General features: G+C 70.7%; 36 protein-coding genes. 9 read left to right on the top strand and 27 right to left on the bottom strand.

Annotation, left to right across the window (positions count from 1 at the left end):
* Positions 1-53: 53 nt before the first annotated feature.
* The 5 genes from ispG to ACFVH5_RS23395 form a co-directional block, all read right to left on the bottom strand.
* Positions 54-1,211 (bottom strand): flavodoxin-dependent (E)-4-hydroxy-3-methylbut-2-enyl-diphosphate synthase, encoded by a 1,158-nt coding sequence (gene ispG, locus ACFVH5_RS23415; protein WP_210889375.1) that lies wholly within the window; start codon positions 1,209-1,211, stop codon positions 54-56.
* A gap of 167 nt (positions 1,212-1,378) precedes the next feature.
* Complete coding sequence (locus ACFVH5_RS23410; protein WP_385835601.1) at positions 1,379-2,683, bottom strand: M50 family metallopeptidase; 1,305 nt, start codon at positions 2,681-2,683, stop codon at positions 1,379-1,381.
* Complete coding sequence (dxr, locus tag ACFVH5_RS23405; RefSeq protein WP_384810892.1) at positions 2,680-3,957, bottom strand: 1-deoxy-D-xylulose-5-phosphate reductoisomerase; 1,278 nt, start codon at positions 3,955-3,957, stop codon at positions 2,680-2,682. The genes ACFVH5_RS23410 and dxr overlap by 4 nt, the downstream gene beginning before the upstream one ends.
* A 140-nt stretch (positions 3,958-4,097) precedes the next feature.
* A complete protein-coding gene (secA, locus tag ACFVH5_RS23400; RefSeq protein ID WP_385835600.1) occupies positions 4,098-6,878 on the bottom strand; it encodes a preprotein translocase subunit SecA in 2,781 nt (926 codons plus the stop codon).
* 249 nt (positions 6,879-7,127) lie between these two features.
* A complete protein-coding gene (locus tag ACFVH5_RS23395; RefSeq protein WP_385835599.1) occupies positions 7,128-9,074 on the bottom strand; it encodes an acyl-CoA dehydrogenase family protein in 1,947 nt (648 codons plus the stop codon).
* A 355-nt stretch (positions 9,075-9,429) separates the two neighbouring features.
* On the opposite strand from ACFVH5_RS23395, the gene ACFVH5_RS23390 reads away from it, so the two are divergent.
* Together ACFVH5_RS23390 and ACFVH5_RS23385 are read left to right on the top strand one after the other, a co-directional pair.
* Positions 9,430-10,443: a LacI family DNA-binding transcriptional regulator gene (locus ACFVH5_RS23390; protein WP_385835598.1), complete on the top strand. Its 1,014-nt coding sequence runs from the start codon at positions 9,430-9,432 to the stop codon at positions 10,441-10,443.
* Positions 10,444-10,555: 112 nt separating this feature from the next.
* A complete protein-coding gene (locus ACFVH5_RS23385) occupies positions 10,556-12,616 on the top strand; it encodes a TIM-barrel domain-containing protein (RefSeq protein ID WP_385835597.1) in 2,061 nt (686 codons plus the stop codon).
* Positions 12,617-12,636: 20 nt separating this feature from the next.
* On the opposite strand, the gene ACFVH5_RS23380 is transcribed toward ACFVH5_RS23385, so the two are convergent.
* The 6 genes from ACFVH5_RS23380 to ACFVH5_RS23355 form a co-directional block, all read right to left on the bottom strand.
* Positions 12,637-13,374 (bottom strand): hypothetical protein, encoded by a 738-nt coding sequence (locus ACFVH5_RS23380; RefSeq protein WP_385835596.1) that lies wholly within the window; start codon positions 13,372-13,374, stop codon positions 12,637-12,639.
* Positions 13,350-15,656, bottom strand: coding sequence for a glycoside hydrolase N-terminal domain-containing protein (locus ACFVH5_RS23375; RefSeq protein ID WP_385835595.1), 2,307 nt, complete (start codon positions 15,654-15,656; stop codon positions 13,350-13,352). The genes ACFVH5_RS23380 and ACFVH5_RS23375 overlap by 25 nt, the downstream gene beginning before the upstream one ends.
* Entirely contained in the window at positions 15,653-17,656 is a 2,004-nt protein-coding gene (locus ACFVH5_RS23370; RefSeq protein ID WP_385835593.1) for a beta-galactosidase, read from the bottom strand. Before ACFVH5_RS23370 ends, ACFVH5_RS23375 begins: the two co-directional genes overlap by 4 nt.
* A 153-nt stretch (positions 17,657-17,809) precedes the next feature.
* Positions 17,810-18,775, bottom strand: coding sequence for a carbohydrate ABC transporter permease (locus ACFVH5_RS23365; RefSeq protein WP_385835591.1), 966 nt, complete (start codon positions 18,773-18,775; stop codon positions 17,810-17,812).
* Positions 18,772-19,881 carry an ABC transporter permease gene (locus ACFVH5_RS23360; RefSeq protein WP_385835590.1) on the bottom strand — a complete coding sequence of 370 codons (1,110 nt, stop codon included), beginning with the start codon at positions 19,879-19,881 and terminating at the stop codon, positions 18,772-18,774. Before ACFVH5_RS23360 ends, ACFVH5_RS23365 begins: the two co-directional genes overlap by 4 nt.
* Positions 19,882-19,885: 4 nt before the next feature.
* Positions 19,886-21,568 (bottom strand): extracellular solute-binding protein, encoded by a 1,683-nt coding sequence (locus ACFVH5_RS23355; protein ID WP_385835588.1) that lies wholly within the window; start codon positions 21,566-21,568, stop codon positions 19,886-19,888.
* 458 nt (positions 21,569-22,026) lie between these two features.
* Here ACFVH5_RS23355 and ACFVH5_RS23350 point away from each other — a divergent pair, with 458 nt between their 5' ends.
* On the top strand, positions 22,027-24,924 hold the full coding sequence (locus ACFVH5_RS23350; RefSeq protein WP_385835587.1) for a glycoside hydrolase family 3 C-terminal domain-containing protein: 2,898 nt from the start codon (positions 22,027-22,029) through the stop codon (positions 24,922-24,924).
* Between the two features lie 107 nt (positions 24,925-25,031).
* On the opposite strand, the gene rpmF is transcribed toward ACFVH5_RS23350, so the two are convergent.
* The 4 genes from rpmF to ACFVH5_RS23330 all read right to left on the bottom strand — a co-directional run bounded on the left by rpmF (position 25,032) and on the right by ACFVH5_RS23330 (position 31,274).
* Positions 25,032-25,202, bottom strand: a complete 171-nt coding sequence (gene rpmF / locus ACFVH5_RS23345; RefSeq protein WP_384810921.1) for a 50S ribosomal protein L32 — start codon at positions 25,200-25,202, stop codon at positions 25,032-25,034.
* Between the two features lie 57 nt (positions 25,203-25,259).
* Complete coding sequence (locus ACFVH5_RS23340) at positions 25,260-26,705, bottom strand: aldehyde dehydrogenase family protein (protein ID WP_385835584.1); 1,446 nt, start codon at positions 26,703-26,705, stop codon at positions 25,260-25,262.
* A gap of 490 nt (positions 26,706-27,195) precedes the next feature.
* Positions 27,196-28,929: a PucR family transcriptional regulator gene (locus ACFVH5_RS23335; RefSeq protein ID WP_385835582.1), complete on the bottom strand. Its 1,734-nt coding sequence runs from the start codon at positions 28,927-28,929 to the stop codon at positions 27,196-27,198.
* A gap of 221 nt (positions 28,930-29,150) precedes the next feature.
* Complete coding sequence (locus tag ACFVH5_RS23330) at positions 29,151-31,274, bottom strand: ATP-binding protein (RefSeq protein ID WP_385835581.1); 2,124 nt, start codon at positions 31,272-31,274, stop codon at positions 29,151-29,153.
* A gap of 304 nt (positions 31,275-31,578) precedes the next feature.
* Between ACFVH5_RS23330 and gabT the strand changes: the two genes are divergently transcribed.
* Both gabT and ACFVH5_RS23320 read left to right on the top strand, forming a co-directional pair.
* A complete protein-coding gene (gabT, locus tag ACFVH5_RS23325; protein ID WP_385835579.1) occupies positions 31,579-32,913 on the top strand; it encodes a 4-aminobutyrate--2-oxoglutarate transaminase in 1,335 nt (444 codons plus the stop codon).
* A 607-nt stretch (positions 32,914-33,520) separates the two neighbouring features.
* Entirely contained in the window at positions 33,521-34,204 is a 684-nt protein-coding gene (locus ACFVH5_RS23320) for a phosphatase PAP2 family protein (RefSeq protein ID WP_385835578.1), read from the top strand.
* Here ACFVH5_RS23320 and ACFVH5_RS23315 read toward each other — a convergent pair.
* The 8 genes from ACFVH5_RS23315 to ACFVH5_RS23280 form a co-directional block, all read right to left on the bottom strand.
* Positions 34,192-36,027, bottom strand: coding sequence for a chitinase (locus ACFVH5_RS23315; protein ID WP_385835576.1), 1,836 nt, complete (start codon positions 36,025-36,027; stop codon positions 34,192-34,194). The two genes, ACFVH5_RS23320 and ACFVH5_RS23315, sit on opposite strands and share 13 nt — an antisense overlap.
* A gap of 150 nt (positions 36,028-36,177) precedes the next feature.
* The gene (locus tag ACFVH5_RS23310; RefSeq protein ID WP_384810929.1) at positions 36,178-36,663 is read right to left on the bottom strand and encodes a hypothetical protein; all 486 of its coding nucleotides are present in this window, start codon (positions 36,661-36,663) and stop codon (positions 36,178-36,180) included.
* A 130-nt stretch (positions 36,664-36,793) separates the two neighbouring features.
* Positions 36,794-38,236, bottom strand: coding sequence for an NAD(P)/FAD-dependent oxidoreductase (locus tag ACFVH5_RS23305; protein WP_385835575.1), 1,443 nt, complete (start codon positions 38,234-38,236; stop codon positions 36,794-36,796).
* Between the two features lie 29 nt (positions 38,237-38,265).
* Positions 38,266-39,066 (bottom strand): ABC transporter permease, encoded by an 801-nt coding sequence (locus ACFVH5_RS23300; RefSeq protein ID WP_384810932.1) that lies wholly within the window; start codon positions 39,064-39,066, stop codon positions 38,266-38,268.
* Positions 39,067-39,996: an ABC transporter permease gene (locus tag ACFVH5_RS23295; protein ID WP_385835574.1), complete on the bottom strand. Its 930-nt coding sequence runs from the start codon at positions 39,994-39,996 to the stop codon at positions 39,067-39,069.
* Positions 39,996-41,195 carry an ABC transporter ATP-binding protein gene (locus tag ACFVH5_RS23290; RefSeq protein ID WP_385835604.1) on the bottom strand — a complete coding sequence of 400 codons (1,200 nt, stop codon included), beginning with the start codon at positions 41,193-41,195 and terminating at the stop codon, positions 39,996-39,998. Before ACFVH5_RS23290 ends, ACFVH5_RS23295 begins: the two co-directional genes overlap by 1 nt.
* Before the next feature lie 5 nt (positions 41,196-41,200).
* A complete protein-coding gene (locus tag ACFVH5_RS23285) occupies positions 41,201-42,445 on the bottom strand; it encodes a spermidine/putrescine ABC transporter substrate-binding protein (RefSeq protein ID WP_384810939.1) in 1,245 nt (414 codons plus the stop codon).
* 50 nt (positions 42,446-42,495) lie between these two features.
* Positions 42,496-44,016, bottom strand: coding sequence for a gamma-aminobutyraldehyde dehydrogenase (locus ACFVH5_RS23280; protein WP_385835573.1), 1,521 nt, complete (start codon positions 44,014-44,016; stop codon positions 42,496-42,498).
* 207 nt (positions 44,017-44,223) lie between these two features.
* Here ACFVH5_RS23280 and ACFVH5_RS23275 point away from each other — a divergent pair, with 207 nt between their 5' ends.
* Positions 44,224-44,793 carry an NADAR family protein gene (locus ACFVH5_RS23275; RefSeq protein WP_385835572.1) on the top strand — a complete coding sequence of 190 codons (570 nt, stop codon included), beginning with the start codon at positions 44,224-44,226 and terminating at the stop codon, positions 44,791-44,793.
* Positions 44,794-45,198: 405 nt separating this feature from the next.
* On the opposite strand, the gene ACFVH5_RS23270 is transcribed toward ACFVH5_RS23275, so the two are convergent.
* Positions 45,199-45,528 (bottom strand): DUF4190 domain-containing protein, encoded by a 330-nt coding sequence (locus tag ACFVH5_RS23270; RefSeq protein WP_385835571.1) that lies wholly within the window; start codon positions 45,526-45,528, stop codon positions 45,199-45,201.
* A 474-nt stretch (positions 45,529-46,002) separates the two neighbouring features.
* Between ACFVH5_RS23270 and ACFVH5_RS23265 the strand changes: the two genes are divergently transcribed.
* The 3 genes from ACFVH5_RS23265 to ACFVH5_RS23255 all read left to right on the top strand — a co-directional run bounded on the left by ACFVH5_RS23265 (position 46,003) and on the right by ACFVH5_RS23255 (position 49,089).
* On the top strand, positions 46,003-47,034 hold the full coding sequence (locus ACFVH5_RS23265) for an adenosine deaminase (protein ID WP_385835570.1): 1,032 nt from the start codon (positions 46,003-46,005) through the stop codon (positions 47,032-47,034).
* Between the two features lie 25 nt (positions 47,035-47,059).
* Positions 47,060-47,761, top strand: coding sequence for a glycerophosphodiester phosphodiesterase (locus ACFVH5_RS23260; RefSeq protein ID WP_385835568.1), 702 nt, complete (start codon positions 47,060-47,062; stop codon positions 47,759-47,761).
* A 125-nt stretch (positions 47,762-47,886) separates the two neighbouring features.
* Entirely contained in the window at positions 47,887-49,089 is a 1,203-nt protein-coding gene (locus ACFVH5_RS23255; RefSeq protein WP_385835567.1) for a serine hydrolase domain-containing protein, read from the top strand.
* Positions 49,090-49,096: 7 nt separating this feature from the next.
* Here the strand turns inward: ACFVH5_RS23255 and ACFVH5_RS23250 are convergent, their stop codons facing one another.
* From ACFVH5_RS23250 to ACFVH5_RS23240, 3 genes are all read right to left on the bottom strand, one after another.
* On the bottom strand, positions 49,097-49,735 hold the full coding sequence (locus ACFVH5_RS23250; RefSeq protein ID WP_385835566.1) for a PadR family transcriptional regulator: 639 nt from the start codon (positions 49,733-49,735) through the stop codon (positions 49,097-49,099).
* A gap of 35 nt (positions 49,736-49,770) precedes the next feature.
* The gene (locus ACFVH5_RS23245; RefSeq protein WP_385835565.1) at positions 49,771-50,577 is read right to left on the bottom strand and encodes an SGNH/GDSL hydrolase family protein; all 807 of its coding nucleotides are present in this window, start codon (positions 50,575-50,577) and stop codon (positions 49,771-49,773) included.
* A gap of 102 nt (positions 50,578-50,679) precedes the next feature.
* Positions 50,680-51,843, bottom strand: coding sequence for a spermidine/putrescine ABC transporter substrate-binding protein (locus ACFVH5_RS23240; RefSeq protein ID WP_385835564.1), 1,164 nt, complete (start codon positions 51,841-51,843; stop codon positions 50,680-50,682).
* Between the last annotated feature and the right edge of the window lie 227 nt (positions 51,844-52,070).

Raw genomic sequence — 52,070 nt, 5'->3', positions numbered from 1 at the left:
CGTCCGGCGTTTGAGGACCGGGGGTTCGGGGGCTGGCCCCCGAGTCGGTGGCCTCAGCCCGCGATCGCCACCGACGGCTCCCCGGAGGGGACCCCGTCCGCCTCCATCTGCTCGGCGATCTTCATCGCCTCTTCGATCAGCGTCTCCACGATCTTCGACTCCGGGACCGTCTTGATGACCTCGCCCTTGACGAAGATCTGCCCCTTGCCGTTGCCGGAGGCGACTCCGAGGTCGGCCTCGCGGGCCTCGCCGGGCCCGTTGACGACGCAGCCCATGACCGCGACGCGGAGGGGCACCTCCATGCCCTCCAGACCGGCGGTGACCTCCTCCGCCAGCTTGTAGACGTCGACCTGCGCACGCCCGCAGGACGGGCAGGAGACGATCTCCAGGCGGCGCTGCTTGAGGTTCAGCGACTCCAGGATCTGCATCCCGACCTTGATCTCCTCGACCGGCGGGGCCGAGAGGGAGACGCGGATGGTGTCGCCGATGCCCTCGCTGAGCAGCGCCCCGAAGGCGACCGCCGACTTGATCGTGCCCTGGAAGGCGGGGCCGGCCTCGGTCACACCGAGGTGGAGGGGGTAGTCACAGGCCGCGGCGAGCTGGCGGTAGGCGTTGACCATGACCACCGGGTCGTTGTGCTTGACCGAGATCTTGATGTCCCGGAAGTCGTGCTCCTCGAAGAGGGACGCCTCCCACAGCGCGGACTCGACGAGCGCCTCGGGCGTCGCCTTGCCGTACTTCTGGAGCAGCCGCCGGTCGAGGGAGCCGGCGTTGACGCCGATCCGGATCGGGGTGCCGTGGTCCTTCGCGGCCCGCGCGATCTCCTTGACCTGGTCGTCGAACTGCTTGATGTTCCCGGGGTTCACGCGCACCGCCGCGCAGCCGGCGTCGATCGCCGCGAAGACGTACTTCGGCTGGAAGTGGATGTCGGCGATGACCGGGATCTGCGACTTCTTGGCGATGGTGGCCAGCGCGTCGGCGTCGTCCTGTGTGGGGCACGCCACCCGCACGATCTGGCAGCCGGACGCGGTCAGCTCGGCGATCTGCTGAAGCGTGGCGCCGATGTCCGACGTACGCGTGGTCGTCATCGACTGGACCGAGACGGGTGCGTCGCCACCCACCGCCACGGTTCCGACCTGGATCTTCCGGCTCTTGCGGCGCTCGGCGAGCCTGGTCGGAACGTCCGGCATGCCGAGTGAAATCGCGGTCATCTGCTGTGCAACCCCAAGGTAAGGATTCGGTCGGTCCCGAAAGCTGACGGGCTCCAGTCATCGAGATTACGGCACCCCCGAAGCCAGAAGCACATTCCCCGAACAGGACCACCCGATGGAGGACGGCCGGACACCCATGGTGTCCGGCCGCCGCAAACACCATGTGGCTACGAGATTCTGACCGGGTTAACCACGTCCGCGATCAGGACCAGGATCGTGAAGCAGATGAAGATTCCGGCCACCACGTACGCGACCGGCATCAGCTTCGCCACGTCGAAGGGGCCGGGGTCCGGGCGGCGCAGCACCTTCGCGCCGTTGCGCCGCAGCGACTCCCACAGGGCGCCCGCGATGTGCCCGCCGTCGAGCGGCAGCAGCGGGAGCATGTTGAACAGGAACAGGGAGAGGTTGAAGCCCGCGACGAGGAACAGCATCATCGCGATCTGGTTCTCCGGCGGGATGTCCAGCGTGAAGACCTCGCCGCCGACGCGCGCCGCGCCGACCACGCCCATCGGGGAGTCCGCCTCGCGCGGGCCGTCGCCGAAGGCCGCGTCCCACAGGGCGGGCACCTTGGACGGCAGGTTGAGCAGCGACTCGACGCCGTTCTGCATCATGTCGCCCATGCGGTCCACGGACTGTCCGAAGGACTGCTGGACGATGCCGGAGGCGGGCGTGAAGCCGAGGAACCCGGCGTACACGTACTTGCCCTCGACGTAGCCGCCCTGGCCGTCGGTCTTGCTGACCTGGTTGCGGATGAGGTGGGCGGAGAGGTCGAGCTGCCTGCCGTCGCGCTCGACGGTCAGGGTGACGTCCTTGCCGGGGTTGGCGCGGATGTCGGCCTGGAGGGCGGACCAGTCGGTGACCTTCTCGCCGTTGAACGCGAGGATCTTGTCACCGCCCTTGAGTCCGGCGGCCTTGGCGGGCGCCGCCGTGTCGCTCTTCTGGCACTCGGAGCGGGACTCGCTCTGCTCGATGACGCAGTCGGAGACCTTGCCGACCGTGGTGGTCTGGGTCTGGACGCCGAAGGTCATCATCACGCCGAGGAAGATCGCGACGGCCAGGATCAGGTTCATGAAGGGGCCGGCGAACATCACGATCACGCGCTTCCACGGCTTGCGCGTGTAGAAGAGCCGGTTCTCGTCACCCGGCTGCAGTTCCTCGAAGGACTGCGCCCTGGCGTCCTCGATCATGCCGCGCCACGGGGAGGTCGAGCGGGCCTCGATACGGCCGTCGGGGCCGGGCGGGAACATCCCGATCATGCGGATGTAGCCGCCGAGCGGAATCGCCTTGACCCCGTACTCCGTGTCGCCCTTCTTGCGCGAGAAGATCGTCGGGCCGAAGCCGACCATGTACTGCGGCACGCGGATGCCGAACAGCTTGGCCGTGGAGAGATGCCCCAGCTCGTGCCAGGCGATCGAGAAGAGCAGGCCGACCGCGAAGACGACTATGCCGAGGATCATCATCAGGGTCGTCATGCACGAGCCTCCGCCGTTGTCTTGGCTGTCGTCCGAGCCGCTGTCTGTGCTGTCAGTTCGCGGGCCCGGGCGCGGGCCCAGGTCTCCGCTTCGAGGACGTCCGCCACGGTGAGCGGGGTTCCCGTACGGGGCGTGCCGTGCTCGGCGACGACCTCGGTGACGGTCTCCATGATCCCGTTGAACGGCAGCGTGCCGTTCAGGAACGCGTCCACGCATTCTTCGTTGGCCGCATTGAACACCGCGGGGGCCGTGCCCGCGAGCTCCCCGACGTGCCGGGCGAGCCCCACCGACGGAAACGCGTCGTTGTCGAGCGGGAAGAACTCCCAGCTCGACGCCTTCGTCCAGTCGAAGGCGGGCGCGGCGTCGGGGACGCGCTGCGGCCAGCCCAGACCGATGGCGATCGGCCCGCGCATGTCGGGGGGCGTCGCCTGGGCCATCGTCGAACCGTCCGTGAACTCAACCATCGAGTGGACATACGACTGCGGGTGCACGACCACCTCAATGCGGTCGAAGGGAATGTCGTAGAGGAGGTGCGCCTCGATGACTTCGAGACCCTTGTTGACGAGGGTCGCGGAGTTGACGGTGATGACAGGACCCATGGCCCAGGTGGGGTGCGCGAGGGCGTCCTCGGGGGCGACATCGGCCAGCTCGGCCTTCGTACGTCCTCTGAAGGGGCCGCCGGAGGCGGTGACGACGAGCTTGCGTACGTCGGCCCTGGTGCCCGAGGCGAGCGCCTGGAACAGGGCGGCGTGCTCGGAGTCCACGGGGATGATCTGGCCCGGCGCGGCCAGCGCCTTCACCAGGGGGCCGCCGACGATGAGCGACTCCTTGTTGGCGAGCGCGAGGGTGCGGCCAGCCTCCAGGGCGGCGAGGGTGGGGGCGAGGCCGATCGAGCCCGTGATGCCGTTCAGGACGGTGTGCGCCGGGGAGGCGGCGAGCTGGGTGGCCGCGTCCGCTCCGGCGAGCAGCTCGGGAAGGGGCTCCCCGGGCCCGTACCGTGCGGAAAGGGCCTCACGCAGGGCCGGTACGGCGTCCTCGCGGGCCACGGCGACGGTCTTGACGCGGAGCCGGTGCGCCTGCTCCGCCAGCAGCTCCACCCTCCCGCCCGCCGCGGAGAGCCCGGTCACCCGGAACCGGTCGGGATTGCGCAGCACGAGGTCGATGGCCTGGGTGCCGATCGAGCCGGTGGAGCCGAGGATCACGACGTCCCGGCTCCCGTCCACAGGATCGAAGACGAGATGCGGATCGGCGAGGGGGGCTGGACTGTCGCTCATCCCCCCATTGTTGCCGCAACACCGGGCGACCGGGGACAGCGGAGCCCTGTAAGGGGCGCGGGGAACCGCGCGACAAGCCCCCACCCCACCGGGCCGCACCCGCCGACGATCCCGTGGATCCCCTACCTCTCGCGCTTCCGCTACCTCTTGCGCTTCCGCCGGTTCCGCGACTTCCCCGCACGCTGCGGACGAGGCTTCGCACCGGCCGCCGTGTCCTCCACCGGAGGCTCCGGTGAGAAGTCCCCTTCGACGACCCCCTCCGCCGTGTCCAGCGTGGGCGCGCTGAAATGCAGCCCGTCCGTGCGACGGCCGGCCTCCAGCGCGTCCTGGCCCGCCACCTTCCCGGACGCGTCCAGGTTGAAGACGTACCCGACGGACTCCTCCTTGATCGCGTCGTTCATCGCGACGAACATGTCGTAGCCCTCACGCTCGTACTCGATGATCGGCTCCCGCCCGAGCGTCCACCGCAGTCCGATCCCGTCCCGCAGGTAGTCCATCTCGTAGAGGTGCTCGCGCCATTTGCGGTCCAGGACCGACAGCACCACGAGGCGTTCCAGGTCGCGCAGGACGTCCGCGCCCAGCTCGGCCTCACGCTCCTCGTAGCGGGTGTGGACGTCCTCGATGACGGCGTCGGCGATCGCGTCCGCGGTGAGGTCGGCGCGGTCGCCCGCGGCCTCCTCCAGGTCGTCGACGGTGACCCCGACCGGGTACAGCTGTTCGAAGGCGACCCAGAGCCGGTCCAGGTCCCACTCCTCGGGGAAGCCGTCGGCGGTCTCCACGGCGACGTACGCGCGGATGGTGTCGTCCATGAAGTGGAGGATCTGTTCCCGCAGGTCCTCCCCGGCCAGTACGCGTCGGCGTTCGGCGTAGATGAGGGTGCGCTGGCGGTTGAGGACCTCGTCGAACTTGAGCACGTCCTTGCGGGACTCGAAGTGCTGCTGCTCCAGCTGGGACTGGGCGGAGGCGATGGCGCGCGTGACCATCTTGTTCTCGATGGGGACGTCGTCGGGGACGTTCGCCATGGCCATCACACGGTCGACGACCTGGGCGCGGAACAGCCGCATCAGGTCGTCCTCGAGGGAGAGGTAGAAACGGGAGGCGCCGGGGTCGCCCTGGCGGCCGGAGCGCCCGCGCAGCTGGTTGTCGATGCGGCGGGACTCGTGGCGCTCGGTGCCCAGCACGTACAGCCCGCCGAGGTCCTTCACCTCGTCGTGCTCGGCGGCGACCGACTCCTTGATCCGCTCCAGGGTCCGGCGGTGTTCGTCCCGGTACTCGTCCGGGCTCTCCTCGGCGCTGAGGCCTTTCCGTTCCAGCTCCGCGAGCGTCATGGCCTCCGGGTTGCCGCCGAGCATGATGTCGGTGCCGCGGCCCGCCATGTTGGTGGCCACGGTGACCGCGCCCCTGCGGCCGGCCTGGGCCACGATCTGTGCCTCGCGCTGGTGGTTCTTCGCGTTGAGCACCTCGTGCCGGATGCCGCGCTGCTTCAGCCGGGCGGCGAGGATCTCGGACTTCTCGACGGAGGTGGTGCCGACGAGGACCGGCTGGCCCTTGTCGTGCTTCGCGGCGATGTCGTCGAGGATCGCCGTGTACTTGGCGTCGACGGTCCGGTAGATCTGGTCGGGGTCGTCGGCGCGGGCCATCGGCCGGTTGGTGGGGATCGGCACCACGTGGAGTTTGTAGATCTGGTGGAACTCGGCGGCCTCGGTCATGGCGGTGCCGGTCATCCCGCCGAGCTTGTCGTAGAGCCGGAAGAAGTTCTGCAGGGTGATCGTGGCGAGGGTCTGGTTCTCGTCCTTGACCGTCACCGCTTCCTTCGCCTCGATGGCCTGGTGCAGTCCCTCGTTGTAGCGGCGTCCGGCGAGGATGCGGCCGGTGTGCTCGTCGACGATGAGGACCTCGCCGTCCACGACGACGTAGTCCTTGTCGCGCTTGAAGTGTTCCTTCGCCTTCAGCGCGTTGTTGAGGTGGCCGATGAGGGGCGTGTGGTCGGACTCGTAGAGGCTCTCGATGCCGAGCTGGTCCTGGAGGAACTCCACCCCGGGGTCGAGGATCGCGACGGTGCGTTTCTTCGGGTCGTACTCGTAGTCGTGGGTGGCGCGCAGCCGGGCGAGGCGGTCCTTGTCGGACGGGGTGGTGAAGTTCTCGTCCTGGACGGCGACTCCGCGCATCCGGGTGACCATCGTGGCGAAGGCCTCGTACCAGTGGGTGGGCTGGTCGGCCGGGCCGGAGATGATCAGTGGGGTCCTGGCCTCGTCGATGAGGATCGAGTCGGCCTCGTCGACGATGGCGAAGTGGTGGCCGCGCTGGACGAGTTCGTCCCTGGACCAGGCCATGTTGTCGCGCAGGTAGTCGAAGCCGAACTCGGTGTTGGTGCCGTAGGTGATGTCGCAGGCGTACTGGGCGCGGCGCTCGGCCGGGGTCGACTGGGTCCTGATGACGCCGACGGTCAGTCCGAGGAAGCGGTACGCGCGGCCCATCCAGTCGGCGTCGCGCTGGGCGAGGTAGTCGTTGACGGTGACGAGGTGGACGCCCTTGCCGGTCAGGGCGTTCAGATAGACGGGCAGGGTGGCGACCAGGGTCTTGCCCTCACCGGTCTGCATCTCGGCGATGTTGCCGAGGTGCAGGGCCGCGCCGCCCATCAGCTGTACGTCGAAGTGGCGCATCCCGAGTGTGCGGCGGGCGGCCTCCCGCATCGCGGCGAATGCCTCCGGCAGGAGGTCGTCGAGGCTTTCCCCGGCCTCGTACCGTTCCTTGAACTCGGGGGTGAGGGATTGGAGTTCTTCGTCGGTGAGCTGCTCGAATTCCGCTTCGAGGGAGCCGATCTGTTCGGCTGTGCGCTGGAGTCTGCGGAGGATTCTGCCTTCGCCGGCGCGCATTATCCTGCCGGTGATGTTGTCGAGACCCAGTACCGGCACTGGCATTACCCCCTGACACGGATGTACCTGATCCCGTTCTTCGGGTGCCGGCCGGTGGGGGCTGGTCGCGCCCACGCGGCGGAGCCGCATATGTCACAGCCCCGCGCCCCTGGAAAGCGAAAAGATTGCGCCGTTCCCCGGGCCCCCTCAGGGGCGCCGCCCCCGCTCGCCGGTGCGCTCATTGTTGACGCAGAATTTCTGTGCGGCAAGCAGCGGAACGGCGGCGGGGACAGCAGTGCATTCCTGGGGGAAAGGTCAACGGATGGGGCGGTGGACGTTTTCCCTTTCCGATGTTCCGGGGGTCGCGTCGGCGATCCAGGGGCCGTCGCCGGACAGGTCGACGATTCCGTTCTCCAGCCACGTGTAGGCGCCGCCGAGAACACCCTTGACGACCTTGCGGTCGACGTCGTCGGTGTTGGACCACAGGCGGCCGAAGAGTTCTTCCACGCGAATGCGGGACTGACCGCAGAAGGCGTCCGCGAGCTGGTACGCCTCGCGGCCGTGGGCCTCGGTGGTGCGCAGGAGTTCGGCGCGGACGCAGACGGCGCTCATGGCGAACAGTTCGGCGCCGATGTCGACGATCCGGCCGAGGAAGCCCTGCTTGGTCTCCATCCGGCCCTGCCAGCGGGACATGGCGTAGAAGGTGGAGCGGGCGAGCTTGCGGGCCGAGCGTTCCACGTACCGCAGGTGGCCGGAGAGGTCGACGTGTCCGGCCGGGTGGAAGTCCCCGTACGCGCGTGGGAGTTGGCCGGGGCCCGCGACCAGTTTCGGGAACCACTTGGCGTAGAAGACGCCGGCGTTCGCGCCCGCCTTCGCCTTGTCGGCCAGGGACTTGTCGGGGTCGATGAGGTCACCGGCGACGGAGAGGTGGGCGTCGACCGCCTCGCGGGCGATCAGGAGGTGCATGATCTCCGTCGAGCCCTCGAAGATGCGGTTGATGCGCAGATCGCGCAGCACCTGCTCGGCGGGGACGGCCCGTTCGCCGCGGGCGGCGAGCGAGTCGGCGGTCTCGAAGCCCCGGCCGCCGCGGATCTGGACCAGCTCGTCGGCCATCAGCCAGCCCATCTCGGAGCCGAAGAGCTTGGCGAGGGCGGCCTCGATGCGGATGTCGTTGCGGTCCTCGTCGGCCATCTGGGACGACAGGTCGAGGACGGCCTCCAGGGCGAACGTGGTCGCCGCGATGAAGGAGATCTTCGCGCCGACGGCCTCGTGGTGGGCGACCGGCTTGCCCCACTGCTCCCGTACGGACGACCACTCGCGGGCGATCTTCAGACACCATTTGCCGGCGCCGACGCACATCGCGGGCAGCGAGAGCCGTCCGGTGTTGAGGGTGGTCAGGGCGATCTTGAGCCCGGCCCCCTCCGCGCCGATGCGGTTCGCGGCGGGCACCCGGACCCGGTGGAAGCGCGTGACGCCGTTCTCCAGGCCGCGCAGCCCCATGAACGCGTTGCGGTGTTCGACGGTGACGCCCTCCGAGGCCGCCTCCACGACGAACGCGGTGATGCCGCCCCTGTGCCCCTCGGACTTCGGTACGCGCGCCATCACGACGAGCAGGTCGGCGACCACGCCGTTGGTCGTCCAGAGCTTCACCCCGTCGAGGACGTAGTCGTCCCCGTCCGGCACCGCGCTGGCCGCGAGCCGCGCCGGGTCGGAACCCACGTCGGGCTCGGTGAGCAGGAAGGCGGAGATGTCGGTACGGGCCAGGCGCGGCAGGAAGGCGTCCTTCTGCTCCTGGGTGCCGAAGATCTTCAGCGGCTGCGGTACGCCGATCGACTGATGCGCGGAGAGCAGCGCGCCGAGCGCCGGGTTCGCGGAGCCGACCAGGGCGAGCGCCTTGTTGTAGTAGACCTGCGTCAGACCGAGGCCGCCGTACTTCGTGTCGATCTTCATCCCGAGGGCGCCGAGCTCCTTGAGCCCGTTGATCACCTCGTCGGGGATGCGGGCCTCCCGCTCGATGAGCGCGGAGTCGACCCTGGTCTCGCAGAAGTCGCGCAGTTTGGCGAGGAACTGCTCGCCGCGCTGGGCGTCCTCGTCCGGGGGCATCGGGTGGGGGTGGATCAGGTCGAGCCGGAAGCGGCCGAGGAACAGCTCCTTGGCGAAGCTGGGTTTGCGCCAGTCCTGCTCCCGCGCGGCCTCGGCGACCTGACGGGCCTCACGTTCGGAGACAGCGGGCTGGTGGGGTGTTGCGGACAAGAGGCTCACCTCGCCGCGAATAGGGATCTTGGTCCGGTTACGTTACTCACCGGTGCTACTCGCTCGTATGTACCCGATAACGACCCACGTCACCAGTCCTGGCGCATCAATAGGCGCATACGGAGGCCTGGAGGGCAGGCCCGCAGGGCCACCCTCCAGGGGCGCGGGGAACTGCGCGCTCCACCCCCACCGGCCGGCACCCGCCGAACAACCCCGGCCACCACCCCCGGTGGGCACCTGCCACCCCCGACGGAGTCGAAGCGCTTCGACAACCTATGGACACCCACCCGCCACCCAGCTACTGTCAAGCCACCACCAATCGCAGCGCGCCGCGTCGAAGCGCTTCACAGAACCGGAGACCTGGATGGTCACCCTCGCCGAGGTCGCCCAGCACGCCGGAGTCTCGGCGAGCACGGTGAGCTATGTCCTCAGCGGCAAGCGGTCCATCTCCGCGGGCACCCGGCAGCGGGTCGAGGAGAGCATCCAGGTGCTCGGCTACCACCCCAACGCGGGAGCCCGGGCGCTGGCAAGCAGCCGGTCCAACATCATCGCGCTGATGATCCCGCTCCGCACGGACATGTACGTACCCGTGATGATGGAGATCGCCATCGCGGTGACGACCTCGGCCCGCTCCCACGGGTACGACGTGCTGCTGCTCACCGGCGAGGAGGGCCCCGACGCCGTGCGCCGGATCACCGGGAGCGGGCTCGCCGACGCGATGATCCTGATGGACGTCGAGCTGGACGACGAGCGGCTGCCGCTGCTGCGCGGCACCGAGCAGCCGTCCGTCCTCATCGGGCTGCCCGCCGACACCAGTGGTCTGACCTGCGTGGACCTCGACTTCGGTGCGACGGGCGCGCTGTGCGCCGAACATCTCGCGATGCTCGGACATCGTGACATCGCTGTCATCGGTGAGGCGCCCGCGGTGTACGAACGGCACACGGGGTTCGCCGAGCGCACGCTCGACGGGCTCAGGTCCCGCTCGCGCGAGCTGGGCCTGCGGGTCCTGCACCGCCCGTGCGAGGGCGGCTTCGACGCCATGTCCCTGACCCTGGCCCGGGTCTTCGACGAACGCCCCGGCACCACGGGGTTCGTCGTGCAGAACGAGTCCGCGGTCGAGCCGCTGCTCGCCCTGCTGCGCCGGCAGGGCCGGGCCGTGCCCGAGGACGTGTCGGTGATCGCGATCTGCCCGGACCAGGTCGCCGTCCAGGCCTCGGTGCGGCTGACCTCGGTCGCCATCCCCGCCCAGGAGATGGGCCGTCATGCGGTGGAGCATCTGATCGCCAAGCTGGAGGGGCACGGAAAGGACGAAGTCGTGCTCATCGCACCCGAGTTGACGGTCCGGGCGAGCACGGGCCCGGCCCCGGCCGCCGCCTGACCCGCCCCGCCCCACCTCCGCTCTCCCACTCCCACTCCCACTCCCCCGACCTGGTCCTCCGGAGTCGCGTAACCGGGTCTTGTCGCCACTCCTCCCTTCAGGAGCACTCCGCATGAATCAGCATGTCGAGAACCGGCCGGGACAGTCCGGCTCGGGGTCCGCGAGTCTCGCCCAGTCCTCGCCCACCGTCGGCACGTTCCGTGAACGCGACGGCGCGCTGGAGTGGAGCGGCCGGCAGGAGACCGTACGCATCGAGCCGTGGGGCCCCGACGCCGTACGGGTCCGGGCCAGGCTCGGCGGGCCCGTCCTGGAGGGCCTGCCCGCCGCCGTGCTCGACGAGGCGCCCGCCACCGAGGGCACTGTCAAGATCGAGGGCGGCCGGGGCCTGCTGACCGTCGGCGCGCTGACGGCCGAGGTCGACGCCGAGGGACTGATCCGCTTCGTCCGCACCGGCGACGGGGCCGAACTCCTCGCCGAGGAACGCGCCCACTTCTGGTGGCCGGGACCGCGCCTCTACACACCCGTCGGCAACGGCTACCACCGCCTGGAGCAGCGTTTCGCCGCGTACGAGGGCGAGAAGCTGTACGGCTTGGGGCAGCACCAGCACGGGCTGCTCGACCAGAAGGGTGCCGTCCTCGACCTGGTGCAGCGCAACGCCGAGGTGACCATCCCGGTCCTCACGTCCAGCCGCGGTTACACCCTGCTGTGGAACAGCCCGGCGATCGGCCGGGTCGAGCTGGCGGGCAACGGCACGCGCTGGGTGGCGGACTCGGCCCGGCAGATCGACTACTGGATCACGGCGGGCCATCCGGCCGACGCGCAGCGCCGCTACAGCGCGGTGACCGGGCGGACGCCGATGCTGCCCGAGTGGGCGGCGGGCTTCTGGCAGTGCAAGCTGCGCTACCGCACGCAGGACGAACTCCTGGGCGTGGCACGGGAGTACAAGCGCCGGGGTCTGCCCATCGACGTCATCGTCTGCGACTTCTTCCACTGGACGCACCTGGGCGACTGGAAGTTCGACCCGGCCGAGTGGCCCGATCCGGCGGGGATGCAGCGGGAGCTGGCGGAGCTGGGCATCAAGCTCGTCGTGTCCGTGTGGCCGTCCGTCTCGCCGCTCTCCGAGAACCACCGGCTCATGGAGCAGCGCGGCTGGTTCGTCGGCACGCAGTACGGTCCGATGGCGCACGCCGACTGGCCGGACAAGGAGGTCGCCTCCACGGTGCAGGTCGCCTTCTACGACGCGACGAACCCCGAGGCGCGGGAGTTCCTGTGGTCGAAGATCAGGGACAACTACCTGGAGCCGTACGGGATCACGTCCTTCTGGCTGGACGCCTGCGAGCCCGAGCTGAAGCCCGGCTTCCAGGAGAACCTGCGCTACTGGGCGGGCCCCGGTCTCGAAGTGGGCAACATGTATCCGCGTGAGAACTCCCGTGCCTTCCACGAGGGCATGCTGGCGGCCGGCGAGAGCGAGGTCGTCACCCTCAACCGCTCGGCGTGGGCGGGCAGTCAGCGGTACGGGGCGGCCCTGTGGTCCGGTGACATCGGCACGGACTTCGCGACCCTGCGGCGCCAGATAGCGGCGGGCCTCAACACCTCGCTGTCCGGCATCCCCTGGTGGAACACCGACATCGGCGGCTTCCACGGCGGCGACCCGGACGACCCGGCGTACCGCGAGGTGATGATCCGCTGGTTCCAGTTCGGCGCGCTGTCCCCGCTGATGCGGCTGCACGGCTTCCGCGACCCGGGCACCCCGCTCGGCCCGGAGATGACCGGCGGCCCGAACGAGGTGTGGTCGTACGGCGAACAGGCCGGGCCGATCCTGGAGAAGTACCTCCGTCTGCGCGAGCGCCTGAAGCCGTACGTGCTCGATGTCATGCGGGAGGCCCATGAGGAGGGGCTGCCGGTGATGCGGCCGCTGTTCCTGGAGTTCCCGGACGACCAGGCGGCCTGGTCCGTGGACGACTCGTATCTCTTCGGCCGGGATCTGCTGGTCGCGCCGGTGCTCACCGCGGGTGCGACGGTCCGTACGGCCTATCTTCCGGCGGGCGCGCGCTGGACGGACGCGTGGACCGGCGAGGAGTACCGGGGTGGCGCGGCCGTGACCGTCGACGCCCCGCTGGACCGCATCCCGCTGTTCCTGCGCGACGACGCGCGGCTGCCCGTGACGGAGTAGCCGCGCGTCGCACCTGACGGTCAGCTGCTGCTGACCGTCAGGTTGTTGGTGACGAAGTCCAGACCGCCGGACGAGGACGTGACCTCGAAGCCGAACTGGACGTCACCGATCGTCTCGTTGCCCATCCAGCCCTTGGTGTCCTTGATCCACTTGAGGATCGGCAGGATGCTGACGCTGCCCGAGTTCGAGTCCGAGGTGCGCAGGAACGAGAAGACCTCGTTGGCGCCGTTGTTGCCCTTGTACACGGACCAGGTGTGACCGCCGAGGGTGACGTTGCCCTGCGAGGTGCCGAGCGGACCGACGGCCCCGTTGTAGTTGACCCAGAGCATGATCTCGTAGTCGTAGTCGGTGTCCCAGATGTCGTACGAGGTGTTGTACGCGCCGGCCGACGGGACCGTGACGTTGTAGCTGCTGGAGAGCGAGCCGAGCGAGGTGATCGTCTTGTTGATCACCTTCTTGGAGTTGGGGTACGACTTGATGCCGCCGGTGTTGGGGTGGTTGGCCCAGACTCCCCAGTTGGTGCCGGAGTTGGCCCAGATGCACTGGCTGCCCGCGCCGGAGCCCCAGATGTTGTTGTAGAGCGTGTAGCCGTTGAGGCTGGTGTTGCCCCACTGGTCGCAGGAGTTCCAGATCGCGGCGGAGGCGGGGGCGGAGGCGAGCCCGACGGTCACTCCGAGAGCGAGCGCGGGCGCCAGCAGCGCCTTGACGACCCTGCTCCTGGTCCTGCTCGTCCTCATGTTCGGCGTGCGTGTTGCCATGGTGTCCCTTCCATGAGTGGGGGGATGTGGGGGATGGCCTCGCTGTACGTCTGCCGCGGCCCCAGGGTGAGGACGCGGTCCTCCCCGGCGCGCAGGGAGAGCCGGCGCGCGCCGGAAGGAGTTCTCAGGTCGACGGAGTGGGTGCGGGTGGGCCGGACCACCGCCCGGACCTCCCGCGGACCCCAGTCGAGGTCGATCACGGCACCGAACCGCGTCCGTACGCCCCGGAGTCCGCCCGCCGGGAAGGCGGCGGGCAGTGCGGGCAGGAGGACCAGCCGGTCGGGGGTCGACTGGATCAGCGACTCGACGACCAGGGCGGGCAGGGTGTGGGCGGCGTCCGCGTTGTAGACGTCCCGGTGCGGGTAGTGCGCGCTCATCAGGGAGGCGTGGAAGAAGTCGCCCGCCAGCACCTGGCCGAGCGCGTGCGCGACCCGCTCGCCGTCCCGCAGCCGGGCCGCGACGAGGGCGTGGTGCAGATGGCCGTGCGCGGAGTCGTTCTCGGCGCCCCGCAGTGCGAGCGCGCGATGCGCTGCCGCCGCGAGCTCCGGGGTGTCGTAGGGATTGATCTCGTCGAGCGGCCAGACGCCGTACAGATGGCTGAGGTGCCGGTGGTCGTACGTGTCGTCGAGGCCGGGCCACGCCCATTCGGCGAGGGCGCCGTCGTCGTTGACGCGGTGCGGGGGCAGCCGCTCGGCGAGGGCCCGCCAACGGTCGGCGTCGGGGCCCGGGTGGTAGGCAGCTGCCGTGCGCAGAGCGTGCCGGGCCGCGGAGAGGTCCATGGCGGCGTTGACCGCGCCCCAGCTCGCGTCCGGGTTCGCCGGGCGGTTCTCGGGCGAGTAGGAGGGGACGACGACGAGTTGCCCGTGCTCGTCGGTGCGGGTGAGGAAGTCCTCGTAGAACAGGGCGACTTCGGCGAGGACGGCTGCCAGTCGCGGGTCCCGCTCCCCGCGGGCCTCATCGTGGTCGACGAGGGGCTTGAGCAGCCAGTCGGCGCCCGCCGTCCACAGGTGCAGGGGGTACTCGCGGCTGAAGTGGTACGTGTGCCCGGACTCGCCGTCCGTGTGGGGCGGGGCGACCACGCCTCGGGCGCCGAAGACGGCTCGGGCGTTGTCCCGCCAGTGCGGCAGCTGCCCGTGGACGAGGGCGGCATGGGCTTCGACGACCTCGGGCAGGGCGCCCGCGACGGCCGAGGCGGTCTGCAGATTGAGGTTGGCGTCCGTGGTGAAGGCACCGGACCAGGCCGTGTCCCAGTCGCCGGTCCACAGCCCGGTGAGCCTCGGCGGGAGCATCCCGCTCGCGGACAGCAGGTGGTGGCGGCCGGCCGCGAAGAGCCGTTCGAGGAGGGCGGGGCTCCCTGGCCGCTTGAGCAACTCGGAGCCGGGGAGGGCGCGTTGGCTGTCGTCGGCTTCGAGGGTGAGCGAGACGCGGGAGTACGCGGTGCGGTGGAGACGCAGATGACGCCTCAGGAGGCCGTCGTACGGTTCGCCGCCGTGCGGCAGCAGCGCGCGCAGCTCCTGGGTCCGCGCCACCGTGTCCAGTTCTTCGGTGTGCCGCTCCACGCGGGTCAGGAGCAGGACCGACCCGGCGCCCGCCACGCGCATACCGGGCGCCGTCAGCGTCGTAAGGCCGCCGGTGACGACGGCCAGCGTCACACCGGTGTACGCGAGGTCGCTGCCGGGATAGCGGGCGCTCAGGGTGAGCACGGCGCCCTCGGGGGTGAGGACCGCTCCGTCGCTGACGCCCAGGCCGTCGGGGGCGCCGGGGAGCCGGTGGTCCAGCGTGATGTCCAGGGCGGCGCCGGGGGAGGTCACGTACTGGACGATCACGTCGTCGGCGCGGGAGACGAAGACGCGGCTGCGCCAGCCCGCGCAGGACGATGCGACGACGCCCGTGGTGAAGTCGACCGTGCGGCGGTAGTCGCGCTCCCCGTCGGCGGACGGCCGTCGCAGCCGCACCTGGAAGGCGGGGTGGAAGGGCCGCACCCACTGGAGAGGGCGCCCGTCCGTGAACTCCTCGGCCGCCGTCAGGTCTCCCGCGAGCAACCGGTCCTGGAGTGCGGGCAGTTCGGCCGCCAGCTCCGGAGGACGGGCGTGCTCGCCGCCGTTGGGCCGGACGAGAGTGTGATGGGTGACGATCACCCGGTCGTCGTTCGGATCACCGAACACAAGGGTGCCGTGGCGGCCGTTGCCGCTCAGGAAGGCGTCCTCCCAGCGGCCGGCCGGGGCCGGCTCCCAGGTGCCGTGCGGCGAGGGGGACGACGGGTCCTGCGTGCCGGCGGTCATGGGGACAGCACCGCCACTCCGTACCGGCCCAGTTCGAGCAAGCCCGCGACCCGTCGCTCACCGAGCAGGTCCCGGTACTCCCCCGGCACCTCCACCGTGACCGGGTCCCGCCCGTGGTTGAGGACGAAGAGCAGGTCGCCCCGGCGTACGGCCTCGACCTGGGCGGGCAGTCCTTCGAGCACCGGCCGCACCCCCGCACCGGCGGCCACGCCCTCCAACAGCTCGCGCAGCGCCGCGGGTTCGGGCAGCGTGGAGACGTACCAGGCGCGGCCCCTGCGCAGCACGGCGGGCAGCCCGTCGAGTTCGCCGCCCTTGTAGCGGGAGTGCGCGACGACGTCCTCGGCCTCCTCGGTCCCGGCCTCGATCTCCTCGGACCACAGGGTGCCCCGGAAGCCCTCGCACTCGGCGTACTCGCCGGGGTCGAGCGGCCACCACTCGTGCAGGGTGCGGATGCCGAACAGCTCCCGCAGCCGCTCGTCCATCCCGCCGGTGCGCACCCGGTCGTCCTCGTCCGCGATCCCGGTCAGGAAGCCGCAGACGAGGGTGCCGCCTCCTCGCACGTACGCGACGAGGTTGTCGATCGCCTGGTCGGTGAGGAGGTAGAGCTGCGGCACGACGACGAGGCGGTACGCGGACAGGTCGTGCTCGGGGTGGGCGAAGTCCGTGGTGATGTGGGCCTCCCACAGGGCGCGGTGCCAGGCCCGCACGACCTGCTGGTACTCGACCTCGCGGGAGAGCCGCCCGTCCTGCTCCCCCGCCCACCAGGCGTTCCACTCGTGGAGGATCGCGACCTGGGAGGCCGAGTGGCGGCCCGTCACCCGCGCGCCGATCCGCTGCAGCTCGGCGCCGAGCCGCTTGACCTCCTGGTGGGTGCGGCCCTGCTCCCCCGCGTGGCCGACCATGCCCGAGTGGAACTTCTCCGCGCCCTGGCGGGACTGCCGCCACTGGAAGTAGCAGACGGCGTCGGCGCCCCGGGCGACCGCCTGGAGGGACCAGAGCCGGTTGAGGCCGCGCGGCTTGGGACGGTTCACGCCCCGCCAGTTCACCGACCCCGCCGCCTGCTCCATCAGCATCCACGGCCCGCGCGCCTGGGAGCGCGTCATGTCCTGGACGAGCGCGCCCTCCTGCGCGCCGAAGGGGTCGCGCGGATCCGGATAGAGGTCGACGGAGACGACGTCCTCCTCCCCGGCCCACCGCCAGGCGTCCTGCCCCGCCCACATCGGCATGAGGTTGGTGGTCACCGGGAGGTCCGGGGAGTACCGGCGGACGATGTCGCGCTCGGCGACGTAACACTCCAGGAGCATGTCGGACGTGTAGCGCTTGAAGTCGAGCACCTGGGTGGGGTTGTTCAGGTAGTGGGCGCGGCGCGGCGGCAGGACCTCCTCCCAGTCGCCGTATCCCTGGCTCCAGAAGGCCGTTCCCCAGGCCGTGTTGAGCGCGTCGAGCGTGCCGTACCTGTCCCTGAGCCAGCGGCGGAACGTGCCGGCCGCCTCGTCGCCCCAGTCGTAGGTGCAGTACTCGTTGTTGATGTGCCACATGGTGAGGGCGGGGTGGCTGCCGTAGCGGGCGGCCAGGTCCTCGGTGATCGCGGCGGCGTGACGGCGGTAGGTGGCGCTGGAGTGCGAGAAGTGCTGGCGGCCACCCCACCACTCGGTGCGGCCGTCCGCGTCACGGGGCAGGGTGTCCGGGTGGAGCCGGCCGAGCCAGGGCGGGGGCGAGGAGGTCGGGGTGGCGAGGACGACCCCGATGCCGTGCTCGTGCACGAGGTCCATGAGCCGGTCCAGCCAGCCGAACTCCCTGACACCCGGCTGCGGTTCGATCCGCGCCCAGGAGAAGACACCGAGCGTGACGGAATTGACCCCCGCTTCCCGCATGAGGCGCACGTCCTCGCGCCAGACCTCCTCGGGCCACTGCTCGGGGTTGTAGTCCCCGCCGAAGAGGACGCGCCCGCGGACGGCGTCACCGAGCCCGACTCGCCTACGGGGACTGGTCGCGCACATGACACACCTCGTTCGACAGAGAGGGACAAGCCCCCGAGGGGGGCGCCCCGAAGGGGCGCGGGGAACTGCGCGCTCAGCCACATCCGGCCCGCACCCGACAAGCAACCGGAAGTCACCTGCAAAAGCGGGCTGACCGGCGCCAAAGGCGCGAGGTCAGCCTTTGACCGCGCCGGTGAGCATCCCTTTCTTGAAGTGCTTCTGGACGAAGGGAGACAAAAACGCAACCGGCAACAACGCCAACACCATCACAGCCATCTGCACAGCGAGCGCGGACAACTGTCCCGCCCGGATCGCCTGCCCCAGCCCCACCGGAGGTTCCTGTTTCTGGACGAGCTGGATCATCACGTTCTGCAGCGGCATCATGTCCTGATCGCTCAGATAGATCGACGCGTTGAACCACGCACTCCAGTACCCGACGGCGTAGAACAGCGTGATCACCGCGATGACGGCCCGGGAGAGCGGGAGCACGATCTGCCAGAGGATCCGCCAGTCCCCCGCCCCGTCGATCCGCGCGCTGTCGGTGAGTTCCGGCGAGATGCCCATGAAGAACGCGCGCAGCACCAGGATGTTGAAGACGCTGATCGCGCTCGGCAGGATCAGCGCGAGATACGTGTCGGTCAGTCCCAGCGACTGCACCAGCAGATACGTGGGGATGAGCCCGGCGCCGAAGAACATCGTCGCGAGCAGGGTCATCAGGAACCAGCGGTGCCCGAGCGATCCGATGCGTGAGAGCCCGTACGCGCAGAGGACCGACACCGTCATCGAGAACAGCGTGCCGACGGCGGTGACGCCCAGGCTGACGACGGTGGCGCGGGTGACCTGGCCGCCGCTCAGCAGTTCCTGGTAGGCGATGAAGGTGAGGTCCCTGGGGACCAGCACCAGCCCGCCGGCCTCGCTGATGGTCTGCTTCGTGGACAGGCTGGTGACGACGACGATCCACAGCGGGAACAGGACGGCCAGGCAGGCGAGGGCCAGGGCGATGCCCTTGCCCGCGAGTCCGGCCCGGCGCGGCTCCTCCTCCCAGACGGGCCTCGGCGGGGCCGCCCAGCGGCCGGGCGCCTTCGGTCCCGCGCCCTCCGGCCGTTCCTCGGTGACGGCACTCTCGGTCACGGCACTCATTTCTTGTACACCCCCTGCTCGCCCATGAGATGGGCGACCTTGTTCGCGGCGAGGACGAGTCCGAGACTGACCACACCCTTGATCAGTCCGGCCGCCGCCGCGTAACTGAAGTCCTGGTTGCGGACGCCGTTCCACCACACGTAGGTGTCGAGGACCTCCGCCGCGCCCGGTCCCACCGCGTCCCGCTGCAGCAGGATCTGCTCGAAGCCGACGGTGAGCGCGTCACCGACGCGCAGCACCAGGAGCAGGGCGATCACCGGACGCAGCGCGGGCAGCGTGACGTGCCACATGCGGCGCCACCGGCCGGCCCCGTCCATCGCGGAGGCCTCGTACAGATCGGGGCTGACGGAGGCCAGCGCGGCGAGGAAGACGATGACGCCCCAGCCGGCGTCCTTCCACACGCCCTCCGCCGTCACCAGGAACTTGAAGACCCCCGGGTCGGTCATGAGGTCGAAGCCCTCGTAGCCGTGCCGGCGCAGGGTCTGCGCGATGATGCCGGCGCCGCCGAAGATCTGCTGGAAGACGGTGATGACCAGCACCCAGGAGAAGAAGTGCGGCAGATAGAGGATCGCCTGCGAGACCGCCCGTACCCGGGGCCTGATCACGCTGTTGATGAGCAGCGCGAGCAGGATCGGGACCGGGAAGAAGAGCACCAGTTGCAGCCCGAACAGGACGAGGGTGTTCTGGACGGCGTCCCAGAACGCCGAGTCCTCGAACAGCCGGGAGAACTGCTCGAAGCCGACCCAGGGGCTGTGGAAGACGGCGATGAAGCCGTTGTCGCTGATGTAGGGGTCGTACTCCTGGAAGGCGACGACGTTGCCCAGGATCGGTATGTAGTTGAAGACCAGGACCAGCAGGACGGCCGGCAGGGTCATCAGGACCAGGGTGCGGTCCCGTCTGAAGCGGACCTTGAAGGTGCCGCCGCCGTCGAGGGCCCTGCGCAGGGCCCTCCTCTCGGCCCTGGTGACCCCCGGGGCGGGGGACGCGGCGGCCACCGGAGTGCCGCCGCGCGTAGTGGTGTCACGTGAAGCGGCGTCACGTGAAGCGGCGTCGGCTGGAGTGGTGTCGGCCGGAGTGGTGTCCCGTGGAGCGGTGCTGTGTGCCACCGGGTCACCCCTGCGCGGATCCGCTGTCGTCCAGCAGCTTCCCGTACCAGTCCCGCAGCTTGTCGCCGCCCTGGCTCTTCCAGTCCGACACGGCCTGCTGCATGTCGCTGATCTTCTTGCGGCCGCGGACGATGTCGTCCTCCAGCTGCTCGAAGTCGTTGGAGAGGTTCGTCCAGCGGGCCGGTTCGATGATCTGGAGGCCGTAGAAGGGGGACTTCTTGGTGAAGGCGCCCATCCGCTGCTGCCACTCGACCTGCGCCTTCGCTATCTCCGGCAGGTCGGGGTGCGCGATCGTCGAGGCGGGGCTCGCCAGCATGACGAAGGCGTTCAGGACCTCCTGGTTGCCCTTGTCGTTCTTGGTGGGCGTGCCGTCCTTGACCGTGTAGTGCGTGCCCTCGACCCCGTAGTTGGTGAGCATGTACTCCTCGGTGCCGTACGGGGCGGCGGTGACGTTCGCGGCGGCCAGCACGTCCCGGATCACGGCCTTGGACGCCTTCTTGTTGACGAAGGCGAAGATGCTCGCGGGCGCCCCGGCCCACAGCGTGGGGTCCCCGCCGTCATGGCCGAAGATGTCCATGCCGTCGATACGGAAGTCCTTGTTCTGCGCGGCCTGTTCGGTGGTCTTGGCCCACCAGTGCGAGATGTCGTTGTTGTAGATGAGGACTTCGCCGGCGGTGAAGCGCAGGCTGGAGTCGCCCTGGTTCTGCGCCTTGGCGTCCGGGTGGACGACTCCCGCGGAGTACAGCTTGCGCGTCCACTCCAGCGCTTCGAGGTATTCACCGGTCTCGACGCGGTAGACCAGCTTGCCGTCGACGAGGTTCCAGCCGAGCGGCTTCTCGCTCCCGGACAGCACACCGAAGCTGTTGAACGCCGTCCACTTCATGTCGTCGCAGGCCCACACCTTCGCCCTGGCGCTGGTGATCTCCTTGGCCAGGGCCAGGAACTCGGCCGCCGAGGTGGGGAGTTCGTAGCCCTTCTTGTCGAAGATGTCCTTGCGGTAGTACGGCACGATGTTGGCGACGTACGAACTGGGCATCGGCAGGCCGCGCAGCTTGCCGCCGAAGATGGAGCGCTGCCAGGCGTCGGTCGGGACGGCGGCGAGGTTCGGATAGTCCTTGACCTTGTCGCCGGAGAGGTACGGGCCGAGGTCGGCCATCTTGCTGATGATGGCGCTGGGTATCTTGCCGCCCATGTTCCAGCCGGGGATCACCACGACGTCCGGCATGTCGCTGGAGGCGAGGACCGCGCCCAGCTTCTCGTCGTACGTGTTGCCGTCCTGGTTCTGCCAGACGACGTTCGCGCCGATCTTCTCGTTCATCGCCTGGTAGTAGGGGTTGTCGCCCTTCGGCGGCGAGCCCCAGAACGGCGACATGATCTTGATGGTGCTGCCCTTGCCGAGCTTGCCCGACACCGAGGCCTTGAGGTCGGCCGTGACGAGCTTGCCGGTGAAGCCGAGCGAGGACCCGTTCTTCGACGCGATGTCCGGCGTCACCACGTTCTGCGCCACGAAGGCGGGAAGGATCTTCTTCGCGTCCTTGCCCGAGGTCGTGCCCTCCTTCTTGCCGCCGTCGGAGCCACCGCAGGCGGCCAGCAGCGGCATCCCGCCCGCCACCGCGACGGTGGCGACCGCCGTGGAGGCGAGGAAGCTTCTCCGGCCGGGACCGGGGGCGGAGGTGTTCGGCGTCATTGCGTCAACCCTTCGTGGCGCACAGCAGGACACCTGGCCAAGTGGCCGTCGGCTGCGGTGTCTTGAGCGGAACTGGCTGAGCTGGAGTTGCGATGGCTGAGCTGAGGTTGCGGAGGCTGAACCGAAGTCGCACCGGCCGAGCTGAGCGGAAGCGAACCTCGGAGGTCTGCGCACCCAGGAGCAGCACCTTCGATAGTCGAAGCGCTTCGATGTTGCTGCGAGGTTAAGTGAACACCTGGGGGTGCACAAGAGCCGATTCAAACATTCCTCGGAGGTGTCCCGGCGAGGGAGAGGTCTGTACCGGTCGCTTTTGCCCCATGGGTTGACGAAGGAGGGCGGCGGGGATTCGGAGTTGTTGCGTCTGGGTGTCTTGACACCCGACCACTCGTCGAATCAGCATCGAAGCGCTTCGAAAGCTCGCCACCGGCCTTCCCCGTCTTCCGTAAAGGGATCCTCGCGTGACTGCACAAACGCCGCCTTTCCGCGACTCGCAGCTGCCGTTCGCGAAGCGCATCGACGATCTTCTGGCGCGGCTCACCCTCGACGAACGGGTGGCGATGCTGCACCAGTTCGGACCCGCGGTTCAGCGCCTGGGCATCGCCGCGTTCCGCACCGGCCAGGAGGCCCTGCACGGGGTCGCCTGGATGGGCCCCGCGACCGTGTTCCCGCAGGCGGTCGGCCTGGGCGCGACCTGGAACGAGGACCTGGTGCGCCGGGTCGGCGAGGCGGTCTCCACCGAGACCCGCGCGATGCGCTCGCGCGACGACCGCGTCGGCCTCAACGTCTGGGCGCCCACGGTGAATCTGCTGCGCCACCCGCTGTGGGGCCGCAACGAGGAGGGCTACTCGGAGGACCCGAAGCTGACCTCGGCGATCGCCACCGCGTACACCCGCGGTCTGCGCGGCGACCATCCCGCCTACTGGCGCACGGCCCCGGTCCTCAAGCACTGGCTCGCGCACAACAACGAGACGGACCGGGCCACCGCGTCGAGTTCGGTACGCCCCCGTGTGCTGCACGAGTACGATCTGCGGGCCTTCCGGGAGACGGTCGAGGCGGGCGCGGTGGCCGGCGTGATGCCCGCGTACAACCTGGTCAACGGCCGCCCCAACCATGTGTCGCCGTACCTGGCGGAGCAGTTGCGCACCTGGACGGACCAGGACCTGCTGGTCTGCTCGGACGCGGGCGCGCCCTCGAACCTGGTCGACTCGGAGCACTACTTCGACACGCACGAGGAGGCGACGGCCGCGGCGCTGCTCGCCGGCGTCGACAGCTTCACGGACCACGGCACGGACGGCTCGAAGATCGTCGAACGCATCCAGGAAGCCCTGGACCAGGGCCTGTTGACCGAGGCCGACATCGACGCCGCGGTCCGCCGTCAGCTGTCGGTCCGCTTCCGGCTGGGCGAGTTCGACCCGCTGCTCGACCCGTACGCGGACGCCAAGGACTTCGACACCCCCGCGCACCGGGCCCTCGCCCGGGAGGCGGCGGAACAGGCGATCGTCCTGCTCAAGAACGACGGCGGTCTGCTCCCCCTCACCCTCACCCGGGAGGGCACCCCGACCGGGGAAGGCCCGCGCATCGCGGTGGTCGGCCTCCTCGCCGACGAGTGCAAGCTCGACTGGTACAGCGGCACCCTCATCCACCGGTCCACACCACTGGAGGGCCTGTACGACCGCTTCGGCGCCGACCGGGTGGACTTCGCCGAGGGCGTGGACCGCGTACGCCTGAAGACCTCCGACGGCGGCTGTCTGAGCGTGCCGCGGGCGGACGACGCGGGTGAGGAGGTCCGCGGGGCCGAGGGCGCGCTGGACCCGGCCCTCCTCGCGGGCCGCACCGATCTGCCGCCGCTCACCACCGACGACGTGGGCACCGAACTGGCGCTGATCGACTGGGGCGAGGGCGTCCTCACGTTCCGCGCTCCCGACGGCCGGTACCTCTCGGTCGCCGAGGACGGTTTCGTCCGCGCCTCGGCGGACCAGCCGGGCGGCTGGGTCGTGCAGGAGACGTTCCGGCTGGAACCCCGGGGCTCCCGAGAGGGCGGGCACGGGAACGGGCACCTCCTCCGGCACGTCGGCACAGGTCGCTACGTCTCTGTGACCGCCGACGGCGTAAAGGTTGCCGACGAGAATCCGACAGTCCTGGAACTGGAGATCACCGCGCGCGGCGAGGACGCGGTGGCGCACGCGGCGGCCTCCGCCGACGTCGTCCTGGTGGTCGCGGGCAACGACCCGCACATCAACGGGCGCGAGACGGAGGACCGCACCACCCTCGCCCTCCCCGCCCACCAGCGACGGCTCCTGGACGCGGCACGGGCCGCGAACCCGCGCACAGCGCTGATCCTCACGTCCTCGTACCCCTACGCGATCGACCCCACGGGCCCGGCCGCCATCCTCTGGACGGCCCACGGCGGCCAGGCGGCCGGCACCGCGCTGGCCCGCGTACTGGCGGGGGACGTCTCCCCGGCGGGCCGGCTGCCCCAGACCTGGTACGCCTCGGACGCGGATCTGCCCGGCCTCCTCGACTACGACGTGATCGGCGGCCGACAGACGTATCTGTACTTCGAGGGCACCCCGCTCTTCCCGTTCGGCCACGGCCTGTCGTACGCGTCCTTCGCGTACGCGGACCTGGCGGCGCGGGTCGGGGCGGAGTCCGCGCGGGTCACCTTCACGGTCACCAACACCGGTGACACGGCGGCCGACGAGGTGGCCCAGCTCTACGGCCGTCCCGTGTCACCCTCCGTGCCACGCCCCCGCCGCGAACTGCTGGCCCACCGCCGCGTCCACCTTCCCGCGGGCGCCACCACGGAGCTGTCCTTCGAACTCCCGCTCTCCGCCCTGGAGTTCTGGGACGTCGCACACGGCACCCGACGGCTGGAACCCGGCGGGTACGAACTCCTCGCGGGCGCGTCCGCCGAGGACATCCGCCTGAGCGCCACGATCGACCCGGCCGGTACGCCGCCCGCCCCGCGCCCGGTCCTCGAACGCGGCCTGCGCGCGGCCGACTTCGACGATCAGCGCGGCACGGCGATCGTCGACCGTACGAAACGGTCGGGGGACGCGGTGACCCCTGCCGACCCGGACTCGCACCAGGCCGTCGGCCGCACGGCCGAACTGGTCTACCGGGCCTGCGACTTCGGCCCGGACGCCCGGTCGGTCACGGTCGAGGTGTCGGGCGAGGGAACCCTCGAACTGGCCCTGGACGACGGCCCGGCGATCGCCCACCTGGACATCGCGCCCACGACGGGCCCGTACGCCCACACCTCCGTCACCAGCCCGTTCGCCGCTTCCGGGGTCCACGACCTGCGCATCGAGCTGCGCGGCCCACTGCGGCTCGCGCACGTCGGCTTCTCCGGCTGAGGGCCCGGAGGGAACCGACGGCACAAGGGAGGGGCCCGGCACCGGAAGGCAGCGGTGCCGGGCCCCTTCGCCCGGGGGTGAGGGGGAGGATCACCCCTCGGGCCGGATCATGCTTCGGGCCGGATGAGCCCGCGCTCGTAGGCGCGGATCAGGCGGCGGGGCACGGCATACTCGCGCCCGTCGACGTGGAAGGGGACGAGATCCGGTGTCGCCGCCTTCCACTGGGACCTGCGGTGCCGGGTGTTGGAACGGGACATCTTGCGCTTCGGGACGGCCATACCCGGCACACTATATGAAAATGATTGTCACTAGCCATAGGGTCCCGGTGTCCGGTCTCAGAGAGCGAGCCCCGTGAGGACCAGGACGCGCTCGTAGGTGTAGTCGTCCATGGCGAACCGCACGCCCTCGCGCCCGACACCGGACTCCTTGACCCCGCCGTACGGCATCTGGTCGGCACGGTAGGAGGGCACGTCGCCGATCACCACACCGCCCACCTCCAGCGCCCGGTGGGCCCGGAAGGCGGTCTGCAGGTCGTGGGTGAACACCCCTGCCTGGAGCCCGTACTTGGACGAGTTGACGGCGGCGAAGGCGGCGGCCTCCCCGTCCACCTTCTGCACGGTGAGGACGGGCCCGAAGACCTCCTCGCAGGAGATCGTCACGTCGGCCGGTACGCCCGCCAGCACCGTCGGCGCGTACGAGGCACCGTCGCGCTTGCCGCCGGCGAGCAGTTCGGCCCCGGCCGCGACGGCCTCGTCGACCCACGACTCGACCCGCTTCGCCGCGTCCTCGCTGACCAGCGGGCCGACGTCGGTCGTGTCGTCGGAGGGGTCGCCGGTCACCTGGGCCCCGACCGCGGCGACGATCCGGGGCAGCAGCCGGTCGTACACCGACGCGTCCGCGATGACACGCTGCACGGAGATGCAGGACTGGCCGCCCTGGTAGTTGCTGAAGGTCGCGATGCGGGTGGCGGCCCAGTCCAGGTCCTGGTCGCTCGCCCAGTCGGCGAGCACGACGGCCGCGCCGTTGCCGCCCAGCTCCAGGGTGAGGTGCTTGCGCGGTACGGAGTCCATGATCGCGTAGCCGACCTTGTCGGACCCGGTGAAGGAGATGACGGGCAGCCGCTCGTCCCGCACCAGCGCGGGCATCCTGTCGTTGGCCACGGGAAGCACCGACCAGGAGCCGGCCGGCAGGTCCGTCTCGGCCAGCAGCTCGCCGATGACCAGGCCGCTGAGCGGGGTCGCGGGGGCGGGCTTCAGGATGATGGGCGCGCCCGCCGCGATGGCCGGGGCGATCTTGTGGGCGCACAGGTTGAGCGGGAAGTTGAAGGGAGCGATGCCGAGCACGACGCCCTTCGGGAAGCGCCGGGTGAGGGCGAGCCGGCCCTGACCGCCCGCGTCGGTGTCCAGCCGCTGGGCCTCGCCGCCGTTGAACCGGCGGGCCTCCTCGGCCGCGAACCGGAACACGGACACGGCCCGGCCGACCTCGCCGCGGGCCCACTTGAGCGGCTTGCCGTTCTCGGCGGAGATGAGCCGGGCGATCTCCTCGGTCCGCTCCACGAGCCGCTTGCTCACGTGGTCGAGGGCGGCGGCCCGTACGTGGGCCGGGGTGGCGGCGAACTCGTCGCGCACGGCGTGGGCGGCGGCGACGGCCTCCTCGACCTGTGCGTCACTCGGCACACCGACCTTGCCGACGAGGCGCCCGTCCCAGGGCGAGGTGACGTCGAAGGTGGCCTCACCGGTGACCCGGAGCCCGGCAAGCCAGAAGGCATGGGTGGAAGTCATGAGGGCCCCGCCCCTTCCAAAAAGTAGGTCAACTACTGGACGTCCCCACGCTAGGCCCTCCGCGGACGGGACCCACTTGTCCACGACGGAGCACTCCCCGAAAGCATGGCTCCACTTCGTCAAGGGGGTCTGCGTTCGGGGGCGCGGGGAACGGCGCGGCCGGCCCCCACCGGCCCGCGGCCGCGGCCGCGGCTGAAAGATTGCGCCGTTCCCCGCGCCCCTGGGGGGGGCTTGGGCGGATCGTCGGCCGGAGGCCGGTGGGGGCTGAGCGCGCAGTTCCCCGCGCCCCTAGGGGGGCGGGGGGCTCGGCTTGATCGTCAGTCTCGGGCCGGTGGGGGTTGAGCGCGCAGTTCCCCGCGCCCCTAGGGGGTCGGGGGCTTGGGCGGATCTTCGGCCGGAGGCCGGCGCATGCCTTTAGGGGCGCGGGGAACTGCGCAAGGCCTCAGCCCCCACTCACCCGCACCCACCAACAGCCCCGGCCGGAGCCGGCCTACTCCCCCGCCACGGCAGTCGCGGACGCCGTCGCCTTCAGCGCCAGCCACAGCTCCATCCGCACATCCGGATCGTCCAGGGACCGCCCGAGGATCTCCTCGACCCGCCGCATCCGATACCGCAACGTGTGCCGATGCACTCCCAGATCCGCCGCGGCCGCATCCCACTGCCCGTGCCGCGACAACCACGCCCGCAGCGAGGCGACCAGATCCCCCCGCCCGGTCGCGTCGTGCTCGTGCAGCGCCCGCAGCAGCCCGTCCGCGAACGCCCGCACCGCGTCGTCCGCCAGCAACGGCACCACGGACCCCGTAGCCACGTCTTCGTGCTCGACCAGCACCCGCCCCCGCCGTCGCGCGACGGACAGCGCCTGCTCGGCCTGCTTGTAGGCGGCCCCGGCGGCGATCGGACCGGCGGGCGCGGACACTCCCACGACCAGTTCGTCCTCGTCGGTCCCCTGCTCGGAACCGCTCCGCGCGATACCGACGGTGTGCGCGTACCGCGTACAGGCGGTGACCACCGCACCCCCGTCCGCGGCGAGCACCACGAGCCGCCGCTCCCCGTCGGGCACGACCAGCACGGCCTCCCCGGACCGGGCCGCCGCGGCCTCCGCGACCTCGACGAACCCGCCCACCAGATCGCCCCCGGCCTCGGCGAGCACGACCGAGGCCGCCTCGACACCGTCCGCGTCGATCCCGTCGGAGCCGGAGTCGGAGCCGGAGTCGGCGTCGGCACCGCCCCTGGCGCGCGCCCGCCCGGCGGACGCGGACGCGGCCTCGGCGAGCATCATCCGGTAGGGCGCGTCGAGCAGCCCGCCGTACAGGTCCCCGGCCACCCCGCGGGCGTGGTCGGACTGCCCGGCCAGCAGCATGCGCAGCACCGCGGCCCCGATCCGCTGCTCGGCGGCGTACAGCGAGCGGGACCGTTCGGTGACGAGGGTCAGCAGGGCGATCGCGGAGTGCACGGCATACCGCTCGGCCGTGCCCGGCGCGGACGCGGTCCCGACGGCGAGTGCGCCACGGGAGCGGCGCCCGGTGCCCAGCGAGTGCAGTTCGACCCGGTCCTCGCCGCCCGTGCCGTCCGTGCCGTTCGTGGGCTCCCCGCCGACGACGGAGCTGGCCGGTGCGGGCCGGTCGCGCAGCCGCTCGACGTCCTCGATGATCCGGGCGGCCCTGCGGCCGGCCCATTCCGGTGCGGTGGCGACGACGGCACCGGAGGCGTCGTACAGCGCGGCCCAGCCGTCGACCTGGGAGGCGAGTGCGGCCAGCAGTCCTTCGGGCCCGTCGTTCAGCGCCTGTCTGGTCAGTTCGCGCTGGGCGGCGAACCCCGCGGTCACCGCCCGGTACTGGTCGGCGGCGATGGCCGCGGAGACGGCCTTGCTGATGGCGAGGAAGGGCGTGCGCCGGGGCACTTCCAGGAGCGGCAGGCCCTCTTCCGCCGCCGCGTCGGCCAGCGCCTCGGGGATCTTCTCGTAGTGCACGCCGACGGCGAAGCCGAGCCCGGCCACCCCGGCCCCGACCAGCCGCTTCACATACCGGCGCATGGCGTCGGCGTCCTCGGCGTCCAGCTTGAGGGCCGTGATGAGGAGGAGTTCCCCGCCCTCCATGTAGGGCACGGGGTCGGTGAGCTCGCTGGCGTGCACCCAGCGCACGGGGGTGTCCAGCCGTTCCCTGCCCGCGCGCACGGTGAGCTTGAGCGCCGAGTGGTGGACGAGCGAGGCGAGCGTGGGTGGCATGGGACCTTCAGGTCTTCACGGGTTCTTCGACGGTCATGGACGAAGTGATGACGAGGTGATCTTTTGGCCGCGATGTATGAACGACCTATGCCGATTCTGCCTCACCGTACGGTCGACCCGTGACCATATGTCCAGACGTCCTGCCGGATGCGCCCGCGCACACTCCTCAGGAGCCCCACACTCCCCTTGCGTACCGCCGCTCAGGCCCGCGAGTTCCGCGCTCAGGCTCCCGAGTTCCGCAGATCCACCAGGAGCGGGGGCGCGTGCTCCCCGCGCACGCTGGTGAGCGAGAGCACCGCGTGCCCCGGCGGCACCGCGTGCGCCAGTTCGGACGCCGACCACCGTTCCCGTTCGACCTGGCGCACGGTCACGGCCCGGGCGGTCGGCGCGTTCCCGGTGATCACCCGGCGCAGCATGTGGACGGCCTTCCCGGCCGGTGTCTCCGCGATGATCTGCCGGTCGGTGACGTCCCGTGCCTCGATCCACTCCTTGCCCCAGACCTCCGCGAAGTCCTGCCCGTCCCACGGGGTGAGCCCGGACAGCGCCACCCGGCAGCCGATCGCCCCGAGCAGCGGCGAGCGCAGCGGGCGGGGCGCGTCGTCGAGCGTGCGCAGGGTCATCACGACCCCGGCGTTGGCGGACCGCAGCCGCTGGATCCCCCGTACGGCCTCGGGGGTGACCACCCCGGTGGCGTCGTCGAGCACGAGGCAGGCGAACAGGGACCGGTCCTCGCGGACCGCGACACTGGCCGCGAACTGGGCGAGCACGAGCCGCGACAGGATCCGTGAGGCGTCCGCGTGCCCGCGCTGGGGCAGGTCGATCCGTACGCGCACGGGGTGGTCGAGCGCGCGCAGCGAGAAGGGCCGGGTCTGTCCGGAGGTGTCGAAGAAGCCGGCGAAGGCGGGCCGGTCGAGCAGCGCCACCCGGTCCGCGAGCACTCCGCCCACATCGCCGGGCTGCCCCAACTGCCGCTCCCGTGCGTCGAGTTCCCGTAGCAGCGACTCCTGGCCGCCCTCGGTGAGCGCCTTGCGGAGCGCGCCGAGCGGGCCGGGCGCGCCGTCGAGGAGCTGCCGCAGTTCGGGCACGGAGGGAAAGCGTCCGTGGACGGCCCGGTACGGCCCGAGCAGCTGGGCGAGCACGGTGGTGGACCGCCGGCTCTCCCCGCTGGGGTGGGGGTCGGCGAGATCACCGACGAGCGCCTCGGCGAGCACGGCCGCGGCCTCGTCCGGGTCGGTGGTGCCGCCGTACAGGTCGAGGTCGTACACGGACTCGGGGTGGCCCACCCGCACCACGACGTCGTACGCGTCCACCGGGCCAAGGCCCGCCCCGGCGGCCCCGACGACGACCACGGCGGCCCGCCCGGCGAGCGCGTGCAGGCACAGCGACTCGACGAGCGGCCAGACGACACAGCCGGTCTTCCCGGACCCGGCGGGCCCGACGGCGAGCAGCGAGGTCCCCAGCAGCTCGGGCCCGAGCGCCATCCCGGTGCCGCGATAGGCGTACGGATTGCGCGCGTCGTCGGCGGTCGTGCCGAGGCGCACCTGCCCCGTGACGAGGTCGTGCCGCGCGAGCCGGCCCGGCAGGTCCCGGTCGCCGGAGGGGTGCAGACAGGCGGCGGCGCCCTCCTGCAGCACGGCGCCGGTGAAGGTGGCGAGGCTGTGGCGTCCGCTGCGCACGCCCTGCCAGGCGCGGGTGATCCGGGCGTGGTCGACGTCGCGCATCAGGCCGGCCCGCGCGTCGGAGCCGAGCCGGTCGGCGGCGTCGGCGGCCCCGGCGGCGCGCAGGGCGTTCCACTGCGCGGGGTCCTCCTCGGGTACGGGCGGCCGGGTGTCGACGGGCGCGGCCCGGCGCCAGGCGGGGGGCCCGTACCGGCGCCAGACCTCGCTCCACCGGCCGAGCCGGCCGACGCCGATCATGATGCCGAGCGCCACGGCCACGTAATAGGCGTAGACGACCACGACGGATCCGAAGCTGTGCGGCTGGGCCCAGGAGTCCGGGATCATCGCGTACAGCGGGAGCAGCCACCAGCCGCCGAGGTAGCCGTTCCACAGCAGCGACCAGATGAGGTAGCCGACGAGGAACGCGATGAACGCGCCGCTGAGCAGCTGCCGGGCCGGAATCCGCTCCGGCTCCACCTCCGGCCGCGGCCGGTGCCCGAACCGCCAGACGCCCGGTGCGGCCTCGGGCCGGGGCGTGCGCAGCCAGCTGAGGAACGCGGAACCGTCCGGCCTCGGCGGTCCGCCGGGGGCCTGCGCGGGCCGCGGCGGCACCCGGGGCGGTCCGGCCGGCCGCGGCACACGATCGGCGTGTGTGCCCCGTGCGTCGTGCGTGCCGTCGCTGTCCATCGCCTCTGCCACCCCTGACCAGCCGCTCCGTACGTGGTTGCGAGTCAATCTAACGCCCTCACAAGGGGAGTTCACCGCTTACCCGGCCGGGTGTGCGACGAGACGCATCCCCGCCCCCTTGGACGTTCCCCGGCCACGCCATGTCCAACACGGACAAGCGGCTTCTCCGACACCGCCCAGATGGAGCATGCCCACTCCCCGGCCCCGGCCCTAGCCTGCGAGGAAGGAAGCCGGGCATTCGAGAGAATCCGTTCGCAGCCCGCCGTACACCGACAGCCGTTCGCACGACCCCAGGGAGCCCCTCATGAGCGCAGTTCCGCAGGAGCGCCGCATCGTCACCGCCATTCCCGGCCCGAAGTCGCAGGAGCTGCAGGCGCGCCGCACCGCCGCGGTCGCGGCCGGTGTGGGGTCCGTGCTGCCCGTCTTCACCGCGCGTGCCGGCGGCGGCATCCTGGAGGACGTCGACGGGAACCGGCTGATCGACTTCGGTTCCGGTATCGCCGTGACGTCCGTCGGCGCCTCCGCCGAGGCCGTCGTACGCCGGGCCGCCGCCCAGCTCCAGGACTTCACCCACACCTGTTTCATGGTCACGCCGTACGAGGGTTACGTGGCCGTCGCCGAGGCGCTCGCCGAGCTGACGCCCGGGGACCACGCCAAGAAGAGCGCCCTGTTCAACAGCGGCGCCGAGGCCGTCGAGAACGCCGTCAAGATCGCCCGTGCCCACACCAAGCGGCAGGCTGTCGTCGTCTTCGACCACGGCTACCACGGGCGCACCAACCTCACGATGGCGCTGACCGCGAAGAACATGCCGTACAAGCACGGCTTCGGGCCGTTCGCGCCCGAGGTCTACCGCGTGCCGGTGGCGTACGGCTACCGCTGGCCGACCGGGCCGGAGAACGCGGGCGCCGAGGCCGCCGCGCAGGCCATCGACGAGATCACCAAGCAGGTCGGGCCGGACAACGTGGCCGCGATCATCATCGAGCCGGTGCTCGGTGAGGGCGGCTTCATCGAGCCCGCGAAGGGCTTCCTGCCGGCCCTGAGCAAGTTCGCGACCGACAACGGCATCGTGTTCGTCGCCGACGAGATCCAGTCCGGGTTCTGCCGTACCGGCCAGTGGTTCGCGTGCGAGGACGAGGGCATCGTCCCGGACCTGATCACCACCGCCAAGGGCATCGCGGGCGGACTGCCGCTCGCCGCCGTGACGGGCCGCGCCGAGATCATGGACGCCGCGCACGCGGGCGGCCTGGGCGGCACCTACGGCGGCAACCCCGTCGCCTGCGCCGGCGCGCTCGGCTCCATCGAGACGATGAAGGAACTGGACCTCAACGCGAGGGCGAAGAACATCGAGGCCGTCATGAAGGCCCGGCTGGGCGCGATGGCCGAGAAGTTCGACATCATCGGCGACGTCCGCGGGCGGGGCGCGATGATCGCGATCGAGCTGGTCAAGGACCGTACGACGAAGGAGCCGAACGCGGAGGCGACCGCCGCGCTCGCCAAGGCCTGCCACCAGGAGGGCCTGCTTGTCCTGACCTGTGGCACCTACGGGAACGTGCTCCGTTTCCTGCCGCCGCTGGTCATCGGCGAGGACCTGCTGACCGAGGGACTGGACATCATCGAGCAGGCTTTCGCCCGCATCTGAGCGGGCCAGGTCTCATCGGTCCGGTGCCGGGACCGTCCGTCCTGTCGCAGGAGCGGGGCGTGTGAAGAAGGTGTGCGAGGTGCATGGCGGGAAGGGAATCCTCCTGTCGGACGCCCGTCCGCTGTCGTAGGTTCTAGGCAGATGAGAGATGCACCCCGCCCACAGGGGACTGTGGGCGACATCAGGACGGGGCCTCCCCAGCTTCGCCCTGGTCGTGCCTTCGCGCACACAACCGGAGCCTTGTGCTTCGGGTCTCCTCACCGATCGGACAGTCGCTCGCCCCAAACCCCCCGGGGCGCGCGACAACCCGGTCAGAACCACCGAAGGGCTTGCACCTACCCCCCCTGGTGCAAGCCTTTCGGCGCGTCCGGGGCCTGTTCGTGGCCCCTGCCTGGCCGACTGACCGGCGCCACGGGACGGCGTCCGCCGGGGGTGCCTGGTCGTCTGCGGGTCCGTTGTGGCCGGCCGCGCAGTTCCCCGCGCCCCCGACGGGGCGGGATCAGGGTGGGATCGCCCGTTTGCCGTCCTCGGCTCCGTCGTGGGCGGGCGCGCCGTTCTCCGCGCCCCTGACGGGGCGGGGCCTCGTGGTGCTGGCACGCTGTACCGCATGATCAGCGACCCCGAGAGCGGCAGTCGACGTGGCGGCTCAGCGGATGCGGGGCGCCGTGCCCGGATCCTCGCCCCGCTCTTCCTCCTTCTGCTCCTCGCCCTCCTCACCTGGCAGGTCTGCGTCGACGGTCCGGTGCGCCGCGCCGACGAACGGCTCGCGCGGACGGTCGAGGGGAGCCGCCTGCCGACGGGTGCCGCCGAGTTCCTCGCGGATCTCGGCAACATCGGGGTCGCCGTCCCGGTCCTGGCCGCGGTCGCCGCGTACGTCGCATGGCGGGCGCGGCGGGCGGCCCTCCCCCGCTGGTGGCTGCCGCCGCTCGCGGCGCTGGTCACCATGGCCGCCGTACCGCTCCTGGTCGTCCCCCTGAAGGAAGCCGTCGGCCGCACCGGCCCGCCCGGTATGGCGGGCGACGGCTACTACCCCTCGGGCCACACCGCCACGGCCGCCGTCGCCTACGGAGCCGCCGTCCTCCTCCTGCTCCCCTGGCTCCGCAACCGCTACCTCCGCCGCGAACTCACCATCGCCTGCCTGGTCCTGGTGGCAGCCGTGAGCTTCGGCCTGGTCCGCCGCGGCTACCACTGGCCACTGGACGTGGTGGGGAGCTGGTTCCTGAGCGCCCTGCTGCTGCTGGGACTCGCGATGTTCCTGGCCGGCAGCAGCACGGCGGCTCAGCCGAAATAGCCGTCGAAGTTCTTCGAGAACTCCCAGCCGCCGAAGCGGTCCCAGTTGATCGACCAGGTCATCAGGCCGCGCAGGGCGGGCCAGGTGCCGTGGGTCGCGTACGAGCCGCAGTTCGTCTTCTTCGTCAGGCAGTCCAGGGCCTTGTTGGTCTCGGACGACGGTACGTGGCCGTTGCCCGCGTTCGTCGTGGCCGGCATGCCGATGGCCACCTGGTCGGGGCGCAGCGGCGGGAAGACGTTGGCGGCGTCGCCCGCCACCGGGAAGCCGGTGAGGAGCATGTCGGTCATGGTGATGTGGAAGTCGGCGCCGCCCATGGAGTGGTACTGGTTGTCGAGGCCCATGATCGGCCCGGAGTTGTAGTCCTGGACGTGCAGGAGCGTCAGGTCGTCGCGCAGGGCGTGGATGACCGGGAGGTACGCGCCGGCGCGCGGGTCCTGGCCGCCCCACTTGCCCGTTCCGTAGTACTGGTAGCCGAGTTGGACGAAGAACGTCTCCGGGGCCATCGTGAGGACGAAGTCGGCGCCGTACTTGGCCTTGAGGGTCTTCACCGCCGAGATGAGGTTCACGATCACCGGGGTCCTGGGGTTCTTGAAGTCGGTGTCGTCGGCGTTCAGGGAGAGCGAGTGGCCTTCGAAGTCGATGTCCAGGCCGTCGAGCCCGTACGTGTCGATGATCTTCGAGACCGAGGAGACGAACGTGTCGCGGGCCGCCGTGGTCGTCAGCTGCACCTGGCCGTTCTGGCCGCCGATCGAGATGAGGACCTTCTTGCCGGCGGCCTGCTTCGCCTTGATCGCCGCCTTGAACTCGGCGTCGGACTCGACCCCCGGGCACTCGGCCGCCGGGCAGCGGTCGAAGCGGATGTCGCCCGAGGTCACCGTGGTCGGTTCGCCGAAGGCCAGGTCGATGACGTCCCAGCTGTCCGGGACGTCGGCCATCCGCGTGTAGCCGGAACCGTTGGCGAAGCTCGCGTGGAGGTAGCCGACCAGGGCGTGGGCGGGCAGGTCCGCGGGGTCGCCGCCGCCCGGACCCGCCGCGGTGGTCGCCGTGACGACCGGGGACTTCGCGGACTCCCCGGCGGCGTTCACGGCGGTGACCTGGAAGGAGTACGCCGTCGAGGGGGCGAGGCCGGTGACGGTGGTCGACGTCCCGGTGGGCGTCTGGACCTTCGTCCCGTTGCGGTAGACCGCGTAGCCCGTCGCGCCCGGCACCGCAGGCCAGGACAGGCCGACGCCGGTGGACGTGACCGTGCCGACCGTGGGGGCGGTGGGCGCGGCCGGGGGCTGCGCCGCGTCGCCGCCGGGGCCGACCAGGGAGATGTCGTCGGCGTGGTAGGCGCCGGTGCCGTACCAGCCGTGCGTGTAGATCGTGACCCGGGTGGTGGTGGGGCCGGTGCGGAAGGTCGTGGCGAGCCGCTGCCAGTCCGGCGCGGACTGGGTCCACGTGGAGACGTCGGTGGTGCCGGTGCCGCTCGCGCCGAGGTAGACGTAGGAGCCGCGGACGTGTCCGGCGAGCGTGTACTGGGAGTCGGGCTTGACCGTCACGGTCTGCGCGCACTGCGCGTTGTCGCTGCCGGCCGGGGTCGCCTGCAGCGCCGAGGCACCGCTGCGGACGGGTGAGCCCACGGTGGTGCCCGCCGTGCAGGACCAGCCGTCGAGGCCCGCTTCGAACCCGCCGTTGCGGGCCAGGTCCGCGTCGGCCGCACGGGCGGCCGACGAGAGCGCGGTCATTCCGGGTACGGCCAGGACGGTGGCCGCGCACACGGCGAGGACGGATCTGTGAACAGATCCGCTGACAGGTCTGCGGACAGGTCTGGCGCGATCCACAAGTGCCTCCTGGCGTGGGGGAGATGGAGGGTGGAGAGCGCTCAATTTGGTCCAGACCAATAATGTTGTCAAGACCCCCGGCAGCTGTCCGTCGCCACGCCCACCCCTCGCCGAACCTGTCGAGGCCGTCTCGCACCGAACCCACCGCGCTCACCCCTCACCGAACCCGTCGCGCTCACCGGACCCTCCCCGGTCCTCGGTCGCCAGCCCCGCCGCCGCCTCGTGCATGGCCAGTTCCAGCAGCGCCGGGTCGGTGAGCGTGCCGGAGCCGTCCGGGGGGATCAGCCAGCGGACCCCGCCGGTCGAGCGCCCGGGATACGGGACGACGATCCACGTACCGCGCCCCGCCGTACGCACCCCCGTGCCCAGCCAGCGCGCCGCCGTCCCCGGCGGGACGAAGAAACCCATGCGCGCGTCACCGAAGTCGACGAGCACGGGACCGGGCTGGTCGAGCACACGGGACAGCACGTCGAGCGTGGGATAGCCGAGCCGGCCCGGCAGGATGAGCACGTCCCAGACCCTGCCCGCCGGCAGCAGCGCGACCCCCGCGGGGTTGCGCTCCCACTCGAAGCGGCAGGCCTCGGGATCCGGTGCCACGGATGCCAGCCACTCGACCGCCGTCTTGGCCCCTGTCATGGCGGAACCTCCCTCTCTCGTGTCGACGCCTGGTCGCGTCACAGGAGAGAGGGAGGTCCGGGCCTGGCATTACGCGGCTTTCGGCAACGAATTGCGGGAGTCGTCCCTGCCGCCCGGCCGGCGAACCCGCTCAGCTGTCGAAGCCCAGACCCACCCGGTCCATCGTCCGCAGCCACAGATTGCGCCGGCCGCCGTGCGCGTCCGCGCGGGCGAGGGACCACTTGGTGAGCGCGATGCCCGTCCACGCGAACGGCTCCGGCGGGAAGGGCAGCGGCTTCCTGCGGACCATCTCCAGCGCCGTACGCTCCGTGCGCTCCCCCGCCAGCAGGTCGAGCATCACGTCCGCGCCGAACCGGGTCGCGCCGACACCGAGGCCCGTGTAGCCGGCCGCGTAGGCGACCCGGCCCCCGTGCGCGGTGCCGAAGAAGGCCGAGAACCGGGAGCACGTGTCGATCGCGCCGCCCCAGGCGTGGGTGAAGCGGACGCCCTCCAGCTGCGGGAAGCAGGTGAAGAAGTGCCCGGCGAGCTTCGCGTACGTGTCCGGCCGGTCGTCGTACTCGGCGCGCACCCGGCCGCCGTACGGGTACACCGCGTCGTAGCCGCCCCACAGGATCCGGTTGTCGGCGGACAGCCGGAAGTAGTGGAACTGGTTCGCCGAGTCCCCGAGCCCCTGCCGGCCCTTCCAGCCGATCGAGTCGAGCTGCCCGGCGGTCAGCGGCTCGGTCATCAGCGCGTAGTCGTAGACCGGCACGGTGTACGGGCGCACGCGCTTGACCAGGTTCGGGAAGATGTTGGTGCCCAGGGCGACCCGGCGGGCGCGCACGCTCCCGTACGGCGTGCGTACGGCCATGCCCGCGCCGTACGCCTTCAGGGTGAGCGCGGGCGTGTTCTCGTACACGCGCACCCCCAGCCCGACGCAGGCGCGCTTGAGTCCCCAGGCGAGTTTGGCGGGGTGCAGCATGGCGACGCCCCTGCGGTCGTGCAGGCCGCCGAGGAAGGTCGGTGAGTTCACCTGCTCCCGTACGGCGTCGGCGTCCAGGTGCTCGACGCCGTCGGCGAGGCCCCGCTCCTTCAGCTCCTCGTGCCAGTCGCGCAGCTCGGCCGCCTGGTACGGCTCGGTGGCCACGTCGATCTCGCCGGTGCGCTCGAAGTCGCAGTCGAGGGAGTAGCGGGCCACGGCCGCCTCGATGCCGTCGAGGTTGCGCGCGCCCAGCTCCTCCAGCCGGTGGATCTCGTCGGGCCAGCGGGTCAGGCCGTTGGACAGGCCGTGGGTGAGGGAGGCGGCGCAGAATCCGCCGTTGCGGCCCGAGGCGGCCCAGCCCACCTCGCGGCCCTCCAGCAGGACCACCTCGCGCCCTGGGTCGCGTTCCTTGGCGAGGAGCGCGGTCCACAGTCCGCTGTAGCCACCGCCGACGACGAGCAGGTCGCAGGTCTCGGCGGCGGTGAGCGCGGGCTCGGGGCGGGGCTTGCCGGGGTCGTCCAGCCAGTACGAGAGCGGCTGGACGTCGGAGAGCGACTTCGCCCAGTTCTTGTCGGTCCGATCGTTGTCACGACTCATGGCGCTCGGGGCCATGATTTCAACTCCCAACGAATGTAATGCGGTTATGCCTTCTGGCGGTTGCGGCGGTTTCCGATGACCATTCCGGCCAGCACGAACAGTACGGCGATGAGGAACATGGCCGTCCCGATGACGTTGATCTGAACGGGTGTTCCGCGCTGTGCGGAACCCCAGACGAACATCGGGAACGTGACGGTCGAACCGGCGTTGAAATTGGTGATGATGAAATCGTCGAAGGAGAGCGCGAAGGCGAGCAGCGCCCCCGCGGCGATTCCGGGCGCGGCGATGGGCAGCGTGACCCGCAGGAAGGTCTGCAGGGGGCCCGCGTACAGGTCCTGCGCGGCCTGTTCCAGGCGCGGGTCCATCGACATCACACGTGCCTTCACGGCGGTGACGACGAAGCTCAGACAGAACATGATGTGGGCGATGAGGATCGTCCAGAAGCCCAGCTGGGCGCCCAGGTTGAGGAAGAGCGTGAGCAGCGAGGCGGCCATGACGACCTCGGGCATCGCCATCGGCAGGAAGATCAGCGAGTTCACGGCGCCGCGCGCGCGGAAGCGGTAGCGGACGAGCGCGAAGGCGATCATCGTGCCGAGGACGGTGGCGCCCAGGGTCGCCCAGGCGGCGATCTGCAGGCTCAGTGAGAGCGAGCCGCACAGGTCGGCGACCCCGCAGGGATCGGTCCAGGCGTCCGTGGAGAACTGCTGCCATTCGTAGTTGAAGCGCCCCTTCGGATTGTTGAAGGAGAAGACGGTGACGACGATGTTGGGCAGCAGCAGATATCCGAGGGTCAGCAGACCCGCGATGACGACGAGACGGCTTCTGAACCAGCGCAAGAGGCCCATCTAGACCAGATCCTCCGTCCCGGACTTGCGGATGTAGAGCGTGACGATGGCCAGGATTCCCGCCATGAGAATGAAGGAGAGAGCCGCGGCCGTCGGATAGTCGAGAATGCGCAGGAACTGCGTCTGGATGACGTTTCCGACCATGCGGGTGTCGGTGGAGCCGAGCAGATCGGCGTTCACGTAGTCGCCGCTCGCCGGGATGAAGGTGAGCAGCGTCCCGGAGACGACGCCGGGCATCGACAGTGGGAAGGTCACCTTGCGGAAGGTGGTGAAGGGCCGCGCGTAGAGATCGCCGGCCGCCTCGTGCAGCCGCCCGTCGATGCGTTCGAGGGAGGTGTACAGCGGCAGGATCATGAACGGCAGGAAGTTGTACGTGAGTCCGCAGACCACCGCGAGCGGGGTGGCCAGGACGCGGTCGCCCGCGGTGACGCCGAGCCAGCTGGTGACGTCCAGGACGTGGAGCGTGTTGAGGGCGCCGACGACCGGGCCGCTGTCCGCGAGGATCGTCTTCCAGGCGAGCGTGCGGATCAGGAAGCTGGTGAAGAAGGGCGCGATGACCAGGATCAGGATCAGGTTGCGCCAGCGGCCCGCGCGGAACGCGATCAGATACGCGAGCGGGTAGCCGAGCAGCAGGCACAGGATCGTGGCGGCGCCGGCGTAGGCGATGGAGCGCAGGAACTGCGGCCAGTAGTCGGCCACCGCGTCCCAGTAGGTCGCGAAGTGCCAGGTGACCTGGTAGCCGTCCTCCAGGGAGCCCGTCTGCACGGACGTGGAGGCCTGGTAGACCATCGGCAGCGCGAAGAAGACGACCAGCCAGAGGATGCCGGGGAGCAGCAGCCAGTACGGGGTGAGGCGGCCCCTCCTGCGAGGGGGGCGCTCCTTCGGCGCGGGGGTGGGCGCCAGAGGTGGCGCGTCGGTGACGGTCGTCATCAGGCCGCCTCTTCCTCGACCGTTTCGATGCCCGCGTCGATGTCCTGGGCGGCGTCCAGGCCGAAGGTGTGTGCCGGGTTCCAGTGCAGGACGACCTCGGCGCCGGGTACGAGCCGGGGGTCGCGGTCGATGTTCTGGGCGTAGACCTCGAACTCCGGGCAGACCGGGCTGTCGATGACGTACTGCGTGGAGACGCCGATGAAACTGGAGTCGGCGATCGTGCCCGTGATGCGGTTGCGGCCCGCCGGGATCTCGCCCGCCTCGTCGGCGTGCGTGAGGGAGATCTTCTCGGGGCGGACCCCGACCAGGACCTTGCCGCCGGTCGTCGTGGGCGCCGAACATCGGGCCTCGGGCAGGACGAGCTTGCCGCCGCCCGCTCTGAGGACGATCTCGTCGCCGCTCCTGGCGTCGACCTCGGCCTCGATGAGGTTGGAGGTGCCGAGGAAGTTGGCGACGAACGTGGTCTGCGGGTTCTCGTAGAGATCGGCGGGCGAGCCGAGCTGCTCGACACGGCCCGCGTTCATCACGGCGACCGTGTCGGCCATGGTCATGGCCTCCTCCTGGTCGTGCGTGACGTGGATGAAGGTGATGCCGACCTCGGTCTGGATGCGCTTGAGCTCCAGCTGCATCTGACGGCGCAGCTTCAGGTCGAGGGCGCCGAGGGGCTCGTCGAGGAGGAGCACCTTGGGGGTGTTGATCAGCGCGCGGGCGACGGCGACGCGCTGCTGCTGGCCGCCGGAGAGCTGGTGCGGCTTCTTGCGGGCCTGCTCGCCGAGCTGTACGAGGTCGAGCATCTCGCCGACCTGCTTCTTCACCGACTTGATGCCGCGCCGGCGCAGACCGAAGGCGACGTTCTCGAAGATGTCGAGGTGCGGGAAGAGGGCGTACGACTGGAAGACGGTGTTCACGGGCCGTTTGTACGGGGGCAGGTTCGTGACGTCCTGCTCGCCGAGGAAGACCGTTCCGGAGGAAGGTTCCTCCAGACCGGCGATCATGCGCAGGGTGGTGGTCTTGCCGCAGCCCGACGCTCCGAGGAGGGCGAAGAACGAGCCCTGGGGCACGGTCAGATCGAGCGGCCGGACGGCGTTGAAGGAGCCGTAGCTCTTGCTGATGCCCGAGAGGCGGACGTCACCGCCGGACCCCGTACCGCTCGTCGTGCTGCCCGTCGTGCTGTTCTTCGCACTGTTGTTGGTGGTCACGGTGATCACGCCCCCGTCAGCTTTGCGAACTTCTCTTCGTACGCCGTCTCTTCCTTCGCGCTCAGCGAGCGGAAGGCGTGCGACGTGGCCGCCATGGCGGCGTCGGGAATGATCAGCGGGTTGTCGGCCGCCGACTTGTCGATCTTCGCCAGTTCGGCCTTCACACCGTCGACGGGACAGACGTAGTTGATGTACGCGGCCAGCTGCGCGGCCGGACCGGGCTCGTAGTAGTAGTCGATGAGCCGCTCGGCGTTGGACTTGTGCCGTGCCTTGTTGGGGACGAGCAGGTTGTCCGAGGAGATCATGTAGCCGCTGTCCGGGATGACGAAGTCGATGTCCGGGCTGTCCGCCTTGAGCTGGACGACGTCTCCGGCCCAGGCGACACAGGCCGCGAGGTCGCCCTTGGTGAGGTCGGACGTGTAGTCGTTGCCGGTGAAGCGGCGGATCTGGCCCTTGTCGACGGCCTTCTGGAGCCGGGCGATCGCCGCGTCGAAGTCGTCGTCGGTGAACTTCGCCGGGTCCTTGCCGAGATCGAGCAGCGTCATCCCGATGCTGTCGCGCATCTCGGACAGGAAGGCGACGCGTCCCTTGAGCTTCGGGTTGTCGAGCAGGTCGGAGATCGACTTCACCTCCACCCCGTCCAGCGCCTTCTTGTTGTACGCGATGACGGTGGGGATACCGGTCCAGGGATACGAGTAGGCGCGTCCCGGGTCCCAGTCGGGGGTGCGGAACTGCTGGGAGAGGTTCGCGTAGGCGTGCGGCAGGTTGGACGCGTCCAGTTTCTGCACCCAGCCGAAGCGGATCAGCCGGGCGGCCAGCCAGTCGGTGACGCAGATGAGGTCGCGCCCGGTGTCCTGGCCCGCCGCGAGCTGCGGCTTGAGCTTGCCGAAGAACTCGACGTTGTCGTTGATGTCCTCGGTGTACTTGACCTTGATGCCGGTGCGTTCGGCGAACGTGTCGAGCGTCGGGTGCCGCTTCCCGCTGTCGTCGACGTCCATGTACTCGGTCCAGTTGGAGAAGCTGATCTGCTTCTCCTTGGCCGAGTGGTCCTCGGACGAGACACCCGCGGTGTTCTTCGCCGCGGGGATCCCGCAGGCGCTCAGGGTCCCGAGTCCGCCCAGGGCGAGCGCGCCGCCCGTCGAGGCGCGCAGCAGCGAACGGCGGCTGAGGGAGGCCCTGCCGTTGCGGAGGCTGCGCCGCACGGCGGCCAGTCGGGCCGGGGACAGTTGGTCGGGCTCGTACTGCTCCATGCTCGTGGTGCCCTTTCGGGAGGGTTCGGCCTGGTCCGGGCCGACAGTGACTAACGGTCCCCGAAGATCGTGCGGTGCCAGTCCTTCCTGGCCACCGCCGTGTTGTCGAACATGACGTGCTTGATCTGTGTGTACTCCTCGAACGAGTACGCGGACATGTCCTTGCCGAAGCCGGACGCCTTGTAACCGCCGTGGGGCATCTCGCTGATGATCGGGATGTGGTCGTTGACCCACACACAGCCCGCCTTGATCTCGCGCGTGGCCCGGTTCGCCCGGTACACGTCACGGCTCCACGCGGAGGCGGCGAGACCGTACGGGGTGTCGTTGGCGAGGCGGATGCCTTCGTCGTCGCTGTCGAAGGGGACGACCACCAGGACCGGGCCGAAGATCTCGGACTGCACGATCTCGCTGTCCTGGGCGGCGTCGGCGATCAGGGTCGGCCGGTAGTACGCGCCGTGCTCGAGCCCCTTCGGGATCTCGCCACCGGTGACCACGCGCGCGGAGGAGCGCGCCCGGTCGACGAACCCGGCGACCCGGTCCCGCTGGGCGACGGAGATCAGCGGCCCGAGATCGGTGTCAGGCGCGAACGGATCGCCGAGCCGGACGCTCTCCATCAGCTCCGCGGTCCTGGCGACGAACTCTTCGTAGAGGGGCCTTTGCACGTACGCGCGCGTGGCGGCCGTGCAGTCCTGGCCCGTGTTGATGAGCGCGCCCGCGACCGCGCCGTGCACGGCGGCCTCCAGGTCCGCGTCGTCGAAGACCACGAAGGGGGCCTTGCCGCCGAGTTCCAGATGCAGGCGCTTGACGGTGGAGGTGGCGATCTCGGCGACGCGCCTGCCGACGGCGGTGGACCCGGTGAAGGAGGTCATGACGACGTCCGGGTGCCCGACCAGATGCTCACCGGCGTCCCGGCCCGCGCCGCTGATGACATTGACGACCCCGTCCGGGATGCCCGCCGCGGTCGCCGCCTCCGCGAACAGCAGGGAGGTGAACGGGGTCAGCTCGGCGGGCTTGAGGACGATCGTGTTGCCGGCGGCGATCGCCGGGAGGACCTTCCAGGCGGCCATCTGGAGGGGGTAGTTCCAGGGGGCGATGGACCCGACCACCCCGATGGGCTCACGCCGTACGTACGAGGTGTGGTCGCCGGAGTACTCACCGGCGGACTGGCCCTGGAGATGCCGGGCCGCGCCCGCGAAGAAGGCGGTGTTGTCGATCGTGCCCGGGACGTCGAACTCCCGGGTCAGCTTGATCGGCTTGCCGCACTGCAGGGACTCGGCCTGCGCGAACTCCTCGGCGCGCTCAGCGAGCACGGCGGCGAAGCGGTGCATGGCGTCGGAGCGCTCGCCCGGAGTGGCGCCGGACCAGCCGGGGAACGCCTCCCGCGCGGCCCGCACCGCCGCGTCCACGTCGTCCGTGCCCGCCAGCTCGTACGTGTGGAGGTCGTCGCCGGTGGCGGGGTCGACGACGGTGTGGCTCCGGCCGGACGTGCCCTTGGCCGGCCGGCCCGCGATGTACTGCGCGCCGTCCGCGAAGCGGTCCTGTGCCTGGAAGCGATGGCCCGGATTGTGCATTTCGCTCTCCTCCGCCGCGCTCCCCGAACCCGGGGGGTCGGCGTAGCTCCAGCTCGATTTGAGTGCCGATCCTGACAGAGCAATGGTGCTCCAACAAGTGATTCCGTTGTTGCCATTTGGTTACGCGACGGAATCTGTCGACCAGGTGTCGAGTCGCTGAGGAAAAGGCAGGACGGATTGTCAGTGGTGCGTGCCAGACTCGCGTGCATGGGGGAGATCGAGAACGGGATCACGTCCCGGGAGGCGCTGGTCAGCGCGGTCCGGGCGGGGGCGAAGGTCAAGTACCTGCACTTCTGGGGGCACCGGCCGCGGGCGGACGGGCGCATCGGGTCGAGCTGTCTGAGCCAGTGGTGGCCGTCGCCGTTCACGGTCGACGGGGTGGAGTACCGGACGGCCGAGCACTGGATGATGGCGTGCAAGGCACGGCTCTTCGGTGACGCCGAGGCGGAGCGGCGGGCGCTCGACGCGTCCGATCCGGCGCTCGCGAAGAAGGCGGGGCGGCTGGTCCGGGGGTTCGACGAGTCCGTCTGGGAGCGGGAGCGGTTCGGGATCGTGGTCGAGGGAAGCGTGGCGAAGTTCGCGTCGGACGGCGAACTTCGCGGGTTCCTGCTGGGTACGGGTGAGCGGGTGCTGGTGGAGGCCAGTCCCCTGGACCGGGTCTGGGGCATCGGCCTGTCCGCGGACGACGCCCGCGCGTCGGACCCCACGCACTGGCAGGGCCCAAACCTCCTGGGCTTCGCCCTGATGAGGGCCCGGGAGCGCTTGCGCTCCGCGTGAAGGGTGAACGAGTCCGGCCTGCGGCCAGGCCACGACCGGGACGGCCCTGGCGGGCGAGGTACGTGGTCACCTGCGGGCCCGGTGGGGGCTGGTCGCGCAGTTCCTCGCGCCCCTAAAGGGGCCCGGCCGTCGCAGCCCCCTGCCGCAGCAACGGACCGCTTCGGGCTTTGGCTTTTGGCTTTTGGCTTTTAGGGGCGCGAGGAACTGCGCGACCAGCCCACAACAACCCGCACCCATCCACCCACCGAACCCACCCCCAGGGGCGCGGGGAACGGCGCGGCCAGCCCATGACCACCCGCACCTGCCCACCCGGCGGATCCACTCCAAGGGGCGCGGGGAACGGCGCAAAGGCCTCAGCCCCCACTCACCCGCACCCACCAACCCACAAGCCCAAAAAAACCCCGCTCAGCCGACCGCAGTCAACGACGTGCTGAAGCCGTCGTCCCCATTCCCCGACTCATCGATCACCGTGTCCGGCAGGATCAGGAACACCACCAGGAACGCGACGCCCAGCGCGACACCGACCGCCCCGCAGATGATCCCCGCCAACGCCTGCCCGGCGTTCGTCGCCTGGCCCCGCCGGGCCCGCCCCCGCCCGATCGCCCCGAAGATCACCGCGAGAATCCCGCAGACGAGCGCCACCGGCCACAGACAGAACCCGACCGCGGCGACGATCCCGAGCACGAGCGACGCGGTCCCCAGCCCATTGCTCGGCCCCATGGGCATGCCAGGCATCCCGGGCCCACCCGGCCACCCGTAACCGGGCCCACCCTGCACGGGGTAAGCCGGATACCCGTACCCAGGCCCAGGCCCATGCCCAGGCCCGTACCCGTACGGCACCTGCCCCGGCGCAACCGGCGGCGGCGGAACCGCGGAGGAACCCCCCGGCGCCGCATACGGATCCGGCGTCACGGGGAACGAGGTCACCGTCTGCCGGTCGTGCACCGAGGACGGCCCGGACCCCGGCGAGGCCCCCGCGTCCATCGGCGGAGCCCAGGGATTCGGCTCGTCGCCCGCCCCACCCGATGCCTTCGCGTCCTCGGACATGCGCAAAGCCCCCTCTTTCGTACGTGGCGTCATGCTAAGGCCCAGGCCTCCCCGCACACGGACCGCGGCCTACGATGATCCTCGAAGCACCGCGCCACCGATCAGCCGATCACCCGCGCCCACCGCCGCACACCGGCGGGGCGCCGTTCCTGGGGAGGAACCTTGACCGACCTGCACGCCTTCATCGCCGGACTGCCCAAGGCCGAACTGCACGTCCACCACGTCGGCTCCGCCTCCCCCCGGATCGTCTCCGAGCTGGCGGCCCGGCACCGCGACTCCAAGGTGCCGTCGGACCCCGAGGCACTGGTCGACTACTTCACGTTCACGGACTTCGCCCACTTCATCGACGTGTACCTGTCCGTCGTCGACCTCATCCGCACCCCCGAGGACGTACGCCTCCTCACGTACGAGGTCGCCCGTGACATGGCGCGGCAGCAGATCCGCTACGCCGAGCTGACGATCACGCCGTTCTCGTCGACCCGCCGCGGTATCGACGAGGGCGCCTTCATGGACGCCATCGAGGACGCGCGTATCGCCGCCGAGGCCGACTTCGGCACGGTCCTGCGGTGGTGCTTCGACATCCCGGGCGAGGCGGGGCTCGAATCCGCCGAGGAGACGGTCCGGCTCGCCACCACCGACAAGCTCCGCCCGGAGGGCCTGGTCTCCTTCGGGCTGGGCGGCCCCGAGATCGGCGTACCCCGGCCGCAGTTCAAGCCGTACTTCGACCGTGCGATCGCGGCCGGCCTGCACTCCGTACCGCACGCGGGCGAGACGACCGGGCCCGAGACGGTGTGGGACGCGCTGACGGATCTGCGGGCCGAGCGCATCGGCCACGGCACCAGCTCCGTCCGGGACCCGAAGCTGCTCGCGCACCTCGCCGAGCACCGCATCCCGCTGGAGGTGTGTCCCACCTCCAACATCGCCACCCGCGCGGTCCGCACTCTCGACGAGCACCCCATCAAGGAGTTCGTACGGGCCGGTGTCGTCGTCACCGTCAACTCCGACGACCCGCCGATGTTCGGCACCGACCTCAACAACGAGTACGCGGTCGCCGCCCGCCTCCTCGGCCTCGACGAGCGGGGTCTGGCCGAGCTCGCCAAGAACGCCGTCGACGTCTCCTTCCTGGACGCCCCCGGCAAGGCGGCGCTGGCGGCGGAGATCGACACGTACACCGCCGAGTGGCTCGCGCCCTGAGCCGGCGCACCAGCACAATGGGCCGATGCGTACCGTGACTGCCGTGGCCCATCGCGGCGACCCCTACCGCGTCCGTGAGAACACGCTCGACTCCCTGCGTTCCGCGCTCCGACGGGGCGCGGACGCCGTGGAGATCGACGTCCGGCCGACCCGCGACGGCGTGCCCGTCCTGCTCCACGACGACACGCTGAAGCGGCTGTGGGAACAGGACCGGCCGCTGCGCTCGCTCTCCGCCGACGAGGTGTGGGGGCTGACCTCGGGCGGGATCCCCACGCTGGAGGAGGCGCTGAAGGCGGCGGACGACGGCCGGCTCATGATCGACCTGCCCGGCCCGCCGGACGCCCGTACCGTCCGCCGGATCGTCGGTGTCGTCCGGGATTTCGGCGCCGAGGAGCGCGTGTACTACTGCGCGGGGGCCGCCGCCATGCTCGCCGTCCGCGCGGCCGACCCCGCCGCCGAGATCGCCCTCACCTGGACGAGCCTCGCCCCGCCGCGGCCCGCGCTGCTCGACGCCGTACGGCCCCGGTGGCTCAACTACCGCTTCGGGCTGGTCGACCGCGACCTCGTCGAGAGGGTCCACCGGGACGGCTATCTGGTCTCGGTGTGGACGCCCGACACCCGGCGGTCCATGCGGCGGCTCCTCGACGCGGGCGTCGACTCGATCACGACGAACCGCATCGACACGCTCCGCTCCCTGCCGGTGCGGACCCCTCAGGGAAATCCCTGACAACACCCTTGCCCGGTAAGGAAGTTGCTCGGGGACCGGCCAGGGTCGCCGCCCTCCCGGAGGAGGATCCGCGAGGCGGCGTACGCCCGGAGGATGAAGGTCACCGATCACCCGGGAGTCAGCCGATGGATGTCCGTGCCCGTACCCGTACCGCCTGTGCCGCCCTCGTGGTGCTGGGTCTGACCGCGGGCCCCGTGGCCGGGACCGCGCTCGCCGCCTCCCCGCCCACGGCCTCCGTACGTCAGGCCGTGGGCCGGGACGCCGGGGAACGGGACACCGGGAGACCGGGGGCAGTCGATCCGGCCACCGGCCGGGCCTTGCGCGCCGCGCTCGCGGGGCTCCCGGACGACGACGCGACGGCCGCGCTCGTCCGGGTGTCGGGCACGGACGGTGTGTGGCGGGGCAGCGCCGGGGTGCACGATCTGCCGAGTGGGCGCGAGGCGCTGGCGGACGGGCGTTTCCGGGCCGGTTCCACGACCAAGGTCGTCACCGCGGCCGTCGTGCTCCAGCTCGCCGCCGAGGGCCGGGTGGACCTGGACGGGCACGTCCAGACCTACCTCCCCGGCCTCCTCTCGAAGGCCTTCGAGCCCATCACCGTACGGCAGTTGCTCACCTTCACCAGCGGCCTGAGGCCGGGCTCGTCGCTCGGGGACGTGAACGGCGAGGGGTACGAACGGCGGTACGAGACGCTGACGCCCGAGGAGGTGGTGGCCGCCTCGGTCGCCCAGGGTCCCGCCTTCCGCCCCGGCGAGCGGCAGAGCTACAGCAACATCGACTACACCGTGCTGGGCCTCCTCGTGGAGAAGGTCACCGGCGACTCGTACGAGCACCAGGCGACGGTACGGGTCCTGCGGCCGGCCGGGATGCGGCACACGTCCTTCCCCGGCGGCCCCGACCCGCGTATCCACGGACCGCACAACCGCGGCTACCAGAGACTGGCGGACGGCAGGCTGGTGGACGCCACCGAGTGGAACATGTCGGACCGGTGGGCCGCGGGCGACATGATCTCCACGACGGCGGACCTGGAGCGGCTCCTGCACGCGCTGTTCCGGGGCCGGCTGGTCCCCCGGCCCCTCCTGGACAAGGAGATGTTCACCCTGCCCGATGTGCCGGGCGCCACCATGAGCGCCGGTCTCCAGCGGTTCGACCTGGGCAACGGCACGATCCTGTGGTTGAAGTCGGGGGCGCGTCCCGGGTACGGCACGCTCGTCGCGGCCACCCGCGATCTGTCCCGCACCCTCGTGTACTCGGTCAACGCGACGGACGCCAAGTCGGAGGACATGAACCCGGTGGCCGAGCGGATCGTACGGGCGGCCTTCGCGGGGTGAGGGCGGGCTAGGCGTTCGGGGGGCCCGGTTCCTTCGGGAGGCCCGGTTCGTCCGGGTGCGCGGGGGCCGGGCCGCCGAGGACCGCGACGCGCTGCGCGAGGCGCTTCAGGACGGTCTCGCCCCACTGGAGGTTCCCGCGCTCCAGGGCGATACCGCCCTGGAGGGTGAGGTAGGGGCCGATGCGCTCGGCGGACGCGAGGTGTTCGTCCTCGGTGCGGCCGGCCAGCATGCGTTCCCGCATCCGCAGATAGCGGGCGAGTTTGGCGGCGGACCGTTCGACGCGCTCGGCGACCGCGGCCCGTACGGCCTCGATGTCGTCGAGGTCCCCGATGTCGACGCACTGGACCTTGACCATCAGCTCGTCCCTGATGGCCAGGGGCTTCGCGGGACCCTCGGTGACGAACGCGCGCAGGACCCGGCGTCCGGACTCCGTGAGCGAGAAGAGCCGTTTGTTGGGCCGGCGCTCCTGCTGGACGACCCGGGCGGAGACCAGCCCCTCGCCCTCCATGCGCTCCAGCTCGCGGTAGAGCTGCTGGGGAGTGGCCATCCAGAAGTTGGCGACCGAGGCCTCGAAACCCTTCGCGAGGTCGTACCCCGACGCCTCGCCCTCCAGGAGTGCGGCCATCACCGCGTTGCGCAACGCCATGGGCTCAAGCTAGCACCGGGTCGATCAGCCGTTGATCAGTCAAGGACGCGACTGTCGACGAGGACCGGCGGGAGCAGTTCCGGCCGCTTGGCCTGCCGCCCGTCGCCCGACGAATGGCCCCGGACCCGGCGCATGAGCCAAGGCCCCAGGAAGCCGCCGACCCAGCGCAGTTCCGCCCCGACGACCCGCAGCCGCGTGGGCACCGACGCACCGGGCGGCAGGGGCAGCGTCCAGGCTTCGTCACTGCCCGGCAGGCCGCACGCGTGGGCGACCGCGGCGGCGATCCGCGCATGGCCGAGCGGGCTCGCGTGCAGCCGGTCAGGACTCCACAGCCGGGGGTCCGTCACCACCTCGTGGGCGGACATGTCCGCGATGACCACGCCATGGCGTCCGGCCGCCTCCCGGATACGGGAGTTGAGGGCGAGGACCCGGCGGCCGAGCGGCCGGGCCAGCGGGCTGATCCGGCCGACGTCGGGAAAGGTGACCGTCGCGACGCGGGCCCCCTGCCCGGTCAGCGCGGCGAACATCGCCTCCAGGTGGGCGCCCACCTCGTCCGCGTCGAAGCGGGGCCGCAGCAGGTCGTTCATCCCGGCGACCACAGTGGCCACGTCGGGCCGCAGGGCGAGGGCCGCGGGCAGCTGCTCGGCGCGCACCTGCCCTGCGAGGCGCCCGCGGACGGCGAGATTGGCGTAGAGGACGTCCGGGGACCCCTTCGCCAGCTCCTCCGCGAACCGGTCGGCGCATCCGCGCAGCCCTGTCACGTCGTCGCCGTCACCGAGCCCCTCGGTCTGACTGTCGCCCAGGGCGACGTACCGCAGATATCCGCTTCCGCTGTCGGACATGGGGTGACCCCTTTCGCCGTGACCCGCCACTACCCCACTAATACCCTATTCACTTTGTTGGCTATGACAAGAGGTGGCCGGCGGCACGGCCACCGGTACGGGCTACAGGCCGGCGATGGCGTTCCAGCGCTTCGCGAACTCCGTCCGCTCCTTCGCCGTGATGTCGCGGGCGATCGCGAGCCGCTTGCGCATGGCGCTGTCGGGAAAGACGAGCGGGTCCTCGGCGAGGGCCGCGGTCTCCTTGTCCTTGGCGGAGGCGAGGATGTCCTGGGCGGCCGGGACGGGGCAGACGTAGTTGACCCAGGCGGCGAGTTCGGCGGCCACGGCGGGCTCGTAGTAGTAGTCGACCAGTTCCTCCGCGTTCGCCTTGTGGCGGGCGAGGTTCGGGATCATCAGGGACTCGGACCAGAACTCGGCGCCCTCCTCCGGCACGACGAACTCGATGTCGGGATCGTCGGCCTGCAGCTGGATCACGTCACCGCTGTAGGCCTGGCAGGCCAGCACGTCGCCGCTCGACAGGTCCTTGATGTAGTCGTTGCCGGTGAAGCGGCGGATGTGGTCCGCGCGGACGAGCTCGTCGACCTGGTCGCACATCCTGTGGAAGTCGTCCGCGGTCCACCGGGTGATGTCGACGCCGTTGCCCTGCATCAGCAGCGCGAACGCCTCGTCGAGCCCCGACAGCAGCGTGACACGGCCCTTGAGGTCGTCGGCCCACAGCTCGGACACGTGCCGGATCTCCCGGCCCAGCCTGCGGCGGTTGTACGCGACACCGGTGATCCCCGACTGCCACGGCACGGTGGAGCGGCGCCCCGGGTCGAAGGCCGGGGACCGCAGTTGCGGATCGAGATACCTGGTGATGTTCGGCTGCCGGGAGCGGTCCATCTCCTGGACCCAGCCGAGGCGTACGAACCGCGCGCACATCCAGTCGCTGATGACGATCAGGTCCCGGCCGGTCTCCTGGTGGTTCATCAGGGACGGGCTGACCTTGCCGAAGAACTCGTCGTTGTCGTTGATCTCCTCGGTGTACGTGACCGCGATCCCGGTGCGCTTCCCGAACGCGTCCAACGTCGGGCGCCGCGACTCGTCCTCGTCGTCCGTGTCGATGTAGAGCGGCCAGTTCGCCCAGGTCAGACGCTTCTCCGTGGCCGACAGATCGCTTCTCCGCCGGTCTCCTGGCGCGACGTACGCGGCCGGTACCCCGCAGCCCGCGGCGAACGCCGCCGCCGCGCCCGTGCCGAGGGTGCGCAGCAGGCTGCGGCGGGACATGGGGGTTTTCTTCGGGGTCGGGTGGCTCCGGTTCGCTGGCACGTCCGCAGCATGCCGGGCGCGTCGGCGGGCGGGCAATGGACGTTGCGTCCAGCGGTCCGGCCACGGGACGACAGGGTGTCGCCCCCGCCGCCCCTACCCGTTCCCGTCCGCGCATGGGGGCTGCGCCCCCTCGCCCCCCTTGTCCTCAAACGCCGGACAGGCTGGAGGTGTCCGCCGGCCCGGCA

Source organism: Streptomyces sp. NPDC127119, assembly GCF_042677425.1.
Classification (GTDB): Bacteria; Actinomycetota; Actinomycetes; order Streptomycetales; family Streptomycetaceae; genus Streptomyces.
Note: the sequence above shows the minus strand (reverse complement) of the source record. Positions and strands in the feature narration are given on the sequence as shown.

What these genes read in the sequence shown, in the direction of transcription:
- ispG (WP_210889375.1), bottom strand. Translation starts at nt 1,211, where the DNA reads ATGACCGCGATTTCACTCGGCATGCCGGACGTTCCGACCAGGCTCGCC.
- ACFVH5_RS23410 (WP_385835601.1), bottom strand. Translation starts at nt 2,683, where the DNA reads ATGACGACCCTGATGATGATCCTCGGCATAGTCGTCTTCGCGGTCGGC.
- dxr (WP_384810892.1), bottom strand. Translation starts at nt 3,957, where the DNA reads ATGAGCGACAGTCCAGCCCCCCTCGCCGATCCGCATCTCGTCTTCGAT.
- secA (WP_385835600.1), bottom strand. Translation starts at nt 6,878, where the DNA reads ATGCCAGTGCCGGTACTGGGTCTCGACAACATCACCGGCAGGATAATG.
- ACFVH5_RS23390 (WP_385835598.1), top strand. Translation starts at nt 9,430, where the DNA reads ATGGTCACCCTCGCCGAGGTCGCCCAGCACGCCGGAGTCTCGGCGAGC.
- ACFVH5_RS23385 (WP_385835597.1), top strand. Translation starts at nt 10,556, where the DNA reads ATGAATCAGCATGTCGAGAACCGGCCGGGACAGTCCGGCTCGGGGTCC.
- ACFVH5_RS23380 (WP_385835596.1), bottom strand. Translation starts at nt 13,374, where the DNA reads ATGGCAACACGCACGCCGAACATGAGGACGAGCAGGACCAGGAGCAGG.
- ACFVH5_RS23375 (WP_385835595.1), bottom strand. Translation starts at nt 15,656, where the DNA reads ATGACCGCCGGCACGCAGGACCCGTCGTCCCCCTCGCCGCACGGCACC.
- ACFVH5_RS23370 (WP_385835593.1), bottom strand. Translation starts at nt 17,656, where the DNA reads ATGTGCGCGACCAGTCCCCGTAGGCGAGTCGGGCTCGGTGACGCCGTC.
- ACFVH5_RS23365 (WP_385835591.1), bottom strand. Translation starts at nt 18,775, where the DNA reads ATGAGTGCCGTGACCGAGAGTGCCGTCACCGAGGAACGGCCGGAGGGC.
- ACFVH5_RS23355 (WP_385835588.1), bottom strand. Translation starts at nt 21,568, where the DNA reads ATGACGCCGAACACCTCCGCCCCCGGTCCCGGCCGGAGAAGCTTCCTC.
- rpmF (WP_384810921.1), bottom strand. Translation starts at nt 25,202, where the DNA reads ATGGCCGTCCCGAAGCGCAAGATGTCCCGTTCCAACACCCGGCACCGC.
- ACFVH5_RS23340 (WP_385835584.1), bottom strand. Translation starts at nt 26,705, where the DNA reads ATGACTTCCACCCATGCCTTCTGGCTTGCCGGGCTCCGGGTCACCGGT.
- ACFVH5_RS23335 (WP_385835582.1), bottom strand. Translation starts at nt 28,929, where the DNA reads ATGCCACCCACGCTCGCCTCGCTCGTCCACCACTCGGCGCTCAAGCTC.
- ACFVH5_RS23330 (WP_385835581.1), bottom strand. Translation starts at nt 31,274, where the DNA reads ATGGACAGCGACGGCACGCACGACGCACGGGGCACACACGCCGATCGT.
- gabT (WP_385835579.1), top strand. Translation starts at nt 31,579, where the DNA reads ATGAGCGCAGTTCCGCAGGAGCGCCGCATCGTCACCGCCATTCCCGGC.
- ACFVH5_RS23320 (WP_385835578.1), top strand. Translation starts at nt 33,521, where the DNA reads ATGATCAGCGACCCCGAGAGCGGCAGTCGACGTGGCGGCTCAGCGGAT.
- ACFVH5_RS23310 (WP_384810929.1), bottom strand. Translation starts at nt 36,663, where the DNA reads ATGACAGGGGCCAAGACGGCGGTCGAGTGGCTGGCATCCGTGGCACCG.
- ACFVH5_RS23305 (WP_385835575.1), bottom strand. Translation starts at nt 38,236, where the DNA reads ATGGCCCCGAGCGCCATGAGTCGTGACAACGATCGGACCGACAAGAAC.
- ACFVH5_RS23300 (WP_384810932.1), bottom strand. Translation starts at nt 39,066, where the DNA reads ATGGGCCTCTTGCGCTGGTTCAGAAGCCGTCTCGTCGTCATCGCGGGT.
- ACFVH5_RS23295 (WP_385835574.1), bottom strand. Translation starts at nt 39,996, where the DNA reads ATGACGACCGTCACCGACGCGCCACCTCTGGCGCCCACCCCCGCGCCG.
- ACFVH5_RS23285 (WP_384810939.1), bottom strand. Translation starts at nt 42,445, where the DNA reads ATGGAGCAGTACGAGCCCGACCAACTGTCCCCGGCCCGACTGGCCGCC.
- ACFVH5_RS23280 (WP_385835573.1), bottom strand. Translation starts at nt 44,016, where the DNA reads ATGCACAATCCGGGCCATCGCTTCCAGGCACAGGACCGCTTCGCGGAC.
- ACFVH5_RS23275 (WP_385835572.1), top strand. Translation starts at nt 44,224, where the DNA reads ATGGGGGAGATCGAGAACGGGATCACGTCCCGGGAGGCGCTGGTCAGC.
- ACFVH5_RS23270 (WP_385835571.1), bottom strand. Translation starts at nt 45,528, where the DNA reads ATGCCTGGCATGCCCATGGGGCCGAGCAATGGGCTGGGGACCGCGTCG.
- ACFVH5_RS23260 (WP_385835568.1), top strand. Translation starts at nt 47,060, where the DNA reads ATGCGTACCGTGACTGCCGTGGCCCATCGCGGCGACCCCTACCGCGTC.
- ACFVH5_RS23255 (WP_385835567.1), top strand. Translation starts at nt 47,887, where the DNA reads ATGGATGTCCGTGCCCGTACCCGTACCGCCTGTGCCGCCCTCGTGGTG.
- ACFVH5_RS23250 (WP_385835566.1), bottom strand. Translation starts at nt 49,735, where the DNA reads ATGGCGTTGCGCAACGCGGTGATGGCCGCACTCCTGGAGGGCGAGGCG.
- ACFVH5_RS23245 (WP_385835565.1), bottom strand. Translation starts at nt 50,577, where the DNA reads ATGTCCGACAGCGGAAGCGGATATCTGCGGTACGTCGCCCTGGGCGAC.
- ACFVH5_RS23240 (WP_385835564.1), bottom strand. Translation starts at nt 51,843, where the DNA reads ATGTCCCGCCGCAGCCTGCTGCGCACCCTCGGCACGGGCGCGGCGGCG.